General features: G+C 61.9%; 42 protein-coding genes (1 of these 42 cut by a window edge). 29 read left to right on the forward strand and 13 right to left on the reverse strand.

Features of this window, described 5'->3' with window-relative positions; translation table 11 throughout:
• Positions 1–212, reverse strand: the 5' portion of a protein-coding gene (locus tag JFT66_RS20700; protein WP_005789341.1) for an ArsR/SmtB family transcription factor. 124 nt of this gene lie to the left of the window's left edge; 212 of the gene's 336 nt are visible here — the first part of the coding sequence; it begins with the start codon at positions 210–212; its stop codon lies beyond the left edge, outside the window.
• A gap of 94 nt (positions 213–306) precedes the next feature.
• Here JFT66_RS20700 and JFT66_RS20705 point away from each other — a divergent pair, with 94 nt between their 5' ends.
• Complete coding sequence (locus tag JFT66_RS20705; RefSeq protein WP_034120407.1) at positions 307–1,170, forward strand: MBL fold metallo-hydrolase; 864 nt, start codon at positions 307–309, stop codon at positions 1,168–1,170.
• Between the two features lie 120 nt (positions 1,171–1,290).
• Here JFT66_RS20705 and bkdR read toward each other — a convergent pair whose 3' ends face one another.
• On the reverse strand, positions 1,291–1,779 hold the full coding sequence (gene bkdR / locus JFT66_RS20710) for a Bkd operon transcriptional regulator BkdR (protein ID WP_017136255.1): 489 nt from the start codon (positions 1,777–1,779) through the stop codon (positions 1,291–1,293).
• Positions 1,780–1,974: 195 nt separating this feature from the next.
• On the opposite strand from bkdR, the gene JFT66_RS20715 reads away from it, so the two are divergent.
• The 5 genes from JFT66_RS20715 to JFT66_RS20735 all read left to right on the forward strand — a co-directional run bounded on the left by JFT66_RS20715 (position 1,975) and on the right by JFT66_RS20735 (position 8,029).
• The gene (locus tag JFT66_RS20715) at positions 1,975–3,210 is read left to right on the forward strand and encodes a 3-methyl-2-oxobutanoate dehydrogenase (2-methylpropanoyl-transferring) subunit alpha (protein WP_034120408.1); all 1,236 of its coding nucleotides are present in this window, start codon (positions 1,975–1,977) and stop codon (positions 3,208–3,210) included.
• Between the two features lies 1 nt (position 3,211).
• Positions 3,212–4,270: an alpha-ketoacid dehydrogenase subunit beta gene (locus JFT66_RS20720; protein WP_198859995.1), complete on the forward strand. Its 1,059-nt coding sequence runs from the start codon at positions 3,212–3,214 to the stop codon at positions 4,268–4,270.
• Positions 4,271–5,539: a dihydrolipoamide acetyltransferase family protein gene (locus tag JFT66_RS20725; RefSeq protein ID WP_198859996.1), complete on the forward strand. Its 1,269-nt coding sequence runs from the start codon at positions 4,271–4,273 to the stop codon at positions 5,537–5,539.
• Between the two features lie 4 nt (positions 5,540–5,543).
• Complete coding sequence (lpdA, locus tag JFT66_RS20730) at positions 5,544–6,923, forward strand: dihydrolipoyl dehydrogenase (protein WP_198859997.1); 1,380 nt, start codon at positions 5,544–5,546, stop codon at positions 6,921–6,923.
• An 86-nt stretch (positions 6,924–7,009) separates the two neighbouring features.
• On the forward strand, positions 7,010–8,029 hold the full coding sequence (locus JFT66_RS20735; RefSeq protein WP_034120414.1) for a branched-chain amino acid aminotransferase: 1,020 nt from the start codon (positions 7,010–7,012) through the stop codon (positions 8,027–8,029).
• Between the two features lie 72 nt (positions 8,030–8,101).
• On the opposite strand, the gene JFT66_RS20740 is transcribed toward JFT66_RS20735, so the two are convergent.
• On the reverse strand, positions 8,102–8,992 hold the full coding sequence (locus JFT66_RS20740; RefSeq protein WP_080753000.1) for a GNAT family acetyltransferase: 891 nt from the start codon (positions 8,990–8,992) through the stop codon (positions 8,102–8,104).
• Between the two features lie 283 nt (positions 8,993–9,275).
• Here JFT66_RS20740 and ctlX point away from each other — a divergent pair, with 283 nt between their 5' ends.
• The 7 genes from ctlX to JFT66_RS20775 all read left to right on the forward strand — a co-directional run bounded on the left by ctlX (position 9,276) and on the right by JFT66_RS20775 (position 15,180).
• Complete coding sequence (gene ctlX, locus JFT66_RS20745; RefSeq protein WP_198859998.1) at positions 9,276–10,202, forward strand: citrulline utilization hydrolase CtlX; 927 nt, start codon at positions 9,276–9,278, stop codon at positions 10,200–10,202.
• A gap of 11 nt (positions 10,203–10,213) precedes the next feature.
• A complete protein-coding gene (locus tag JFT66_RS20750) occupies positions 10,214–11,260 on the forward strand; it encodes an ornithine cyclodeaminase (RefSeq protein ID WP_198859999.1) in 1,047 nt (348 codons plus the stop codon).
• A 256-nt stretch (positions 11,261–11,516) separates the two neighbouring features.
• Entirely contained in the window at positions 11,517–12,296 is a 780-nt protein-coding gene (locus JFT66_RS20755; protein ID WP_034120420.1) for an ABC transporter substrate-binding protein, read from the forward strand.
• Positions 12,297–12,432: 136 nt separating this feature from the next.
• On the forward strand, positions 12,433–13,134 hold the full coding sequence (locus JFT66_RS20760; RefSeq protein WP_034120421.1) for an ABC transporter permease: 702 nt from the start codon (positions 12,433–12,435) through the stop codon (positions 13,132–13,134).
• The gene (locus JFT66_RS20765) at positions 13,131–13,844 is read left to right on the forward strand and encodes an ABC transporter permease (RefSeq protein ID WP_046068753.1); all 714 of its coding nucleotides are present in this window, start codon (positions 13,131–13,133) and stop codon (positions 13,842–13,844) included. The genes JFT66_RS20760 and JFT66_RS20765 overlap by 4 nt, the downstream gene beginning before the upstream one ends.
• Positions 13,845–13,847: 3 nt before the next feature.
• A complete protein-coding gene (locus JFT66_RS20770) occupies positions 13,848–14,678 on the forward strand; it encodes an ABC transporter ATP-binding protein (protein ID WP_233097158.1) in 831 nt (276 codons plus the stop codon).
• Between the two features lie 4 nt (positions 14,679–14,682).
• A complete protein-coding gene (locus tag JFT66_RS20775) occupies positions 14,683–15,180 on the forward strand; it encodes an Lrp/AsnC family transcriptional regulator (RefSeq protein ID WP_043048767.1) in 498 nt (165 codons plus the stop codon).
• Between the two features lie 122 nt (positions 15,181–15,302).
• On the opposite strand, the gene JFT66_RS20780 is transcribed toward JFT66_RS20775, so the two are convergent.
• The 4 genes from JFT66_RS20780 to JFT66_RS20795 form a co-directional block, all read right to left on the reverse strand.
• Positions 15,303–16,136, reverse strand: a complete 834-nt coding sequence (locus JFT66_RS20780; protein WP_198860000.1) for a TIGR03915 family putative DNA repair protein — start codon at positions 16,134–16,136, stop codon at positions 15,303–15,305.
• Entirely contained in the window at positions 16,133–17,353 is a 1,221-nt protein-coding gene (locus JFT66_RS20785; RefSeq protein WP_034120425.1) for a putative DNA modification/repair radical SAM protein, read from the reverse strand. The genes JFT66_RS20780 and JFT66_RS20785 overlap by 4 nt, the downstream gene beginning before the upstream one ends.
• Positions 17,354–17,429: 76 nt before the next feature.
• Positions 17,430–18,767: a lysine N(6)-hydroxylase/L-ornithine N(5)-oxygenase family protein gene (locus tag JFT66_RS20790; protein WP_198860001.1), complete on the reverse strand. Its 1,338-nt coding sequence runs from the start codon at positions 18,765–18,767 to the stop codon at positions 17,430–17,432.
• A 119-nt stretch (positions 18,768–18,886) separates the two neighbouring features.
• The gene (locus JFT66_RS20795) at positions 18,887–19,369 is read right to left on the reverse strand and encodes a sigma-70 family RNA polymerase sigma factor (protein WP_034120427.1); all 483 of its coding nucleotides are present in this window, start codon (positions 19,367–19,369) and stop codon (positions 18,887–18,889) included.
• A gap of 255 nt (positions 19,370–19,624) precedes the next feature.
• Here JFT66_RS20795 and JFT66_RS20800 point away from each other — a divergent pair, with 255 nt between their 5' ends.
• From JFT66_RS20800 to JFT66_RS20875, 16 genes are all read left to right on the forward strand, one after another.
• The gene (locus JFT66_RS20800) at positions 19,625–20,800 is read left to right on the forward strand and encodes an efflux RND transporter periplasmic adaptor subunit (RefSeq protein ID WP_034120428.1); all 1,176 of its coding nucleotides are present in this window, start codon (positions 19,625–19,627) and stop codon (positions 20,798–20,800) included.
• Position 20,801: 1 nt separating this feature from the next.
• On the forward strand, positions 20,802–22,775 hold the full coding sequence (locus JFT66_RS20805; protein ID WP_198860002.1) for a MacB family efflux pump subunit: 1,974 nt from the start codon (positions 20,802–20,804) through the stop codon (positions 22,773–22,775).
• The gene (locus JFT66_RS20810) at positions 22,768–24,180 is read left to right on the forward strand and encodes an efflux transporter outer membrane subunit (protein ID WP_198860003.1); all 1,413 of its coding nucleotides are present in this window, start codon (positions 22,768–22,770) and stop codon (positions 24,178–24,180) included. The genes JFT66_RS20805 and JFT66_RS20810 overlap by 8 nt, the downstream gene beginning before the upstream one ends.
• A 107-nt stretch (positions 24,181–24,287) precedes the next feature.
• Positions 24,288–25,043 carry an alpha/beta fold hydrolase gene (locus tag JFT66_RS20815; protein ID WP_034120431.1) on the forward strand — a complete coding sequence of 252 codons (756 nt, stop codon included), beginning with the start codon at positions 24,288–24,290 and terminating at the stop codon, positions 25,041–25,043.
• A 106-nt stretch (positions 25,044–25,149) separates the two neighbouring features.
• The gene (locus JFT66_RS20820; RefSeq protein ID WP_198860004.1) at positions 25,150–25,917 is read left to right on the forward strand and encodes a FadR/GntR family transcriptional regulator; all 768 of its coding nucleotides are present in this window, start codon (positions 25,150–25,152) and stop codon (positions 25,915–25,917) included.
• A 244-nt stretch (positions 25,918–26,161) separates the two neighbouring features.
• A complete protein-coding gene (locus JFT66_RS20825) occupies positions 26,162–27,364 on the forward strand; it encodes an ABC transporter substrate-binding protein (protein ID WP_153839223.1) in 1,203 nt (400 codons plus the stop codon).
• A gap of 57 nt (positions 27,365–27,421) precedes the next feature.
• Complete coding sequence (locus JFT66_RS20830; RefSeq protein ID WP_015884776.1) at positions 27,422–28,282, forward strand: branched-chain amino acid ABC transporter permease; 861 nt, start codon at positions 27,422–27,424, stop codon at positions 28,280–28,282.
• Position 28,283: 1 nt separating this feature from the next.
• Positions 28,284–29,294 (forward strand): branched-chain amino acid ABC transporter permease, encoded by a 1,011-nt coding sequence (locus JFT66_RS20835; RefSeq protein WP_034120435.1) that lies wholly within the window; start codon positions 28,284–28,286, stop codon positions 29,292–29,294.
• Positions 29,291–30,040 (forward strand): ABC transporter ATP-binding protein, encoded by a 750-nt coding sequence (locus JFT66_RS20840; RefSeq protein ID WP_198860005.1) that lies wholly within the window; start codon positions 29,291–29,293, stop codon positions 30,038–30,040. The genes JFT66_RS20835 and JFT66_RS20840 overlap by 4 nt, the downstream gene beginning before the upstream one ends.
• Positions 30,040–30,735 (forward strand): ABC transporter ATP-binding protein, encoded by a 696-nt coding sequence (locus tag JFT66_RS20845; RefSeq protein ID WP_153870838.1) that lies wholly within the window; start codon positions 30,040–30,042, stop codon positions 30,733–30,735. Before JFT66_RS20840 ends, JFT66_RS20845 begins: the two co-directional genes overlap by 1 nt.
• A gap of 13 nt (positions 30,736–30,748) precedes the next feature.
• Positions 30,749–32,017 carry a Zn-dependent hydrolase gene (locus JFT66_RS20850; protein ID WP_198860006.1) on the forward strand — a complete coding sequence of 423 codons (1,269 nt, stop codon included), beginning with the start codon at positions 30,749–30,751 and terminating at the stop codon, positions 32,015–32,017.
• Positions 32,014–33,414, forward strand: a complete 1,401-nt coding sequence (locus JFT66_RS20855; protein WP_034120441.1) for an amidase — start codon at positions 32,014–32,016, stop codon at positions 33,412–33,414. Before JFT66_RS20850 ends, JFT66_RS20855 begins: the two co-directional genes overlap by 4 nt.
• Positions 33,415–33,538: 124 nt before the next feature.
• The gene (locus JFT66_RS20860) at positions 33,539–33,781 is read left to right on the forward strand and encodes a hypothetical protein (protein WP_198860007.1); all 243 of its coding nucleotides are present in this window, start codon (positions 33,539–33,541) and stop codon (positions 33,779–33,781) included.
• Positions 33,782–34,004: 223 nt separating this feature from the next.
• Positions 34,005–35,249 carry a Vps62-related protein gene (locus tag JFT66_RS20865; RefSeq protein WP_034120444.1) on the forward strand — a complete coding sequence of 415 codons (1,245 nt, stop codon included), beginning with the start codon at positions 34,005–34,007 and terminating at the stop codon, positions 35,247–35,249.
• Positions 35,250–35,326: 77 nt separating this feature from the next.
• Entirely contained in the window at positions 35,327–36,190 is an 864-nt protein-coding gene (locus JFT66_RS20870; RefSeq protein WP_198860008.1) for a LysR family transcriptional regulator, read from the forward strand.
• A gap of 58 nt (positions 36,191–36,248) precedes the next feature.
• Positions 36,249–37,253 carry a LacI family DNA-binding transcriptional regulator gene (locus tag JFT66_RS20875; protein ID WP_198860009.1) on the forward strand — a complete coding sequence of 335 codons (1,005 nt, stop codon included), beginning with the start codon at positions 36,249–36,251 and terminating at the stop codon, positions 37,251–37,253.
• On the opposite strand, the gene JFT66_RS20880 is transcribed toward JFT66_RS20875, so the two are convergent.
• From JFT66_RS20880 to JFT66_RS20905, 6 genes are all read right to left on the reverse strand, one after another.
• Positions 37,250–37,975, reverse strand: a complete 726-nt coding sequence (locus JFT66_RS20880) for an SDR family oxidoreductase (protein WP_198860010.1) — start codon at positions 37,973–37,975, stop codon at positions 37,250–37,252. The two genes, JFT66_RS20875 and JFT66_RS20880, sit on opposite strands and share 4 nt — an antisense overlap.
• A 139-nt stretch (positions 37,976–38,114) precedes the next feature.
• Positions 38,115–39,647 carry an FGGY-family carbohydrate kinase gene (locus JFT66_RS20885; RefSeq protein WP_198860011.1) on the reverse strand — a complete coding sequence of 511 codons (1,533 nt, stop codon included), beginning with the start codon at positions 39,645–39,647 and terminating at the stop codon, positions 38,115–38,117.
• 4 nt (positions 39,648–39,651) lie between these two features.
• Complete coding sequence (locus tag JFT66_RS20890) at positions 39,652–40,743, reverse strand: alcohol dehydrogenase catalytic domain-containing protein (RefSeq protein WP_198860012.1); 1,092 nt, start codon at positions 40,741–40,743, stop codon at positions 39,652–39,654.
• Positions 40,744–40,770: 27 nt separating this feature from the next.
• Complete coding sequence (locus tag JFT66_RS20895; RefSeq protein WP_198860013.1) at positions 40,771–41,763, reverse strand: ABC transporter permease; 993 nt, start codon at positions 41,761–41,763, stop codon at positions 40,771–40,773.
• Positions 41,729–43,237, reverse strand: coding sequence for a sugar ABC transporter ATP-binding protein (locus JFT66_RS20900; protein ID WP_153870846.1), 1,509 nt, complete (start codon positions 43,235–43,237; stop codon positions 41,729–41,731). Before JFT66_RS20900 ends, JFT66_RS20895 begins: the two co-directional genes overlap by 35 nt.
• Positions 43,238–43,300: 63 nt before the next feature.
• Positions 43,301–44,221 (reverse strand): substrate-binding domain-containing protein, encoded by a 921-nt coding sequence (locus JFT66_RS20905; protein WP_034120457.1) that lies wholly within the window; start codon positions 44,219–44,221, stop codon positions 43,301–43,303.
• Positions 44,222–44,522 lie beyond the last annotated feature (301 nt).

The raw sequence follows: 44,522 nt of genomic DNA on the forward strand, positions 1-44,522 counted from the left end.
CCTTCATCGCGCAAGATACCCAGCTGTTGTGACAGGGTGGGCTGGCGGACGCCGGTCAGGGCTTCCAGCTCGCCGACGTTGCGCTCGCCCTGGGTCAACTGGCACAGGATCAACAGGCGGTCCTCATTGGCCAGGGCCTTGAGCAAGGAACACGCCTTGGACGCCGACGCACGCAACTGGGCGACTTCGCCCTCACTCAAAGTAGATTCCATTTGCCTCGGGTCCTTTATGTCACTTAAGCTCAAAACATTATGTGTAAACGTAAACTGATTGTAACCACTTTTTTCTTCATCGGGGACAGCCGCCATGCCAGCGTTGATTCAAGCCTTTCTGGACGAGGCATCGTCGACCTACACCTACATCGTCTATGAGACCGACGGTGGCCCCTGCGCCATCGTCGACTCGGTGCTCAACTACGACCCGGCGTCCGGGCGCACCGACACCGCCCAGGCCGACAAGGTCATCGCTTTTGTGCGCGAGCATGGCTTGCAGGTGCAGTGGTTGCTCGAAACCCATGCCCATGCCGACCACCTGTCCGCCGCGCCCTACCTGCGTCGCACCCTGGGCGGCAAGATCGCGATCGGCGAGTCGATCAGCAAGGTGCAGGGCGTGTTCAAGCACCTGTTCAACCTGGAGCCGGAATTTCGCGTCGACGGTTCGCAGTTCGATCACCTGTTCGCGCCGGATGAAATCTTCCATATCGGCGGCTTGAAGGCCCAGGCGCTGCATGTGCCGGGGCATACGCCCGCAGACATGGCCTACTTGATCGACGGCCGCTTGATCCTGGTGGGCGACACCCTGTTCATGCCTGATGTCGGCACCGCCCGCTGCGACTTCCCCGGCGGTGATGCGCGGCAGTTGTATGCGTCGATGCGCAAGCTGTTGGCGTTCCCCTCTGACACCAGGCTGTATGTGTGCCATGACTACCCACCTGAAGGGCGTGAGGCCAAGTGCCTGACCACGGTGGCGGAACAACGGGCGGGGAATATCCATGTGCATGACGGGGTGGATGAAGCGGCGTTTGTAGAGATGCGCACCACCCGTGATGCCGGGTTGAGCATGCCGACGCTGTTGTTGCCGGCGATCCAGGTGAATGTGCGTGCGGGGAACATGCCACCTGCGGAAGAGAACGGCGTGACCTACCTGAAGATCCCACTCAACCAACTTTGAAATGCGGAAAAAAATGTGGGAGGGGGCTTGCTCCCGATGGCTGTGTACCAATAACGAATGAGTGGTCTGACACACTGCAATCGGGAGCAAGCCCCCTCCCACATTTCGCCCTGTGTTGAATCAGGAACCGAGGCTGATGCCGTTGGCCGGCAATGGCAACGCCGTCTTGTAGCGCACCTGCTTGAGCGCAAAGCTTGAGCGGATATTCGCCACCCCCGGCACCTTGGTCAAAAAGTCCATCATGAAACGCTCCAGCGACTGAATCGTCGGCACCAGCACACGGATCAGGTAGTCCGGGTCGCCGGCCATCAGGTAGCACTCCATCACTTCCGGCCGGTCCGAGATCGCCCCTTCGAACTGCTGCAACGCCAGTTCATTCTGCTTTTCCAGGCTCACATGGATGAACACATTAACGTGCAGCCCCAGCAGGTCGGCATCCAGCAGCGTGACCTGGTCGCGAATCAGGCCCAGTTCTTCCATCGCCTTGACCCGGTTGAAACACGGCGTGGGCGACAGGTTGACCGAGCGGGCCAGGTCGGCGTTGGTGATCCGCGCATTCTCCTGCAGGGCGTTGAGAATGCCGATATCGGTACGGTCCAGTTTGCGCATGAGACAAAATCACCTGTTTATTATGTTTATGCAGGTTTTTTATCCGCAAATGATCGTGGGCGCAACGAAACAGAGATAAATATTCTCCGACGCCACGCCTATGATTGTTGTAGGACAAGATTTCTTCTACCCGAAGACTGACTGTCAGCTAGCGCGCCCACTACAAGAAATTCACAAGATAGAGCGTAGAAAGCCATGACCCAGCCGTATGCACCGCTGCGCCTGCACGTTCCCGAACCCTCGGGCCGCCCAGGCTGCAAGACCGACTTCACCTACCTGCGCCTGACCGACGCCGGCCTGGTACGCAAACCCGCCATCGACGTAGAACCCGCCGACACCGCTGACCTGGCCAAGGGCCTGATCCGCGTGCTCGACGACCAGGGCCAGGCCCTTGGGCCGTGGGCCGAAGGCGTTTCCAGCGAGATCATGCGCCGCGGCATGCGCGCCATGCTCAAGACGCGCATCTTCGACAACCGCATGGTGGTTGCCCAGCGTCAGAAAAAAATGTCGTTCTACATGCAAAGCCTTGGCGAAGAAGCCATCGGCAGCGCCCAGGCCCTGGCCTTGAACATCGACGACATGTGTTTCCCCACCTATCGTCAGCAAAGCATCCTGATGGCCCGCGACGTGCCGCTGGTGGACCTGATCTGCCAATTGCTGTCCAACGAGCGCGACCCGCTCAAGGGCCGCCAGTTGCCGATCATGTATTCGGTCAAGGACGCAGGTTTCTTCACCATTTCCGGCAACCTCGCGACTCAATTCGTGCAAGGTGTGGGCTGGGGCATGGCCTCGGCGATCAAGGGCGATACCAAGATCGCCTCGGCCTGGATCGGCGACGGCGCCACCGCTGAATCGGACTTCCACACCGCCCTCACCTTCGCCCACGTCTACCGCGCGCCGGTGATTCTCAACGTGGTCAACAACCAGTGGGCCATCTCCACCTTCCAGGCCATCGCCGGCGGCGAAGCCACCACCTTCGCCGGACGCGGCGTCGGTTGCGGCATCGCCTCCCTGCGCGTAGACGGCAATGACTTTATCGCGGTGTACGCCGCTTCGGCCTGGGCTGCCGAGCGTGCGCGACGCAACCTTGGGCCAACGCTGATCGAATGGGTCACCTACCGCGCCGGTCCGCACTCCACCTCCGATGATCCTTCGAAGTACCGCCCAGCCGACGACTGGAGCCACTTCCCCCTGGGCGACCCGATTGCCCGTCTCAAGCAGCACCTGATCAAGATTGGCCAGTGGTCCGAAGAGGAACACGCGGCGGTCAGTGCCGAACTTGAAGCCGAAGTGGTCAAGGCGCAGAAGGAAGCCGAGCAGTACGGCACCCTCGCCGGCGGCCAGATTCCTAGCGCCGCGACCATGTTCGAGGACGTCTATAAAGAGATGCCGGAGCACTTGAAGCGCCAGCGTCAAGAGTTGGGGGTGTGACATGAACGACCACAACAACAGCATCGAACTGGAAACCGCCATGACCACCACCACCATGACCATGATCCAGGCCCTGCGCTCGGCCATGGATGTGATGCTTGAACGTGACGACAACGTGGTGGTGTTCGGCCAGGACGTCGGTTACTTCGGCGGCGTGTTCCGTTGCACCGAAGGTTTGCAGACCAAGTACGGCAGCTCGCGGGTGTTCGACGCCCCGATCTCGGAAAGCGGCATCGTCGGCGTGGCCGTGGGCATGGGCGCTTATGGCCTGCGCCCAGTGGCTGAAATCCAGTTCGCCGACTACGTCTACCCCGCCACCGACCAGATCATCTCGGAAGCTGCGCGCCTGCGTTATCGCTCGGCCGGTCAGTTCACCGCGCCGCTGACCATGCGCATGCCGTGCGGCGGCGGCATCTACGGTGGCCAGACCCACAGCCAGAGTATCGAAGCGGTGTTCACCCAGGTCTGCGGCCTGCGCACGGTGATGCCGTCCAACCCCTTTGACGCCAAGGGCCTGCTGATCGCCTCCATCGAGAACGATGACCCGGTGATCTTCCTCGAGCCCAAGCGCCTGTACAACGGCCCGTTCGACGGCCACCACGACCGCCCGGTGACGCCGTGGTCGAAACACCCGCAAGCCCAGGTGCCGGACGGTTACTACACCGTGCCGCTGGACGTGGCCGCCATTGTGCGCCCCGGCTCAGCCGTCACGGTGCTGACCTACGGCACTACTGTGTATGTGTCGCAAGTCGCCGCCGAAGAAACCGGCATCGACGCCGAAGTCATCGACCTGCGCAGCCTGTGGCCGCTGGACCTGGAGACCATCGTCAAGTCGGTGAAAAAGACCGGCCGTTGCGTGGTGGTGCATGAAGCCACCCGCACCTGCGGCTTTGGTGCCGAGTTGGTGTCGCTGGTGCAAGAGCATTGCTTCCACCACCTGGAAGCGCCGATCGAACGCGTCACCGGTTGGGACACGCCCTATCCGCACGCGCAGGAGTGGGCGTATTTCCCAGGGCCGTCCCGAGTGGGCGCGGCGTTGAAACGGGTCATGGAGGTCTGAATGGGCACGCACGTTATCAAGATGCCGGACATTGGCGAAGGCATCGCGGAAGTCGAATTGTCGGTGTGGCATGTGAAGGTCGGTGACCTGGTGGTTGAAGACCAGGTGCTGGCGGATGTGATGACCGACAAGGCGATGGTGGATATTCCCTCGCCGGTCCACGGCAAGGTTATTTCCCTCGGCGGCGAGCCGGGTGAAGTCATGGCGGTGGGCAGTATTTTGATCAGCATTGAAGTCGAAGGCGCGGGCAATACCAAGGATGTGCCGGTAGCTGCCGAACCGGTGAAGGCTGCGCCTGCGGCCGAAGCCAAACCGGTACAGGCACCGGCACCGGTCGAAAACAAACCCGCGGCTGCCGTGAAGGCGCCACAAGCGCCCGTGGCCCGTGAAGCCAGCGAGCGCCCCTTGGCCTCCCCTGCCGTGCGCAAGCACGCGCTGGACGCCGGGATTCAGTTGCGCCTGGTCCAGGGCTCAGGCCCGGCGGGCCGGATCCTGCACGAAGACCTGGAGGCGTACTTGCACCAAGGGCCGGCCACCAGCACCAGCGCCGCCAACCCTTATGCCGAGCGCAATGACGAACACCAGATCCCGGTGATCGGCATGCGCCGCAAGATCGCCCAGCGTATGCAGGACGCCACCCGGCGTGCCGCGCATTTCAGCTATGTGGAAGAAATCGACGTTACCGCCCTCGACGAGTTGCGCGTGCACCTCAACGAGAAGCACGGCGCGACACGCGGCAAGCTGACCCTGCTGCCGTTTATCGTGCGCGCCATGGTCGTGGCGCTGCGCGAGTTCCCGCAGATCAACGCACGGTATGACGACGAAGCCCAGGTCATCACCCGCCTCGGCGCGGTGCATGTGGGCGTCGCCACCCAGAGCGACGTGGGCCTGATGGTGCCGGTGGTGCGCCACGCCGAAGCCCGTAGTTTGTGGGGCAATGCCGAAGAAATCGCGCGCCTGGCCAACGCCGCGCGCACTGGCAAGGCCAGCCGTGATGAGCTGTCCGGTTCGACCATCACCCTGACCAGCCTTGGCGCCTTGGGCGGCATCGTCAGCACGCCGGTGCTGAACCTGCCGGAAGTGGCTATCGTCGGCGTCAACCGTATCGTCGAACGGCCCATGGTGATCAAGGGCCAGATCGTGGTGCGCAAGATGATGAACCTCTCCAGCTCCTTCGATCACCGGGTGGTCGATGGCATGGACGCGGCGCAATTCATCCAGGCTATTCGCGGCCTGCTCGAACAACCCGCCAGCCTGTTCCTGGAGTAAGGGCATGACTCAGACATTGCACACCACGCTGCTGATTATCGGCGGCGGCCCCGGCGGTTATGTGGCGGCGATTCGCGCCGGCCAGCTGGGTATCCCGACCATCCTGGTGGAAGGCCAGGCCCTGGGCGGCACCTGCCTGAACATCGGCTGCATTCCCTCCAAGGCCCTGATCCATGTGGCCGAGCAATTCCAGCAAACCGTGCACCATAGCCAGGGCTCGCCACTGGGCATTGAAGTGGATGTGCCGACCCTGGACATCCGCAAAAGCGTGGAGTGGAAAGACGGCATCGTCGACCGCCTGACCACCGGCGTCGCCGCGCTGCTGAAGAAACACAAGGTGCAGGTGATCCACGGTTGGGCCAAGGTCGTCGACGGCAAGACTGTCGACGTGGGCGAACAGCGCATCCAGTGCGAACACCTGCTGCTGGCTACCGGCTCTAAAAGCGTCAACCTGCCGATGCTGCCGATTGGCGGGCCGATCATCTCCTCCACCGAAGCCCTGGCGCCGACCCGCGTACCCAAGCGCCTGATCGTGGTGGGGGGTGGTTACATCGGCCTGGAGCTGGGCATTGCCTACCGCAAGCTCGGCGCCGAAGTCAGTGTGGTCGAGGCCCAGGCGCATATCCTGCCTGCCTACGACGCCGAGCTGACCCTGCCAGTGGCTGAATCCCTGAAGAAATTGGGGGTGAAGCTGTACCTCGAGCACAGTGTCACCGGTTTTACCGACGACAAACTCCAGGTCCGCGCCCCCAACGGCGACACCCTGGCGCTGGACACCGACCAGGTGCTGGTGGCCGTGGGACGCAAACCCAACACCCAGGGCTGGAACCTCGAAGCCTTGAACCTGGACATGAACGGCGCGGCGATCAAGATCGACAGCCGCTGCCAGACCAGCATGCGCAATGTGTATGCCATCGGCGACCTCAGCGGCGAACCGATGCTGGCGCACCGGGCCATGGCCCAGGGTGAAATGGTTGCCGAACTGATCAGCGGTAAAACCCGCGAATTCAACCCGGCAGCTATCCCGGCGGTGTGCTTTACCGACCCGGAGCTGGTGGTAGTCGGCAAGACCCCGGACGAGGCCAAGGCTGCCGGCCTGGACTGCATCGTGTCGAGCTTCCCGTTCGCCGCCAATGGCCGGGCCATGACCCTGGAGTCCAAGGCCGGCTTCGTGCGGGTAGTGGCGCGGCGAGACAATCACCTGATTGTTGGCTGGCAAGCCGTGGGGGCTGGCGTGTCCGAGCTGTCCACCGCCTTTGGTCTGAGCCTGGAAATGGGTGCACGCCTGGAGGATGTGGCTGGCACCATCCACGCCCACCCGACCCTGGGTGAAGCGGTGCAGGAAGCTGCGTTGCGGGCTTTGGGGCATGCGCTGCATCTGTAAGAGCGCAGTTCCCACACAAAGCAAGAATGCAGTATTGTTGCGCCCATCCAGAAGAAAATCCGACTTGGCCAGAGATAGAGGGTGTCATGGGTAACGAAAGCATCAATTGGGACAAGCTGGGCTTTGACTACATCAAGACCGACAAGCGGTTTCTCCAGGTCTGGAAAAACGGCGAATGGCAAGCAGGCACCCTGACCGACGACAACGTGCTGCACATCAGCGAGGGCTCCACCGCCCTGCACTATGGCCAGCAATGCTTTGAAGGCCTCAAGGCCTATCGTTGCAAGGACGGTTCGATCAACCTGTTCCGCCCCGACCAGAACGCCGCGCGCATGCAGCGCAGCTGCGGCCGCCTGCTGATGCCGCAAGTGCCGACCGAAGCGTTCATTGACGCTTGCAAACAAGTGGTCAAGGCCAACGAGCGCTTCATCCCGCCGTATGGCAGCGGCGGCGCGCTGTACCTGCGCCCGTTCGTGATCGGCACCGGTGACAACATTGGCGTGCGCACCGCGCCGGAGTTCATCTTCTCGGTGTTCTGCATCCCGGTCGGTGCCTACTTCAAGGGCGGCCTGGTGCCACACAACTTCCAGATCTCCGGCTACGACCGCGCCGCGCCGCAAGGCACCGGTGCTGCCAAGGTGGGTGGCAACTACGCCGCCAGCCTGATGCCGGGCTCCGAAGCGAAGAAATCCGGTTTCGCCGATGCGATCTACCTGGACCCGATGACCCACTCGAAAATCGAAGAAGTCGGCTCGGCCAACTTCTTCGGCATCACCCACGACAACCAGTTCATCACGCCGAAGTCGCCCTCGGTACTGCCAGGCATCACCCGCCTGTCGCTGATCGAACTGGCCAAGACCCGCCTGGGCCTGGAAGTGGTTGAAGGCGAAGTGTTGATCGACAAGCTGGATCAGTTCAAGGAAGCCGGTGCCTGCGGTACCGCTGCGGTGATTTCGCCGATCGGCGGCATCCAGTACAACGGCAAGCTGCACGTATTCCACAGCGAGACCGAAGTCGGCCCGATCACCCAGAAGCTCTACAAAGAGCTGACCGGTGTGCAGACCGGTGACGTGGAAGCGCCAGAAGGTTGGATCGTCAAGGTCTAAACACTGCATCAGCAACACTAAAAAACCTGTGGGAGGGGGCTTGTCCCCTCCCACATTTGATCTCCAGTATTTTCAAGACTGAGGAATATTCTCGGCAATCTTCTTGCCCATGCTGATCCTCGGCTCCACGCCATACCCCAGCGCCTCATAAAACCCCACCACCGCGTCATTGCCGCCGGTAATCTGCAGGTTGATCTTCATGCAGCCCAAGGCCGTCAGCGCCTGTTCCGCATGCCGCACCAACGAAGCTCCCAAGCCTTGGCGCCGATAATCCGTACGTACCGCCACCGAGTACAACCAACCACGATGGCCGTCATAACCGGCGAGAATCGTGCCGATCACGGCTTTCTTGTCGGTGGCGACGAAGAACAACCCATCATTGACCGCCAGCTTCTTCTCGATCGCCAGGCTCGGCAGGTTATGTGCCGTGTCATAACCAAAGGCCTCCTGCCATAACCCGACCACCTGGGCGCGGTGCTGACGGTCGCGATAGGGGCCGATGGGATGTCGAGACGATAACGCCTTCTCCATCACCAGGGTGCGCTCGTTGCCGTGATAAACGTCACGCACGCTGTGAAAACCCAGCTTGGCGTAGAACGGCTGCGCCGTCAGCGAAGACGGCACGCTCAATACCGTTACACCCGCCTCCCGGGCACGCAGTTCGATCTCGATCATCAACAGCCGGCCAATGCCCTGCCCTTGCAACGTCGGGTTGACGAACACCGAGCGCACCACGTTGCCATCAAGCGCCGCCGTAGCGACGATCAGTTGATCCTGAGTCGCCACCAACACCGTCCGCCGCTGGAGCAACGCCAGCACAGCGTCGGGGGTGAAGTTGCTGGCAACCCGCGCAATGACATCTGCTGGGTAATCACGCGCGTTGCTGCTATGCAGCGCAGCCAGGATGACTTGGCTGATGCCCTCGGCATCTGAAGGCTGGGCAAGGCGAACAGCGGTAGACATGGTTCCTCCTGGCTGACAGCGCTATAACAGCCACAACAATACCAATGTGGGAGCGGGCTTGCTCGCGAATGCGGAGTGTCAGTCACTAGATTCAGTGCAGACAGACCGCATTCGCGAGCAAGCCCGCTCCCACATTTGTCCACATTTCAATCTGGCAGCCGATTCGGCTGCGCCACTCCCGTTTTCAGCTTTCTTGGCTGAGCCACCCCGCTGTTTCAGCCGGGATCCTTTCCCCACAACGCACACAATAGCGGCACAAGATCCCCAACGGACCCGTGCCCCCATGCAAACCACCAACACCGTCCTGATGATTCGCCCGGCGCGCTTTGCCTTCAACCCGGACACCGCGATCAACAACCGCTTCCAACGCCCGCCGCTGGACCCGCTCAGTGCACAGCACAAAGCGCTGGAGGAGTTCGACGGTTATGTCGACACCCTGCGCAATCACGGCGTGGAAGTACTGGTGGTGCAAGACACCCCGGCGCCCCACACCCCGGACTCGATCTTCCCCAATAACTGGTGGAGCAGCCACGCCGACGGTAGCCTGGTGCTCTACCCCATGGAAGGCCAGAACCGCCGATTGGAGCGCAACAAGGGCGTGCTGCAAGTCCTGGAGCAACGCTTTGCGATCAAAGACACCATCGACCTGAGCCACCTTGAGCAACAGAATATCTTCCTCGAAGGCACCGGCAGCATGGTGCTCGACCGCCAGCACCGCATCAGCTACGCCTGCCACTCCGGGCGCACCCACCACGCGGCGCTGCGCCAGTTCGCCGAACGCCTGGACTACCAGCTCTGCGTGTTCCATGCCCTCGACCGCCACCACGCGCCGATCTACCACAGCAACGTAATGATGAGCGTCGGCCGCGACCTCGCGGTGGTGTGCCTGCAGGCCCTGCCCGACGACAGCGAGCGCCTGACCCTGGAACGCTCCCTGCGCGACACCGGTAAAGACATCCTCAGCCTCACCTTCGATCAGTTGGAAGCCTTTGCCGGCAACATGCTTGAAGTCCACGACCGTGACGGCCAGCCGCTGCTGGTCATGTCCGCCAGCGCCTGGGGCGCCCTGCAACCAGCCCAACGCCAGCACGTGGAGCGCCACACGCGGCCGGTGGTGGTGAATATCGACAACATCGAACGCATCGGCGGCGGCAGTGCCCGCTGCATGCTGGCCGAAGTCCACCTGCCGGTCCGTCCCTCATTTCAATAAGGAGTCTTGCCATGACCCGTTATATCGACGTCAACGACCTCAGCTACCTGGTCTCGCAGAAAGGCCTGCAAACCTGCATCACCGAGATGGCCGACTACATCCGTGCCGACTACCTGCGCTGGCAGGACTTTGAGAAATGCGCGCGCCTGGCCAACCATTCACCCGATGGCGTGATTGAGTTGATGCCGGTGTCCGATGCCTCGCTGTACGCCTTCAAATATGTCAACGGCCACCCAAAAAACACCCTGGCCGGCATGCTCACCGTGATGGCCTTCGGCGCCTTGGGCGATGTGGATACCGGCAAGCCGGTGCTGCTGGCGGAAATGACCCTGACCACCGCGATCCGCACCGCCGCCACTTCGGCCCTGGTTGCCCGTTACCTGGCCCGCGCCAGCAGCCGCAGCATGGCGTTGATCGGCAACGGCTGCCAGAGCGAATTCCAGGCCTTGGCCTTCCACGCCATGCTCGGTATCACTGAAATCCGCCTGTTCGATATCGACCCCAAGGCCACCGCCAAGCTCGCCGCCAACCTCAAGGCGTTCCCGGCGATCAAGGTGATCCTGGCTGGCAGCGTGGCCGAGGCGGTCAAAGGCGCGGATATCGTCACCACCGTCACCGCCGACAAAGCCTACGCCACCATCCTGACTGACGAGATGATCGAGCCGGGCATGCACCTCAACGCCGTAGGTGGCGACTGCCCAGGCAAGACCGAACTGGACCGCCGCATCGTCGAGCGCGCCCGTGTAATCGTCGAGTACGAACCGCAAAGCCGTATTGAAGGCGAAATCCAGCACATGCCCGAAGACTCACCAGTGACCGAGCTGTGGCAAGTGATCAACGGCCAGAAACCCGGCCGCGAGAATGAGCGCCAGATCACCCTGTTCGACTCGGTGGGCTTTGCCATCGAAGACTACTCGGCCCTGCGCTATGTGCTCGACGTGGCCAAAGCGCTGGATGTGGGCAGCGAGTTGGAACTGGTGCCCGACCTGGCCGACCCGAAAGACCTGTTTGCACGCCTGGCCCAGCAACCGATGGCACAGCAGAAAAAGCGCGCCTGAGAACGCTCTGGCCTGCCGCTTTGCGCCCAGGGCGGGCCAGTTCTGCAGAGGTAAAAAGCCGATTCAGCGGGTGCTACAGCCGATTCCGCTGCATTGCAGGTTTTAACAGCGCAATTTGCGCTTTGTGCAGGGGTTAAACGACACAAAAAACGCACCACCATGAAGCATTCTGAGCCCGACCAAAGAGTCAGCAAATGAATGCAAGCTGCGCCCTTTTACTGCCCTGACATCAATTACAAAATATAGGGACCTACACATGACTGCACTGCGATCACTCTTCGCTGCGTTGCTGTTGCCACTGTGCGCCAGCGTCGCTCATGCCCAGGATTGGAAAGAAATCCGCTTTGGCGTGTTCCCCGAGTACCCACCCTTTGAATCCGTAGCCGCCGACGGCAGCCTGCAAGGCTTCGACATCGAGTTGGGCAACGCCATCTGCGCCAAGCTGGAAGTCAAATGCACGTGGGTGCACAACGAATTCGACGGCATGATCCCGGCCCTGCGTGCGCGCAAGTTCGACGCGATCATGTCCTCCATGGCCGTGACCCCGGCCCGGGAAAAAGTCATCGACTTCACCGACCGGCTATTCCTCAGCCCGACTTCGGTGATCACCCGCAAAGGCGCAGACTTCGGCGACACGCCCGAATCGCTCAAAGGCAAGCAGGTCGGCGTACTGCAAGGCTCGCTGCAGGAAGCCTATGCGCGGGCGCACCTGGCCAAGCTCGGCGCGCAGATCAAGGCGTATCAGTCCCAGGAGCAGAACTACGCCGACCTGCAAAACGGTCGCCTCGACGCCACCCTGACCGACAAGCTCGAAGCCCAGCTCAACTTCCTGTCCAAGCCCGAAGGCGCCGACTTCAAGACCGGCCCGGCCTTCAAGGACCCGACCCTGCCCCTGGATATCGCCATGGGCCTGCGCAAGAACGACCAGGCGCTGCGTGAGCTGATCAACAAAGGCATCGCTGCCGTCCAGGCCGATGGCACTTACGCGCAGATCCAGAAGAAATACTTCGGCGATCAAGACATCTACAACGAATAAGCCAACACAATCCCTTGTGGGAGGGGGCTTGCTCCGATAGCGGTGGGTCAGTCAATACATGTGTCGACTGGCACGCCCTCATCGGGAGCAAGCCCCCTCCCACAGGGGTATGTCTGCGCCCTTTAGAGGTCCCCCCATGAACGAACTCCTCAACCTGCAAGGCTACGGCCCGATGCTGGCCCAGGGTGCCTGGATGACGCTAAAGCTGGCGTTGCTCGCGCTGGCCCTGAGCCTCACCCTGGGCCTGGTCGCCGCCGGCGCCAAACTCTCCAGCGCCAAATGGCTACGCGTGCCGGCCACGCTGTACACCACGCTGATCCGCAGCGTGCCGGACCTGGTGCTGATCCTGCTGATCTTCTACAGCCTGCAACTGTGGCTCAACGACCTGACCGACGTGTTCGGCTGGGACTACGTTGAAATCGACCCGTTTACCGCCGGAGTGGTCACCCTGGGGTTTATCTACGGCGCGTATTTCACCGAGAACTTCCGTGGCGCGATCCTCAGTGTGCCGGTGGGCCAACTGGAAGCCGCCACCGCCTACGGCCTGAGCCGCTGGCAGCGCTTTCACCTGGTGCTGTTCCCGCAACTGATGCGCTTTGCCCTGCCGGGCCTGGGCAATAACTGGCTGGTGCTACTCAAGTCCACGGCGCTGGTATCGATCATCGGCCTGTCAGACCTGGTCAAGGCCGCGCAGAACGCCGGCAAGTCCACCAGTGAGCCCCTGTACTTCCTGATCCTCGCGGGCCTGGTTTACCTGGTGATCACCACCCTCTCCAACCGCATCTTCAAGCGCCTCGAACGGCGCTACAACCTGGGCATCAAGGGGATGGCGCGATGATCGAACTGTTCCAGCAATATGGCCTCGCCTATCTGTTCAGCGACGGCACGGGGTTATCCGGCGTAGCCATGACCTTGTGGCTGTTCATTATCTCGGTGGTGCTCGGCTTTTGCCTGTCGATCCCCCTGGCGCTGGCGCGCGTTTCGCAGCACTTCTGGCTGCGCTGGCCGGTGGAGGTCTACACCTACCTGTTCCGTGGCACGCCGCTGTATATCCAACTGCTGATTTGCTACACCGGCCTGTACAGCCTGGAGGTGGTGCAGGACAACGCCTTGCTTAACCAGTTTTTCCGCAATGCGCTGAACTGCACCCTGTTGGCGTTTGTGCTCAACACCTGCGCCTACACCGTGGAAATCTTCGCCGGGGCGATCCGTAATATTCCCCATGGCGAAATCGAAGCGGCTCGCGCCTATGGCCTGCACGGCTGGCGCCTGAACCTCTATGTGGTGGTGCCCGCCGCGTTGCGCCGCGCCCTGCCGGCCTACAGCAATGAAATGATCCTGATGCTGCACGCCACGTCGCTGGCGTTTACCGCCACCGTCGCCGACATCCTCAAGGTCGCCCGCGATGCGAATGCCGAAACGTTCCTGACCTTCCAGGCCTTTGGCATCGCCGCCCTGCTCTACATGCTGCTGTCCTTTGCACTGGTGGGCCTGTTTCGGCTGGCCGAACGTCGCTGGATGCGCTTTCTTGTTCCTACCCGAGGCTAACCCATGAATCAGTCCGCGCAGGCCCTGGCCGCTTATCCGGTGGATGTACCCGAGGTCAAAACTGCAACTGCTGCGATCAAGCTGCAAGTCGAAGGCATCCATAAACGCTACGGCGATCACGAAGTGCTCAAGGGCGTGTCCCTCAACGCACGCCATGGCGATGTGATCAGCCTGATCGGCGCCAGCGGCTCGGGCAAAAGCACGATGCTGCGCTGCATCAACTTTCTCGAACAGCCCGACGCCGGGGTGATCACCCTGGACGGCATCAGCATCGAAATGCAACAAGGCCGCGCCGGCACCCGCGCCCCGCACCAGGCCCAACTGCAAAACCTGCGCACGCGCCTGGCCATGGTGTTTCAGCACTTCAACCTGTGGAGCCACATGACCGTGCTGGAAAACATCACCATGGCCCCGCGCCGGGTGCTGGACGTGAGCGCCGCCGAAGCGGAAAAACGCGCACGCCTGTACCTGGACAAAGTTGGCCTGCCAAGCCGCGTGGCGGACCAATACCCGGCATTCCTGTCCGGTGGCCAGCAGCAGCGCGTGGCGATTGCGCGGGCGTTGGCGATGGAACCGGAGATTATTCTGTTCGATGAACCCACCTCTGCCCTCGACCCGGAACTTGTAGGAGAAGTCCTCAAAGTCATACAGACGTTGGCCGAGGAAGGTCGTACCATGCTGATGGTCACCCACGAAATGGGCTTTGCCCGCCAGGTGTCCAGCCAAGTACTGTTCTTGCATCAGGGCCAGGTCGAGGAACACGGCGGCGCCGAGATCCTCGACCACCCCAACAGCGAACGCTTGCAGCAATTTCTTTCCAATCGTTTGAAGTGAACTCATGGATACCAAGGCCAACGGACCCCATTCTTCCCCTGCGCTGGATCGCATCGACGAGGCGATCATTGACGTGCTGCGGCACCAGGGGCGTATCACCTACGAAAGGCTCTCGTCGCTGGTTCACCTTACCCCCAGGCCTTGCCTGGAGCGGGTGCGCAAGTTGGAGCGACGCGGGGTGATTCGTGGATACGGGGCGATCATCGATGTACAGATGGTCTCACCAGGGCTGTCGCTGCTGGTACTGGTGGCCTTGTCCAACCAAAGCGGGCGCTCGGCGCAAAAGGCCTTCGAAGCCTGCGTCAAAGCCTGCCCCCAGGTGTTCGAATGCCAGTTGATCAGCGGGCCGTTCGACTACAGCCTGCGCATGCGCTGCCGGGACATGGAGCATTACCGGGTGCTGACCGAGACCTGGTTGAACAATGATGAGTTGCACATTGATAAGTTGGTGGCGCATCCGGAGTTGGCGGTGGTGAAGAACACCGCGACCGAACTGGCCTGAGCCCCACTGGCCAATCCAATGAAGATCGAATGTGAGAGGGGGCTTGCTCCCGATAGCAGTGTGTCAGTCAGCTCATCTGTCACTGACCCACCGCTATCGGGAGCAAGCCCCCTCCCACATTTTTAACCATGCCCGCTTAAGATTTTCTTACCTTGCCGCGCCCCAATCATCTTCGCCTGCCCATCCTTCTGCTTGCCCGTGCGCGCCTCGCTGATCAAGCCCGGGATCAACTTGCCCTCCGGCAGATTCTTCCAGAACCGGCTGGGCAAGTGCCCCTCCATCACCTTGGGGTTCAACCGCGCCGGGTTGAAGATGTGGCTGTAATAGGTCAACCACATCGCGCTGTGGGGATCTTCGACCGTCTGCGCCAGTTGCTGCCAGGCCTCGGGGCACTGGCGTTGATGAATCAACTGCTCGCCGTCGTAATACACCCCGTCCAACGGCGTGGCGATCATCCAGCGATGACGGCCCATGCGCCCGACAAAATGCTGGCTGGCGCTTTTGAGAATATCGTGGGCCGGCTCATGCCAGGCCACGTACTCCGGCAGTTGCGGCCCCGCCTCGGCCGGCAGGGCAATAAAGCGCACAAAAGCATGCAGGTGATGGGCTTCGCGGCTGACCTGTTTGATGCGCCGTTGCAACTCGCTGCCGAGCTTGTCCCCCGCCAGCATCGCGGTGCGATCACCATGGCTGACCCGCCACAGCACCTCGTACAACAGGCTCCAGCGCTGATCACCCTGGTAACAGGCGGCCGACGCCAATAGCTCCAGCAACGCCTTGGGAATCCGCGCTTGAAACGGACCCAGCCCAGGCGGGATCGGCTCATCGGTGGCAAACAGGTCCGCCGCCTGCACTTCACCCCAGCTTACCTGGCTGGGATCAACCTGATGGCTGAGCAGCCAGCGTGCCTGTTCGCGCCAGGTGCTGAACAGGTTGTCGCATTCCAGGCTGATCATCCCCACAGCCCCATCTGTTGCGGCTGCGGGCGGTCGCGCAGTTGTTCACGCAGCAGCACGCTGGTGCTGTCGGCCTGTTGCGGGTGGTAGTCACTGGTGATGAAAAACGGCTTGGCCTTGGCCAGCACGCAGCGCATGCGTGCGAGGTCTTCGAAGCGAATCTTGCGTTCGCGGCGCAGGTCCACCAGGCGCTGGGTGGTGCGCAGGCCGATGCCGGGGATCCGCGCAATCAGGGTCGGCTCGGCGCGGTTCAGGTCCAGGGGGAATACTTCGCGATGCTCCAGGGCCCAGGCCAGCTTGGGGTCGATATCCAAGGCCAGGTGACCGGGGCCTGCAAACAGTTCATTGGCACTGAAGCCGTAGCTGCGCAACAGAAAATCGGCCTGGTACAAACGGTGTTCACGCATCAACGGCGGCGCAGCCAGGGGCACGCTTTTCGGGCTGTTGGGAATGGGGCTGAACGCCGAGTAATACACACGGCGCAGCTTGAAGTTGCCATACAACGCCTCGGCACCGTGGAGGATGGTGCTGTCATCGGTGTCGTCGGCGCCGACGATCATTTGCGTGCTCTGCCCGGCCGGGGCGAAACGCGGGGCGCGGGGTTCATTGAGCACCGTCTGTTCGCCGGTGTAGATGGTCTGCATGGCCTGCTTGATCGAGCCGATCTGCTTCTCCGGCGCCAGGGTTTGCAGGCTGGCGTCGGTGGGCAGTTCGATATTCACGCTCAGGCGATCAGCATAGCGCCCGGCCTCGGCGATCAAGGCCGGGTCGGCTTCAGGAATGGTCTTGAGGTGGATATAGCCGCGGAAGTCATGCTCTTCGCGCAGCAGTTTGGCCACCCGCACCAGTTGCTCCATGGTGTAGTCGGCCGAACGGATGATGCCCGAGCTGAGGAACAGCCCGCTGACGCAGTTGCGCTTGTAGAAATCCAGGGTCAGGGTTACCACCTCTTCCGGGCTGAAGCGCGCACGCGGCACGTCGCTGGAACGGCGGTTGACGCAGTATTGGCAGTCGTAGAGGCAGAAGTTGGTGAGCAATACCTTGAGCAGCGACACGCAGCGGCCGTCGGGTGTGTAGCTGTGGCAGATGCCCATGCCATCGGTGGAACCCAGCCCCGCCTTGCCCTCGGAGCTGCGCTTGGGCGCGCCACTGCTGGCGCAGGATGCGTCGTACTTGGCGGCGTCAGCGAGGATGCTGAGTTTTTCGATCAACTGCATGGCGGGCTACCGATACTGGTTTTTTGTACAGTACCAATAGCCACACTTTGTCACAAGTGCCGTCTGTAGGAACAGGTCAGCTGGCAGTGGCCAACAGCAGGTCCTGCACCGAGCGCGCCTTGTCACGGTTTCGATCGTTCTCATACAACGACGCCGCTATCTCATCGGCCCGAATCGGCAGCACCGACAGCAAGGTATCGCTCAAGCCATGACTGGCCTGGCTGAAGCCCTGGATGTAGATGCCGGCTTTGCAACGCTCATCGGTAACAATGCGGTAGTCGCGGGCCACTTCGAAGTCGCCCATATAGGCTTGCAGCGGCGCCAACAGTTCGCGGTGCATCTGGCGCTCGTAACCGGTGGCCAGGATCACGGCGTCGTAATGGTTGATGCTGGTTTCGCCCGTGGCGCTGTTGCGCAAGGCCAGTTCGATGCCCAGCGGGCCGGGGGTAGCCTTTTCCACTACGGTCATGGTGCGAAACGCCTGGCGGGCGATGCCTGAGACCTTCTGGCGGTAGAAAATCCCGTAGATACGCTCGATCAGGTCCAGGTCCACCACCGAATAGTTGGTGTTCTGGTACTCGGCGACCAGACGCTCGCGCTCGGCACCGACTTGCTGGAACACCAGGTCAGTGAAGGCCGGCGAGAACACTTCGTTGACGAATGGGCTGTCATCGGCCGGCTTGAGCGCCGAGCCGCGCAGGATCATGTCGACCTGCACCGACGGGAAGCTGTCATTGAGGTCGATGAACGCTTCGGCCGCGCTCTGGCCGCCGCCGATCACCGCAATGCGCATGGCCTTGCCGTCCACACAAGGCTGGCTGGCCATGCGCTCCAGATAGTGGGAATGGTGGAACACCCGGCTGTCACCCTTGAGCGCCTTGAATGCTTCGGGGATGCGCGGCGTACCACCGGCGCTGACCACCACCGAGCGGGTGGTGCGCACATGCTGTTCGCCCTGGGCATCGCGGGAAATCACGCGTAAGGCCTCGACCTGCTGCTGGTGCAGGATCGGCTCGATGGCCAGCACTTCTTCACCGTAGTTGGCCTGGGCCTGGAACTGCCCCGCGACCCAGCGCAAGTAGTCGTTGTACTCCATGCGGCACGGGTAGAAGGTGCCGAGGTTGATGAAGTCCACCAGGCGGTCGTGGGCCTTGAGGTAGTTGACGAAGGAGTACGGGCTGGTGGGGTTGCGCAGGGTCACCAGGTCCTTGAGGAAGGAAATCTGCAGCTCGCTCTGGGTCACCAGGGTATTGCCGTGCCAGCGGTAGTCGGCTTGTTTGTCGAGAAACAGCACGTCCAGCTTGCCCTGGGCCTTTTCGCGCTCCTGCAGGGCGATGGCCAGCGCCAGGTTCGAGGGGCCGAAACCGATCCCGATCAGGTCATGAACCGCGGGCGAAGCAATTGCCTGTGTCATTCCAGTGTCCTCTGGATAAGCCCCTTGGCGGTGGGGCGGAAATACCTTCATGGCCTGAACAACAGGCCGTGTGTTGATAGGAAACGAGGACAGTGAAATAAAATTTAACCAATCGGCGCTCAGTGCGCCTCCCACTCGCGCATGCGTACCCGGCAATGCTTCATCGCGTTGACGATGTGTTTTTCCACCAGGCTGCGGGAAATGCTCAGGCGTTCGGCGATTTGCACGTGGGACAGGCCTTCGAGTTTGCGCAGCAGGAAGCTGTCGCGACACGCCGCCGGCAACTCGTCCAGGGCGCGCTCGAGCATCTCCAGGCGCTGGCCCTGATCGTGGCTGGTGTGGGGCGAACAGGGGGCAAAGCGTTCTTCGCTGTCCAGCACGTCGAGGGGCTCGGCTTGCCGCACGGCATTGCGCCGATGGCCGTCGATCACCAGGTTCAAGGCGGTGCGGTACAAGAAAGCACGGGGCTGTTCGATCGGGGTCTCGCTGGAGCGCTCCAGCACCCGCACATAAGCGTCATGCACCACATCTTCGGCCACCTGACGGTTGCCCAGCTTGGCGTTCAGGAAACACACCAGCTCGCGATAGTAGTTTTCCAACATGACTCCTGGCCCCATGGCCTTGGTGCTAACGATGCCAGCCCGTGTAGGAGCGAGCCCATCGATGATGGCAGTTTGAGTGTGTGCAATTTATAGTAATTCTCATCTACTTTTAAAGAAGTCTTGCACCAACACTGCGTTTTTTTCGTCGTGCGAGCTGTTACGGCGTGTGTAACAGCCTAAATCCCCGGGCAAGTTTCTCGTATAACTGTCAACTCCCCGCTCCTGCGGTCAACACCTCCCGGCTGGAACCAAGACATGAAACGCCCTCGACCTGCCCGACGCGCCCTGCTTGTGGTGGCGTGCCTGCTCCCCATCCTCGCGGTGGCTGCCTGGCAAGTGCTGCCGTCGGGCCGCGACAGCCTGCCCACGGTCGCCGTAACCCGCGGCAACATTGAAAACAGCGTTACCTCACTGGGCACCCTGCAACCGCGCCGGTACGTCGACGTGGGTGCCCAGGCGTCCGGACAGATTCGCAAGATCCATGTGGAGGCCGGTGATCAAGTCAAGGAAGGCGAGCTGCTGGTGGAAATCGATCCCGCCACGCAACAGGCCAAGCTCGACGCCAGCCGCTACTCCATTGAAAACCTCAAGGCGCAGTTGCAGGAACAGAAAGCCCAGCACGAACTCGCACGCCAGAAATACCAGCGCCAGCAACGCTTGGCTGCAGGCAACGCCACCCGTGAAGAAGATGTGCAAACCGCCAAAGCCGAACTGAGCGCCACCCAAGCCCGCGTCGATATGTTCCAGGCGCAGATCCGCCAGGCCCAGGCCAGCCTGCGCAGTGACGAGGCCGAACTGGGCTATACGCGGATTTACGCGCCCATGAGCGGCACCGTAGTGGCGGTAGATGCACGGGTCGGCCAGACCCTCAACGCCCAGCAGCAAACGCCGTTGATCCTGCGCATCGCCAAATTGTCGCCGATGACCGTATGGGCCGAAGTGTCCGAAGCCGATATCAGCCACGTCAAACCGGGCATGAGCGCCTATTTCACTACCCTCGCCGGCGGCAACCGGCGCTGGACCAGCACCGTACGCCAGATCCTGCCGATCCCGCCCAAGCCGCTGAATGAAGCCAGCCAGGGCAGTGGCAGCCCCACCAGCACGAGCAAAACCGGGAGTGGCCGCGTAGTGCTGTACACCGTACTGCTGGATGTGGACAACACTGACAATGCACTGATGGCCGAAATGACCACCCAGGTGTTTTTCGTCGCCAGCCAGGTCAAGGACGCTCTCACCATCCCGGTCGCAGCGCTGCTCGGCAGCCAAGGCACCGACAAGCAGATCGCCCGGGTCGTGACCAAAAACGGCGCCATCCAGGAGCGCGAAGTACATTTGGGTATCAGTGACCGCCTGCGCGTTGAAGTGCTGGATGGCCTGGACGAAGGCGATCACCTGTTGATCGGCCCAGCCAGCGGCAGCAGCGGGGGTTGATGTGACCACGCCACTGATCGAACTCAAGAACATCCGCAAATCCTACGGTGGCGGCGACAGCCCGCAGGTCGACGTATTGCGCGGGATCGATCTGTCGATCCATGCAGGAGAATTCGTTGCCATCGTCGGCGCCTCGGGCTCCGGAAAATCCACCCTGATGAACATCCTCGGCTGCCTCGACCGCCCCACCGTGGGCGACTACCTGTTCGCCGGGGAAAACGTCGCCCACCTGGACAGCGACGCACTGGCCTGGCTGCGCCGCGAAGCCTTTGGTTTCGTGTTCCAGGGCTACCACCTGATCCCGTCCGGCTCGGCCCAGGAAAACGTCGAGATGCCAGCGATCTATTCCGGCATCAGCGCTGCCGAACGCCATTCCCGCGCCAAGGCTCTGCTGACCCGCCTGGGCCTGGCCGACCGCACCAGCAACCGCCCTCACCAGCTCTCCGGTGGCCAGCAACAGCGCGTCTCGATTGCCCGTGCGTTGATGAACGGCGGGCATATCATCCTTGCCGACGAACCCACCGGCGCCCTCGACAGCCACAGCGGCGCCGAAGTGATGGTGCTGCTGGATGAATTGGCCAGCCAGGGCCACGTGGTTATCCTGATTACCCACGACCGCGAAGTCGCGGCGCACGCCAACCGCATCATCGAGATCAGCGACGGCCTGATCATCAGCGATTCGGCGTTGAGTCACACCCACGTGCCCGTCACGGCCAACAGCGACGCATTGCAAGCCGTAGATCTGCGCCAGCGCCTGGCCGACGGCGCCGAACACAATGGTGCCTGGAAAGCCGAGCTGCTGGACGCGGTACAGGCGGCCTGGCGGGTGATGTGGATCAACCGCTTTCGCACCGCATTGACGCTGCTGGGGATCATCATCGGCGTGGCGTCGGTGGTGGTGATGCTGGCGGTGGGCGAAGGCAGCAAGCGCCAGGTCATGGCGCAGATGGCGGCCTTCGGCTCCAACATCATCTACCTGAGCGGCTTTTCGCCTAACCCGCGCACGCCGCCCGGTATCGTGACCCTCAATGATGTGGCGGCATTGGCTACATTGCCCCAGGTCAAGCGCATCATGCCGGTGAACGGCACCTACGCCGGTGTGCGCTTCGGCAACGTCGACTACATGGCCTATGTGGGCGGTAACGACACCAACTTCCCCGACATCTTCAACTGGCCTGTAGCCGAAGGTAGCTACTTTACCGAAGCCGACGAGCGCGCCGGAGCCACGGTGGCGGTGATCGGTCATCGCGTGCGCGAAAAGCTGTTCAAAGGCCAGTTGGACCCCATCGGCCAATACATCCTGATCGAAAACGTGCCCTTCCAGGTGATTGGCGTGCTGGCGGAAAAAGGCTCCAGCTCCGGCATGCAAGACAGCGACGACCGTGTCGCCATTCCCTACACCGCCGCCAGCGTGCGCCTGTTCGGCACCTATAACCCCGAATACGTCGTCATTGCCGCGGCCGATGCGCGCAAGGTGCAAGAGGCCGAGCAAGCCATCAGCCAGCTTATGCAAAAGCTGCACGGCGGCAAACGCGACTTCCACCTGACCAACGACGCAGCGATGATCCAGGCCGAGGCGCGCACGCAAAATACCCTGTCGCTGATGCTCGGCTCGATCGCCGCGATTTCTCTGCTGGTGGGCGGTATCGGCGTGATGAACATCATGTTGATGACCGTGCGCGAACGCACCCGTGAAATCGGCATTCGCATGGCCACCGGGGCGCGCCAGCGCGACATCCTGCGCCAATTCCTCACTGAGGCGGTGATGCTCTCGGTGGTCGGCGGCCTGTTCGGTATCGCCCTGGCGATGCTGGTGGGCGGCGTGCTGGTGCTGGCCGAAGTGGCGGTGCAGTTCTCCCTCGTGGCGGTGCTCGGTGCGTTTGGTTGTGCGCTGGTTACCGGTGTTGTATTCGGCTTCATGCCGGCCCGTAAAGCTGCCCGGCTCGATCCGGTTAAGGCGTTGACCAGTGAATAAACGATCCATCGCACCACAACTGTCAGTGCTGAGCCTGTGCCTGCTGCTCAGTGCCTGTGCCGGCAAGCCTCCCGCCCTCGACAGCGGCATCGCCCCGCCCGCCGCCTGGCAATACGCCGAGCGTGCGACCACCCAGGCCACCAACCAGCGCTGGTGGACGCAGTTTGGCAGCCCGGCGCTGAACCGCCTGATCGACCAGGCCCGGCGCGACAGTTTCGACGTCGCCGCCGCCATGGCCCGCGTGCGCCAGGCCCAGGCCACGGCGGTGATTGCCGGGGCGCCGCTATTGCCGGAGGTTAAATTCAACCTCACTACCCGCCACCAGAAGTTACTGCGCGGCAACGGCGGGCCTGACCTGGATACGTCGCAAAGCAAAGACGCCGTAAACAATTTCGGCGCCAACTTCAGCGCCAGCTATGAAGTGGATTTCTGGGGTGGCCGCGCCGCCGCACGCGACAGCGCACTCTACAGCCTGCGCGCCAGTGAGTCGGACCAGGCCACCGTCGAGCTGACCCTGCTCAGCAACGTCGCCGACCGCTACGCGCAAACCCTCGCGGCGCAGCAACGCCAGCAGATCGACACACTCAACCTGGCCAATGCGCGCAACGTCCTCGACCTGGTGCAGACCCGCTACGACGCAGGCTCTGCCACCGCCCTGGAACTGGCCCAACAGAAAAGCCTGGTAGCCAGCCAGCAACGGCAACTGCCGCTGATTCAACAGGTGGCTGAAGAGTCGCGGATCACCCTCGCCGCCCTTCTCGGCCAGCCGGTGCAGGCCCTCGACCTGAGCAGCGAGCCCTTCCAGACGCTCACCTGGCCAACTATCGGCCCGGGCGTGCCCAGCCAATTGCTGAGCCGTCGTCCCGACCTGGCCAAGGCCGAAGCCGAGCTGGCCGCGGCGCAGGCCGATGTCACCGTGGCCCGCGCCGCGATGTTGCCGGCGGTAACCCTTGGCGCCACGCTCGGCTCCGACGCCGACAAGGCCGCGCAACTCCTGCGCAGCCCCTACTACACCCTGACCGCCGGCCTGATCGCACCGATCTTCAACAATGGCCGTTTAAGCGCCGAGCGCGACAAGGCCCGGGCGCGCCAGGATGAGCTGCTGCAAACCTACCGTGGGGCGATCATCAACGGCTTTGCCGATGTGGAAAAAGCCCTCAGCAGCATCACCCGCCTGGACCAGCAACGCCAATGGCAAACCGAAGAGCTGCAACAGGCGCAGACAGCCTTCCAGATTGCGCAAAGCCGCTACGAAGCCGGCGCTGAAGATCTGCTCACGGTATTGGAAACCCAGCGCACCCTGTACGCCGCCCAAGACTTGAACGTGCAATTGCGCCTAGCGCGCCTGCAAGCCAGCATCGCCCTGTACAAGGCATTAGGGGGGGGCTGGAACACCGAGGACTGATAAACAAAATTGGTATTTCGTACACGAACTGTTTCCTAGCCTTACATTTTCCAACCCAAGATCCTTGGTAAAAAAGCCGCTATCACACGGCTGCCCGGGATCTCTTGATGAAACCCAGCGTTTTTGTAAAAAGCCTGGCCTGCATCGGCTGCTGGCTGATAGCAAAGCTGGCAATAGCCGAACCCTTGATCGCCCCCACTGCGATCGACTGGCTGCTGGACTGCCCCCTCACTGCGACTGCGCACCTGGACCCCGAAGTAGTTGGACGTACCCAATGCGGCCTGGTCAGCGTGCCCCGCGACCATGCTGCCCCCGAGCGCGGCCGTATACGCCTGACCGTGACCCGCGTCGGCGCGCGGCAACCGCTCAACCGTGAAGGGGTGGTGTTCATCCAGGCCGGCGAGCCACCACAGGCCAAGGGCGCGCCTTTCGTCCTTCACCTGGCCAGCCGCTGGGAGTCGCTTGCCACGCGGGCCTATCGCACGCTGATCGACCGCTATGACATCATCGAACTGAGTGCCCGCGACCTGAAACAAAAGAGCGCGGTCGAACAGGCTGCGCAGGACATGGAGTTCGTACGCGGGCAACTCGGCGAGGCGCGCCTCAACTATCTGGGCAACGCCGCCGCCACCCGCCTCGGCAGCCGCTATGGCACGTTGTTTCCTGAACGGGTCGCACGCATGGTGCTGATTAACGCCGGGCCTGGCGAACCCATCGCCATGGGTTTCGAGCAACTACTGCTCAAGGAATCAGCGCGCTCGGGCGCCGACGGCTGTGTCAGCCGCTGGCTGGGGGATTTTCTCGCCTATGGCAAATACCCACCGGCGTCCGCGCGCTGTCTCGACCTCGGCGCCTGGGAGTAATCAGCACATTTACGACCTCTGGCCACCGAAAACGACACCCTGCATTGACGCTCCTGCCCAATCGTTATTAAGTGCTATTTATCCGCATTAATACGATAAATAAACCATGCTGACTCGCCCGTTACGCCGCAAACGCCAGAAGCTTTCCGATGTAATTGTCGAGTCGGTCAAGCGCTCCATCGTCACCGACGCCTTGAAGCCCGGCGACCGCCTGCCCACCGAACGCGAACTGATGGAAAGCTTCCAGTGCTCCAAGGGTTCGGCACGTGAAGCGCTCAAGGCACTGGAAGTCGAGGGCTTGGTAAGCACGCGCACCGGCCCCAGTGGCGGGGCCTATCTGAACCAGGCCGGTACCGAACCGGCCAGCCGCGCCTTGCGCAACTACCTGCACTTCCAGCACCTGGATGGCGAGCAGGTGTACCAGCTGCGCAAGGTCATTGAAGTGGAACTGGCCGTGTCGGTACTCGGGCGCTTGAGCGAAGACGATTATCACGCCTTGCAAGCCAACGTGGATTTGTGCAGCGCCCCCGAAGACAGCGAAGCCGGCCAGCGCGAACAGCGCCTGGCGGAACTGGAGTTCCATAACCTGCTGGCCAGGGCCTGCCCCAACCCATTGCTGAGCTTTATGGCGCAGTTTCTCAATGACCTGCTGCGCGATCTGGTGGTGCTGAAAAAAGCCTACAAGCCCAAACGCAAACAGTTCGACGCGGCCAACCTCGACTATCACAAGCAACTGCTGATCGCGTTTCGCGCCGGGGATGAAAGTGCCGTGCGTGGTTTGATGCATGAGCATATGTGCGATGCCGAACACCACATGACTGCGCTGGAAGGCCAGGTCAGCCCGCATTTCCTTTTGGAGTTCGATCATCGATAAGAACACCGAAAAACCAATGTGGGAGCGGCGGTGCGACGATTCGACTTGCTCGCGAATGCGGTGTATCAGTCACTGCATGCGTGGCTGACCTACCGCATTCGCGAGCAAGCCCGCTCCCACATTTCGACCCAGTTGCGACCGTTAGACCGTTTCACTCAATTCAATAACAGGCCTGCCCACAGGCCCTTGCTCCACCGTATCGCCCTTGCCGCTCCTGCCAATAACTAAACCAGGGAGTCACCCCATGCAGCGTCGTACGTTATTGAAAGCCAGCCTCACCGCGGCCGCCGCCCTCAGCTTGCCGCTGAGCGTGCGTTCGGCATTCGCCGCCGAGCCCTTTACCTTTTACGGCCTCAAGTCCATGTCTGGCGCCTTTGCCAGCTATGGCAAATTTGCCGACATGGGTTCGCGCCTGGCGGTAGACCAGCACCCCGAATTGCTCGGGCGCCCGCTGAACTACAAGGTCATCGATACCGAAGGCAATGCCGGCAAGGCGGTGCGCAAGGTGCAGGAAGCCATTGCGCAGGACGGCGCACGGTTCTTCCAGGGTTGCACCTTGTCTTCGTCGGCACTGGCGGTGGCCAAGGAAGTCGACAAGGTTGGCGGCGTGTTCATGACCCCGGTGGGCGCCGATGAAGTCACAGGCAAAGACTGCAACAAGGCGACCTTCCGCTGGTCAGTGCCCACCTACGGCGCGATCCGCGAAACCATGGTGCCGCTGATCAAGCTGCTGCCGGACGCCAAGCGCTGGTACACCATCACGCCGCAATACGTGTTTGGCGAAGCCTTGCTCGAAGGTGCCAAGAACGTGCTCAAGGAGCACGGCCTGGAACACGTCGGCAACAGCTACCACTCGCTGCAGGAACAGGAATTCTCCGGCTACCTGACCAACGCCATTTCCACCAAGCCCGATGTGCTGGTGCTGCTCAACTTTGGCAGCCAGTCGTCCAACACCCTGCGCCAGGCCGTGAATTTCGGCATCAAGGAGCGCATGAAGGTGCTGCTGGTGTGGTCAGCCGGCCTCGATCAGTTCCAGGAACTGGGCAGCGATGTACTCGAAGGCGTATACCTCGGCGCGCAGTACTGGCACCAGGTCGACACCCCGCTCAACCGTGAACTGGTCAAGCTGACCCAGGCCAAATACGGCATCAACCCCACCTACCCGCTGGCCGCCGACTACATCAGCACCAAGGTCATGCTCGAGACCATCATCGCCACCGGCAGTTTCGACGGCGCGACCGTGGCCAAGGCCATGCAAGGCTTGAGCTACGAAGGCCCGACCGGCAAGGAGTCGATCCGTGCCGGCGACCATCAGGTGATCAAGGATTACTACCTGCTGGTCGGCAAGGCCAGCGGCGACATGGCCGACAAGGACGACCTGGCTAAAGTGCTCAGCGCCGGCCAGTCGTTCCCGCCAGTGGAAGCCACAGGCTGCTCGCTCGGCTGACCCCTTAAATTGTGTCGCGCAGGTCCGCGCAAGCGGCGTCCTGCGGAGGGTTCCTGCATGCTTAATCTTTACCTGTTCCAGATCCTCAACGGCCTTGGGTTGGGGATGATCTACTTCCTGATTGCGGTGGGGCTGACGATCATTTTCGGCCTGCTCAACTTCGTCAACTTCGCCCACGGCGCGTTCTTCCTGCTGGGTGCCTACATCTGCTACACCGCCGTGAGCCTCACCGGCAACTTCTGGCTGGCGCTGCTGATCGCGCCGCTGGTGGTGGCCGCGCTGGCCTGGGTGATCGAGCGCTTGCTGATCCAGCGCATTTACCACTTGCCGCATATGTTCCAGATCCTGGTTACCCTGGGGATCGCGCTGATCATCCAGGAAGCCAGCGTGATGATCTGGGGCCCGGTGGGCAAAAGCGTCGCGGTACCCGAACTGCTGCGCGGCGTGCTGGTGGTGGGTGATTTCGTCTACCCCTACTACCGCCTGTTCCTCATCGTGTTTTCCGGGCTGGTCGGCCTGGGCCTGTGGCTGCTGCTGGAACGCACGCGCTTCGGCGCCCTGGTGCGTGCCGGCAGTGAGAGCACGGAAACGGTGTCGCTGCTGGGCACCAATATTTTCCGCCTGTTCTCCATGACCTTCGCCCTCGGCGTGGCCCTGGCCGGTGTCGCCGGGGTGTTGTTCGCACCGTTGCGCGGCGCCCAGCCCTTCGTCGGCCCGGAGATTCTCGGGGTGGCGTTCGTGGTGGTGGTGATCGGCGGCATGGGCTCCTTCAGTGGTGCGCTGGTCGGCGGTTTGCTGGTGGGCGTGGTGCAAAGCCTGATGACCACACTCTGGCCCCAGGGTGCGAGCCTGATGATCTACGGTGCGATGGCCGTGGTGATTCTGGTCCGCCCCTACGGCCTGTTCGGGAGAGCCTGACATGAGCGAGAAAAATCCCCTGCCGTTTGCCAAGACGCAATCCAACGCCATGTTGCTGTGGGTACTGGCGGTACTGATCGGCCTGCCGTTGATATTGCCCTCGGCGACCCTGGCCACCGAGATCCTGATCTTTGCCATGGCCGCCCTGGCCTGCAACCTGCTGCTGGGCTACACCGGGCTGTTGTCGTTCGGCCAAGGCATCTTCTTTGGCGCCGGTGCCTACTGCGCGGCGTTGCTGATGATTCACCTGCAACTGGGCTTGTTCACTGCGCTGCTCGGCGCCGCGCTGGCCGGTGGGTTCCTGGCCTTGCTGGTCGGTGCCCTGGCGATTCGTCGCACCGGCATCTACTTCGTGATGCTGACCTTGGCGTTCAGCCAGATGGCCTACTTTGTCGCCTACACCTTGAGCGACTGGACCGGTGGCGACAACGGCCTGCTCAGCGTGCCGCGCCCGGAAATCCGTGTCGGCGACACCGTGCTGCTGTCACTGGCCGACGCCCGCGCCTTCTATGGCTTTGTCGCGGTGCTGTTCCTGCTGATCTTTATCGGCGCCCGCCGGGTAATCGCCTCGCCGTTCGGCAGCACGCTGATGGCGATCCGCGAAAACGAAACCCGCGCCTCGGCCATCGGCTATGACACGCGGCACTTCAAGATCCTGGTGTTCGTGCTGTCCGGCGCGGTTACCGGGATTGCCGGCGCGCTGTACGCCATGCTGCTGCACTTTGTACCGCTGTCGAATATCGACCTGGTGATGTCCGAGAACATCCTGATCATGACCATCGTCGGCGGTACCGGCTCGCTGTTCGGCTCATTGCTCGGTGCCGGCTCCATCGTGCTGCTGGGCGATTTCCTCTCCGACCTGTGGCCGCGCTGGCTGATGCTGCTGGGGGTGATCCTGATCCTGGTGGTGATCTTTATGCGCGGTGGTTTGTGGGGCGGCCTGGCGTCGCTGTTCGAGAAAGTGCGTGGCAGCCGCAAAACCGCCGTCGCTGCCAAGGAGGAAGGGCTATGAGCATCCTGCTGGAAACCCAGAACCTGGAACTGGCCTATGGCGCGTTCCATGCCGTCAATGGCGTCAACCTCAAGGTCGAGGCCGGCACCATCCACACCATTATCGGCCCCAATGGCGCCGGCAAGACCAGCCTGTTCCACTGCCTGACCGGCGAACGCCAGGCCACCGCCGGGGCGATTCATTTCGACGGCAAGAACCTGATGCGCAAACCCGCCCACGCCCGCGTTGGCCTGGGCATGGCGCGCTCGTTCCAGCTCACCAGCCTGTTCCAGAACCTCAGCGTGCGCGAAAACCTGCGCCTGGCTGCCCAAGGCCGTGACGGTGCGCGCGCCCTGAATTTCTGGCGCCGTGTGGACAGCAAACGTGAGCACTTGGAGATGGCCGACCAGGTACTGGAACGCCTGCAACTCAGCGCCCGCGCCGACACCCTGGCCGGCGAGTTGTCCCACGGCCAGCAGCGGGTGCTGGAGGTGGGCATGTCGATCTGCTCCAAGCCGAAACTGTTGATGCTCGACGAGCCCACCTCAGGCATGGGCATCGATGACATCCCGATCATGACCCAACTGATCAGCGACCTCGGCCGCGACCACACGGTGTTGCTGATCGAACACAACATGAGCATCGTCATGTCCATCAGCCAACGCATCACGGTGATGAGCCACGGGCAGATCCTGGTGGAAGGCACACCAGAGTTCGTGCGTGCCGATGAACGTGTGCGCAGTGCTTATCTTGGGGAGGCTGCCTGATGCTGATCGTCGAGAATATCCATTCCTACTACGACAAGAGCCACGTGCTCGAAGGCGTGTCGTTGACCGTTAACCCGGGCGAACTGGTGACGCTGCTCGGCCGCAACGGCGCCGGCAAGACCACCACCTTGCGCAGCATCCTCGGGATTATCTGCCCGCGCCAGGGCCAGATTCACTTCAACGGCCAGGCACTGGTGGGGCAGAAGATTTTTGAAATTGCGCGTCAGGGTTTGGCGCTGGTGCCGGAGAACCGTGGGATTTTCCGCCTGCTCAGCGTCGAGGAAAACCTGCGCATCGCCGTACGCAAAAGCAGCCGCTGGCAACTGCAAGACGTGTACGCGATGTTCCCGCGCCTCAAGGAACGGCGCAAAAACGCCGGCCACGCGCTGTCCGGCGGCGAACAGCAGATGCTCGCCATCGCCCGCGCCCTGCTTAACGACCCCAAGCTGCTGATCCTCGATGAGCCCACCGAGGGCCTGGCCCCGGTGATCGTCGACGAGCTGGTGAAGATACTGCGCAAGGTCAAGGACGAAGGCCTGCCGGTGCTGCTGGTGGAACAGAACCTGATGGTCTGCGACAAGCTTGCCGACCGCCATTACGTGCTCGAACAGGGGCGCGTGGTGTACGAAGGCAGCGCCGCTGACTTCCGTGCCGACCCGTCGATCAAGAACCGTTATCTGGCGTTGAGTGCCTGATTGGAGATCTCTGATGAATAGCTTTGCGCAATCGCTCCAGAGCAACGCCCCGCTGATCAACCGCGACCGCTTGTGGCAATCGCTGACGGACCTGGCCCAACTCGGCGCAACGGCCAAGGGCGGTGTCTGTCGCCTGGCCCTGACCGACCTCGACCGCCAGGCCCGCGACTTGTTCGTGCAGTGGTGCGAGGCGGCCGGGTGCAGTGTCAGCGTGGATGCCATCGGCAATATTTTTGCCCGGCGTCCCGGGCGCAATCCCTCCCTGGCGCCGGTGATGACCGGCAGCCATATCGACACCCAACCTACCGGCGGCAAGTTCGACGGCTGCTACGGGGTGATGGCCGGGCTGGAAGTCATCCGTACGTTGAATGACTTGCAGATCGAGACCCAAGCGCCGATTGAAGTGGTGGTGTGGACCAACGAAGAAGGCTCGCGCTTCCCGCCGTGCATGATGGGCTCCGGGGTGTTTGCCGGGAAGTTCGACTTGCAGGACACCCTCGACAAGCTCGATGACCAGGGCCTGTCGGTGGGCGCCGAATTGCAGCGCATCGGCTATGCCGGTTCGCGTGAAGTGCTGGGCCACCCGGTGGGTGCGTATTTCGAAGCCCATATCGAGCAAGGCCCGGTGCTGGAAGACCAGGCCACCACGATTGGCGTGGTCATGGGTTGCCTGGGCCAGAAGTGGTTCGACCTGACTCTCATCGGCGTCGAAGCCCACGCCGGCCCCACGCCCATGCACCTGCGCAAGGACGCGCTGGTCGGCGCTGCCGAGGTGGTCAGCGCAGTCAACCGTATCGCCCACCAACAACAGCCGCACGCCTGCGGCACCGTCGGTTGCCTGAGCCTGCACCCGGGTTCGCGCAATGTGATTCCCGGCCAGGTGCACATGACCATCGATTTGCGCCACCTGCATGCCGACAAGCTGCAAGCCATGGTCGATGAAGTGCGCGGCGTGATCGAAACCACGGCCGCCCGCCACGGGTTGACGTTTGAACTGACACCCACCGCCGACTTCCCGCCGCTGGACTTCAACCCGGCCTGCGTCAACGCCGTTCGCGATGGCGCGCGTGCCTTGGGCTTGAGTCATATGGACATCGTCAGCGGTGCCGGGCATGACGCGATTTTCGTCGCCGAACTGGGCCCGGCCGGGATGATCTTTGTGCCGTGCGAAGGCGGCATCAGCCATAACGAAATCGAAAACGCCGCGCCGGATGACCTGGCGGCCGGTTGCGCAGTGTTGCTGCGCGCCATGGTCAATGCGGCTCAGGGGGACGTGGCATGAGTGAGATTGGGCAACTGACGGCGGTGCAACTGTTGCAGCATTTTCGCGACAAGAGCTTGTCACCGGTAGAAGTCACCGAAGACGCTTTACTGCGCATCGAACGCTATAACCCGGTGGTGAACGCCTACTGCCATGTGGACCCACACGGCGCATTGAACGCTGCGCGGGCCTCGGAACAACGCTGGCTGAAAGGTGAGCCTTGCGGCGCACTGGATGGCGTACCGGCGTCGATCAAAGACCTCACGCTGACTCTCGGCATGCCGACGCGCAAGGGTTCACGCACGTCTTCAGCCGAAGGCCCATGGGATGTGGACGCGCCCTTCTCGGCCTTTATGCGCAAGGCCGGTGCGGTGTTGCTGGGCAAGACCACTACCCCCGAATTCGGCTGGAAAGGCGTGACCGACAACCCGCTGTACGGGATCACCCGCAACCCGTGGGACACCCGCACCACGGCAGGCGGCTCGTCCGGTGGCGCGGGTGCAGCGGCGGCGCTGAACCTCGGCGTGCTGCACCAGGGCAGCGATGCGGGCGGCTCGATTCGTATTCCCTGTGCATTTACCGGCACGTTCGGGATCAAACCGACCTTCGGCTATGTGCCGCAATGGCCGGCCAGTTCCATGACAATCCTCTCGCACCTGGGGCCGATGACCCGCACGGTGGAAGACAGTGTGCTGATGCTACAGACCGTGGCACACGCGGATGCGCGGGATGGCTTGATCGGTGCACCGAGAACCACGCCGTGGCTGACGCCGGGTACAGATTTGAAAGGCTTGCGTGTGGCCTATAGCCCCACGTTCGGCTATGTGGATGTGGATCCGCAGGTCGCCAAGGTGGTCGCCCAGGCCGTGGAGGGCCTGGTGCAATTGGGCGCCCATGTCGAGCAGATCGACCCAGGTTTCAGCGACCCGCTTGAGGTGTTCAGCACGTTGTGGGCTGCCGGCGCTGCACGCTTGACCGGCTCCATGAACGACGCCCAACGGCAACTGCTGGACCCAGGGCTGCTGCGTATTGCGCAACGCGGCGAGCGGCTGAGCCTGAAGGATTTCAACGCAGCCTTGGAAGCGCGGGCAGCATTGGTGGCGCGTATGGCGGCGTTTCATGAGCACTACGACGTGCTCGTGTCGCCGATGATGCCGATCACCGCGTTCGACGCCGGACACAACGTACCGCCCGACTCGGGGATGAACGAGTGGATGGAATGGACGCCGTTCACCTACCCCTTCAACTTGACGCAGCAACCGGCGGCGTCGGTGCCGTGTGGGTTGGCGGCGAATGGGCTGCCGGTGGGCTTGCATGTGGTGGGCGCGCGTTTTGCCGATGAGATGGTGTTAGGGGTGTGTCGAACGTACGCAAAGGCGTTCCCCACCGAACACCTTGAAGCACCGAGCGTGCCCTGAACCGCGGCTTTCGACCGCAGATTGCCGTGTGCATCTGCGGTCGCGGATGGCCTATAATTCGCGCCTCTTTTTGTTGCCCGGATTGTTTCAGATGGAATTCACAAGGACTGTCCTGACGAGCGCAGTGCTCGCCCTCCTGCCTGTCATGGCCCACGGCGCGCCGTTGGACCTGACCTACACAGCTCCACCTTCGCAAGTTGTGCCGGTCGACTTGACGGCCCCGGCCAAGCCACTGTTCCCGGTTCAAACCCTGCCTGCGCTGAAACTCGAACACAGTTGCGAAGGTCCGCAGTGCCAATACGAAATTGATCTCGACAAGCGCCACGAAGACCAGGCGACACGGCGATGGTCTATCGGGATCCAGTAAGACGCTACGCACGAACGTCGCCCCAGATAAGCAAAAGCGGCAACCGCCGTCACTGACGCACTGCGGGTGTGCCAGCGATACGCCAAGGCATTTCCAACCGAACATCGGGCGTCCCCACAGTGAAGTCATCAAGGCCTGGGGCATCTATGTACCGCCGCCACAGGCCTGATCAGCAGTCAAATCCTCAAGGTCATAACCCTTAACCTTGAAGAGTACATGCACCTTGGACCCGATCAGATACAAAGATCTTTTGATCAACTTCACACACAACTTTTCCTACTACGGAAATAACCGTACCGGCAATAGCGAGAACGAGCACTTCGGCGATAAGCCCATCACGTTCTATCGCCCCAGAGTTCCCCCGGAACTGGCCGAATATTCAATACTGGGCGATGTACTCGAGCCTAACTTCCGCGATATCCACGGCCTGAAGGTGGTGCCAGTGGTGGCGGACGCACAGGGCCCGACAGGGACCGCGCTCAAACCACCGATCGACTTTACCTGGGTGTGGCAGCTAGACAGACCCGAACTCACCCTTTCGATCTGGCGCCCGGTAGCACCGCCCGGTTACGTGAGCATGGGGTTGGTCTGTAACAATTCCCTTCGACCTCCGAGTAACGCAGCGGTCAAATGTGTGCGTAAAGACCTGGTTATTCAAGCCCGGATCGATGAGGAGGTCTGGAACGACAGGGGCACGCAGGCGGGCACGAACTTCTCCGCCTGGAAAATTGCGCCGCCCTCGCCCTTGCCGGCAGAAGTGTTCTTTTGTACGGGAACCTCTATCGGTCATAACCAATATTCAATGCCCTCATCCGTCACCCGCGCCTTCGCCCTGCGTACGCACCTGCCCATCCAGGCCCCCGTCGCGCCCTCGCACGCGCCGGTGTTGACAGGCTACGCCCGGCCATCGGACTTCGAGCGTAATAACGCGACCTACACAATGGTACTGCCTTGGTTCGTTATCTCTGACCCCGTATTGACGCCGGATCAGCAGTTCATTCAATCACCTCAGTACCACTTGCAGAGAACCGAGAACTACGTGCTGGTTCGCCATGCTCACAACAACACGGGTGACGTTCAACGCTACAACTGGGCGATCCATTCCAGTGAATCAACCAGCAGCACGCAAACGAACTCAACCACTGCAGGAATAGAGTTAAGCGTAGAGGCTGGCTTTGCGGGGCTGTTCAAAACCGCTGCGAAAAGCAACTTCAGCATCAGCCAGAGCAACGCAATCACCCAAGGTTGGACAACCTCAAAAACGTTCACTGTCTGGTGCACCCTGGGCGCCTATAAAGCCGTTGGCGTATTTTTGATCAGCTATGCATACCGGCTGCTGCGTACCGACGGCAGCGAAGTGGGTGAAGGCCTTACGCTGCAACCGCACAACAGTTTGTACTGGGCCGAGTACCCGTCTGCCCCTGGCTCGGCGACGGTAGTCGAAACGGCAGAGTATTTGGTCTCGTAGCCTCTGCTGCATGAATGAATGCCAGTCCAGGGGACAATGACTCTACAATAACCGTCACTTTCTTCTGCGACTCCCCCATGGACATCGAACTGGCACGCACCTTCCTCGAAATCACCCGCTGCGGCAGCCTCGCCGCAGCAGCCGAGAAACTGCACGTCACCCAGACCGCCATCACCGCCCGCGTGAAGAACCTGGAGAGCCAACTGGGCAGCACGCTGTTTATCCGCAACCGCGCAGGGGCACGCCTGACCGCCGATGGCGAGGCCTTCGTGGTGTACGCCAACCAGCTGCTGCAAACCTGGGAAGCCGCCAAGCGTGACCTGCCGTTACCCGATGGTTACCGCAATGTGCTGCATATCGGCGGCGAGGTCAGCTTGTGCAACCCGTTGATGCTCGGCTGGGCCCAGGCCCTGCGCGAGCACATCCCCGGGCATGCCCTGCGCACCGAAATCCGCGAAGGCGACTATCTGTTGCGCCAGTTGGAACTGGGCGTGCTCGATGCCGCGTTGGTGTTCCAGCCGCACTACTGGCCGGGCTTGCAGGTGGAGCAGGTGCTGGAGGAAAAACTGATCCTGGTGCAACTGGCAAGCCAGCCGGAGCCGTACGTGTATATCGATTGGGGCCAGGGTTTTCGCCAGCAACATGACACCGCCCTGCCCGACAAGGCCCGCGCTGCGCTGAGTTTCAACCTCGGACCGCTGGCGTTGCAGTACATCCTGGAGCATGGCGGCGCAGGGTATTTCCGCACGAGGGTGGTGCAGAGCTACCTGGACAGTGGCGTGATGCAGCGGGTAGCCAAGGCACCGGAGTTCAGTTTCCCCACTTACCTGGTGTATTCACGGGCGCGGGATTCGGCGGTGTTGCAACAGGCATTGGCGCTGCTGCGCGAGGTGGTCAAGGCCGAAAGTGACTGGTCGCAACGCTGGGATCCGCTGATTTGAAGCGCCGGATGGCGCCGCGCATGCTAGCCTGCGGGTGTTTCCTTTTGCAGCCTTTGCGATGAACAAGAAAAAGTCCGTCACCATCAGCGACATCGCCAAACGGGTCGGCATGACCACCATCACGGTGTCCCGGGCGCTGAGCAAACCCGACCTGGTCAAACCCGCCACCCTGGCGCGCATCCTCGAGGTGGCGCGCGAGCTGGACTATGTGCCCAATGCCTTCGCCCGTGGGCTCAAGCGCAGTGAAAGCCTGATCATCGGGGTGATTACCGCATCGGTGGACAACCCGTTCTACAGCGAGATGATCAAGGCGATTTCCCGCGAGGCCAAACAGCACGGCTACACCATCATGCTGGTGGACACCGACGAGCTGGAAGAACTCGAGAGCAAAGCGGTGGACACCCTGCTGGGCTACCGCGTGGCGGGGATCATCCTCTCGCCGGTCTCCGATGAGCCCAGCTACCAGCCTGACTATCTTGAGCGCCTGGCCAACGGCAAGACGCCGGTGGTACTGCTTGATCGCACTATCCACGACAGCCCTTTCAGCCGCGTGGTGCTCGACAATTACCACAGTGGCCTACAGGCCGCACACTACCTGCTACGCCAGACCCCACACTTCAAACGCCTGCTGGTGCTGACCGGCCCCGAGCATTCACGCATCACCGTGGAGCGTCTCAAGGGCCTGCGCGAAGTGCTGGCCGAACACCCGCAGGTCGAAGTTGAAGTGCAGGCCGGCGACTACACCTTGATGCCGGCTTACCTGCACACCCTCGACTACCTGGCCGATCACTCGGTGCCGGATGCAATCATGGGTTTCAACCAATTGATCACCCTGGGAGCCCTGCGCGCATTGCGCATGCACAACATCCCCCACGACAGCCTGACCATCTGCGGTATCGACCGCCTGCCCTTCGCCGATATTTTCGGCGTACCCATCGCCTGCGTGGCCCACGACGCCTCCCTGGCTGGCAGCAGCGCAGTACGCCTGCTGCTCGACCGCCTGCAAGACCCGTACAAGCCACGGGACAAGGTCGTCATCGCCGGGCAGTTGGAAAACGGCTAGCGGCTGGTGTAACCACCATCGATAGGCAAGCTCACGCCACTGATCATGCTTGCCGCGTCGCTCAGCAGGAACAGCACTGGCAACGCCACTTCCGCCGGTTGCGCAAAACGCCCCAACGGAATGGCTGCCAGCGCTGGGTCGCGCTTGGCCGGGTCGGACCAGGCCATGCTCGCCATCGGCGTCAACGTCACCGTGGGATTGACGCTGTTGACGCGTATGCCGAAACGCCCCCATTCAGCGCATTGCACTCGGGTGATTGCATCCAGTGCGGCTTTGGAGGCGCAGTAGCCGAGATGGTCGTCCAGCGCCACCAACGACGCCTGGCTGGAAACGTTGACGATACTGCCGGCGATATTCGCCTCGAGCATTTTTGCCACGACACGACTGGCCACCTGGGCAGCGGCACGGGCATTGACGTTCATCACCTGATCGAAAGCCTCGGCGCTGATGGCGGCGGCGGGCTCCAGGCGCGAGATGCCGGCGCAGTTGACCAGGCCGTGCAGGGGCGGCAGGTCTTGCAGCGCTTTATCGAGGGCCGCGCTGTCGGCGATATCCAGGCACAACGTGCGGCAGCCCAGTTGCGACAGCGCGTTGGCGTCGCGGCCGAGGGCGAAGACTTCGGCGCCGCTGTTGATCAGTTGCCGGGCGATTTCGCGACCGATGCCACTGCTGGCGCCGGTAACGAGGATGCGCTGGTGGGTGAAATCGAAGGTGGCTTGCATAAACGAAACTCTCGAGAACAATAAAGACCCCTTGTGGGAGCGGGCTTGCTCGCGAATGCGGTGGTTCAGCCATGCATGTAGTGACTGGCACACCGCATTCGCGAGCAAGCCCGCTCCCACATTTTTGGACCGTGTTGAATCAGTCGGCTTGCAGGTTGTGCATGATCGGTTTGAGGGCCGGATACAGCTTCAGGTACTCGGTAAACGCTCGGTCATAGGCCATGACATTCTCGCGCTTGGGCTGCGCCCGTTGCTCCAACTGCACCCAGCCCGTGTCCATCGCCGCGTCACTCACCAACCCCACCGTATGCGCCGCCAACAACGCCGCGCCCAAGGCGGCTTCAACCTCCTGGACAATCGTGTAAACCGGGTAACGCGTGACATCGGCGATGATCTGCATCCATAAATCCGAATGGCTCGCCCCGCCCACCACAATCAGGCGCGGGTCCAGGGAATGGGCGCCCTGGGTGCCCGCCTCGATATTGTGGCGCAGGGCAAAACTCACCCCCTCCAGCACTGCGCGATACAGGTGGATGCGGCTGTGATACAGGTTGAGCCCGACAAAACTGCCACTGGCGCGGTCGTCCCATACCGGGCTGCGTTCGCCCATCAGGTACGGCAGGAACAACAGGCCTTCACTGCCCGCCGGGATCTTCATCGCGCTCTGTTCCAGCAGCACCAGGCTGTCTTGCCCCGTCGCCTTGGCCTGCTGTTCTTCGGCCTGGCAGAACTGCTCGCGAAACCAGCTGACCGAGGCCCCGGCAGTGATCGCACCGCCGAAGATGTACAGGTCGCGGTGGCCGTTGTAGACGTGGGGCATGCTCACCAAGCCATGGTGTGCATCGACCTGCTGGTTGAGGTAGCCCCAGCACATGCTGGTGCCGATCATCGCCACATGGTTGCCCGGTTGGGTGACGCCAGCGGCCAGGGTCGCCATGGCCGCGTCCACGCCGCCAGCAAGAATCGGCGTGCCCGCCTGCAAGCCCAGGCGCACGGCCCAGTCCGGCAACAGCCCACCCACCACCTCGCCGGAATACAGCAGGCGCTCGGGCATCATCGCCAGGGGAATCTCCAGCGCCGCGAGCATCTCCTCGGACCAACCGCGCCGCGCCACGTCATACACACCGCCGATATTGCCGGCGCTGCTGTGGTCCACCGCCAATTCGCCGGTCAAGCACCAGTTGATGTAGCTGTTGGGCGGCAGCAGGTAACGGGTGTTTGCCCACACCTGAGGCTGATGCTGCTTGAGCCAGAGCATCTTGGTGAAGCCGTAGTAGCTGTCTACCGAGTTACCGGTGACCGTGAACAGCCGGTCCAGGTCCACATGCTCGCGCACCCAGGCCACTTGCTCGCCGGCACGCCGGTCCATCCAGATCAGGCATGGGTGCAGCGGCGTCATCTGCGCATCCACGGCAATCCCCGAGCCACCGTACAGGCTGCTGATGCACAGCGCCTTGACCTGCTGCGCCGGCACGCCAGCCTTGGCCATGCACTGGGCCACGCAGTCTTGGACCGCGTCCAGCCACACCTGCGGCCATTGCTCGGCCCAGCGCACTTTCGGCGTATCCACCCGATAGCCCTGACTGTGCTGGGCGATGATCGTGCCGTGGGCATCCACCAGCAGCGCCTTGGTGCTTTGGGTCCCTATGTCGACACCCATGACGTAGCTCATGCTGTTATTCATGGCCAGGCAGCACCGGTTTCAACAGCACCTTGATCGACTTGGTCGAGTTGGCCAGCTCAAACGCTTCGGCCCAGTCGTCCAGCGGGAAATCATGGGTGACGATGCCTTTGGAGGTAACCAGGCCACGCTCGAACAGGTCGATGGCAATCGGGTAGCAATACGGGCCAAGGTGCGCGCCGCGTACATCCAGCTCCTTGCGGTCGCCGATGATCGACCAGTCGACACTGGTCTCGGCGCCAAACACGCTGAATTCGACAAAGCGCCCGAGCTTGCGGATCAGGTCCAGGCCCTGGGTGACGCCGGCCGGGACGCCAGTGGTTTCGATGTAGACGTCGCAGCCGTAGTTATCCGTGAGGCCGTTGATGATCTCGCGGGCGTCGTCACGGGCCGGGTTGATCACCACATCGGCACCATATTTTTTCGCCAGTTCCAGGCGCTCGTCGACCATGTCGATCACCACCAGTTTTTTCGGCGTCTTCAACGCCGCCACCTGAACCATGCACAGGCCGAGGGTGCCCGCACCGGCAATCACCACCACATCGTCGAGCTGCAGATCACCGCGGTTGACGGTATGGATCGAGCAGGCCATGGGTTCCACCAGCGCCGAGTCTTCCAGCGACACCGACTCGGGAATCTTGTGCACGATAGCGGTCTTGGGAATGCGCATGTACTGGGCCATGCCGCCTTCGGCCACTTCGCGCTGGAAGCCGAAGATGTTGTGCACCTCGCACATCCAGTATTTGCCCGACTTGCAGAAGCGGCACTTGCCACACGGCACAATCTGTTCGGCGATGACCTTGTCACCGACCTTGACCTCAAAATGCTCCTCGGCGCCCTCGCCCGCTTCCACCACGTAGCCGAAAAACTCATGGCCCGGCACCACCGGCGCCTTGACCCAGGGGTTGTCACCGCCCCAGAACATCGCCGCGCCCGAGTGGCACTTGCAGTCACTGGCGCAGATGCCGCAGGCGGCGATGCGGATCACTAGTTCATTGGCGCGGGGCTGGGGTTTGCCGATACGTTCCAGGCGATAGTCTTTCGGGCCGTGGCAGACGACGGCTTGCATTTGGGTGTGCTTGTCCATGGTGTTCGGTCCTGTGTGGTGAGGTATTTATCGATGGCGCTGACGGCTGATAAAGATAGCCAGCAAAATGATCCCGCCCTTGATCACGCTCTGGACGTAGGGCGACACGCCAAGCATGTTCAAACCGTTGTTCAACACTCCGAGCAGCATGGCGCCAAGCAAGGTGCCGACGATCACCCCGCGCCCGCCGGCAATCGAGGCGCCGCCCAGTACCACGGCGGCAATCGCATCCAGCTCGAACGACACACCGGCATTCGGCTGGCCGCTCATCAGGCGCGAAGTGAGCACCAGCCCGGCAATCGCGGCGGTGAGGCCACTGATGCCATACACCAGCAGCTTGAAGCGTGCTGCGCGTACCCCGGACAAGCGCACTGCTTCTTCATTGCCACCGATGGCGTAGATGTAGCGGCCAATACGCGTGTGTTGCAGCAGCACATAGGCGGCCAGGTAGGTGAGCAGCATGATTAGGATTGGCACCTGCATGCCGAACACACTGCCGCGCCCGAAAAAGGCAAACCACTCCGGCAACCCGGAAATCGGATAGCCATCGGTGTACATCAGCCCGAACCCACGGGCGATGCCCATGGTCGCCAGGGTGACGATGATCGGCGGCATGTGCAGGTAAGCCACGAATAACCCGTTGCCGATACCGAAGGCCACGCCCACCAGCAGCCCGACGCCAATCGCCAGGCCCGGCGGCACACCCGCGACCATCAGCCCGGCAGTCAAGGTGCCGGACAACGCCATCACCGGGCCCACCGACAAATCGATGCCGCCCGTGAGAATCACGCAGGTCATGCCCACCGCGATAATCGCGTTGATCGATACCTGGCGGGCGATGTTGGAGAGGTTGCTGGCGGTGAGGAACGTGTCGCTGGCAAGGATCATCACCAGGGTCACCACCACCAGCCCGACAAACGGATAAAACGCCGGCGAGCGCAGCAACCGTGCCAGGTTCAGGCGCAAGCGACTGGTGCCTGTCGGGTTAATGGACGTATTCACTTGAGCCCCCTGTTGCATGGCGCATGACCTCTTGAGGATTGACGGCGGACGCTTCCAGCACCTTGACGATCGCGCCCTTGTGGAACACGGCGACGCGGTCGCACATGCCGATGACTTCGGGCAGTTCGGAAGAAATCATGATGATGGCGTAGCCTTGTTCGGTGAGGCTGCGCATCAAGGCGTAGATCTGCGCCTTGGCGCCGACGTCGATGCCGCGTGTGGGTTCATCGAACACCAGCACGTCGCAGTGATGGTTGATCCAGCGCGCGATCACGACTTTTTGCTGGTTGCCGCCGCTGAGGTTAAGCACCCGGCTCTCGCCGCTGGGCGCCTTGATCGACAACTGGCGCATCAGCGCTTCGACGCTGGCGCATTCCCTGGCCTTGTCGATCAGGCCCGAGGCGTTCTGATACTTGGGCAGGTTGTTCAGGGTGATGTTTTCGCGAATGCTGAAATCGGTGATCAGCCCTTCACTCTTGCGGCTTTCCGGCAGCAGGCCGATGCCTTGCGCCAAGGCTTGGGCCGGGTCGTCGAGGCTGATCTTTTCGCCGCGCAGCCATACCTCTTTGCTCACCGACGGCAGCGCGCCCATCATGCCCAGGGCCAGCTCGGTGCGGCCTGAGCCCACCAGCCCGGCGAAGCCGAGAATCTCACCCTTGTGCAGTTGGAAACTATTGTGCGGGCCGTTGCGCACCAACTGGATGTCCTTGACCTCCAGCAACAACGGGCCGCGTTCGGTGGTTGGCTTGGGTGGGAAACTGCATTCCAGGCGGCGACCGACCATCATCTCCACCAGGCGGTCGATATCACTGTCGGCCACATCGGTGACGCCCACATTGCCGCCATCGCGCAGCACGCTGATGCGGTCGCACACCTGGAAAATCTCTTCCAGATGGTGCGAGATGAAAATCACCGCCACCCCCTGGCGCTTGAGTTCGCGCATGATCTCGAACAGCAACTCGGCTTCGCTGGGGGTCAGGGTCGCGGTGGGTTCGTCGAGTACCAGCAGGCGCGCATCCAGGGCCAGGGCCTTGGCGATTTCGACGAACTGCTGCTCGGCAACGCTCAGGTGCTTGACCGCGCAGTGCAGGTCGATGCTCACCCCCAGGCGCTGGAATAACGCCTGCGCCGCCTCGGCCATCTCGCGCTTGCGCAACAGGCCCAGGCGATTGCTCAACTCATGGCCGAGGAAGATGTTTTCTACCGCCGTGAGGTAGGGAATCAGGCTGAACTCCTGGAACACGATGCCGATACCGGCAGCGATCGCGTCGCGGTACGTCGCAAATTGCCGGGCCTGGCCATCGATCAGGATCTGCCCTTCGTCCTGATGCTCGACGCCGCCGAGGATCTTCATCAGGGTAGATTTGCCCGCGCCATTTTCCCCGAGCAAGGCGTGGATTTCACCGCGCTCCACTTGCAGGTTGATGGACTTGAGGGCCTGTACTCCCGGGTACCGCTTACAGATGTTTTCCAGCTTCAGAAGACTGCTCATACCGCCGACCTCGCGTTCAGAAGGAAGACCTGGGCCCCACGGACTGCGTGGGGCCTGGGGGGTTTACCAGCTGAAGTCCTTGGCCTTGGCCTGGTCGATCAAGGTGATGTCCACCGGCACGCTGGCCGGAACTTGCGCGCCCCACTTCTTGGCCAGGGCAATGCCCAGGGCGAGGCGGATCTGGTCGCGGGGGTATTGGGCCGAGGTGGCGATGAAATGGCTGCCGGGTTTCTGGATCGCCTTGATCGCTTCCGGCGCGCCGTCGACGCTGACCAGCTTCACCTCCATGCCGCTGGCTTCGATGGCAGAGAGTGCGCCAAGGGAGCCGTTGTCATTGACGCTGAAAATGCCCTTGAGGGTGGGCTGGGCCTGCAGCATGTTTTCGGTGACGGTCAGCGCCTGGTCACGTTCCTGCTTACCGTTCTGGATGCTGACAATCTTGATGTCCGGGTGCTTGGCCACCGCCTCTTTGCAACCGCGCACACGCTCGAGGATCGGCACTACGGCGATACCGTCGAGAATGGCGATATTGCCTTTGTCACCGATGGATTCAGCCAGGTATTGGCAGGCCTGGAAACCGGCATCGAAGTTCTTCGAGCCCACGAACGAGTCCAGCGGGCCGTCCGCCTGGGCGTCCACCGCCACCACCACGACGCCAGCGGCATGGGCCGACTTGACGGCCGATTGCACGCCGACCGAATCGGTGGGGTTGATCAGCAGGATATCGATGCCTTTTTGCAGCATGTCTTCAACGTCACTGACCTGCTTGGACACGTCGTGGCGGGCGTCGGTGATGATCAGCTTCGCACCGATGGTCGCACCGGCTTCTTCCAGGGCGTTTTTCATGGTGACGAAATAGGGGTTGTTGATTTCCTGGAACGACGCGCCGATGCGGATAGGCGCGGGTTGAGTGGCGGCAAATGCTTGAGTGCCGAGGGTGATGCCGACAGCCAGTAAACACAGGGTTTTCGGGAGCATTTTCATGGCGTGAGTCTCTGTTTTGTTTTTATTTTTAGAGTAAATGTTATCGTTAACATTTTGCGAGAAGCTAACAAGTAAATGGGGGTGGCGCAAGCCCCCGTTGGTCGTTTGGAGTTCTGGGTGGGGGTGTGCATATCCGTTATTTAGGTAACGGCCACTTAGGGTTCCGCCCTTACGTGAACTGCCCCCCGAATGTTGGACACCTGACCCCTCGGGAGGGTGTTCCATGACGAAATACAACCTAGCGCTCAAGCAATCACTGATTGAAGAGTGTCTGTCTGCAAGTAGCGTTCATGAGGTGGCC

The sequence above is a fragment of the Pseudomonas sp. MF6755 genome (genome assembly GCF_016405635.1).
In the GTDB taxonomy this organism is placed as follows: Bacteria; Pseudomonadota; Gammaproteobacteria; order Pseudomonadales; family Pseudomonadaceae; genus Aquipseudomonas; species Aquipseudomonas haemolytica.

Bases quoted from the DNA above. Each gene is read 5' to 3' on its own strand.
- JFT66_RS20705 (WP_034120407.1), top strand. From the start codon at position 307: ATGCCAGCGTTGATTCAAGCCTTTCTGGACGAGGCATCGTCGACCTAC.
- bkdR (WP_017136255.1), bottom strand. From the start codon at position 1,779: ATGCGCAAACTGGACCGTACCGATATCGGCATTCTCAACGCCCTGCAG.
- JFT66_RS20715 (WP_034120408.1), top strand. From the start codon at position 1,975: ATGACCCAGCCGTATGCACCGCTGCGCCTGCACGTTCCCGAACCCTCG.
- JFT66_RS20720 (WP_198859995.1), top strand. From the start codon at position 3,212: ATGAACGACCACAACAACAGCATCGAACTGGAAACCGCCATGACCACC.
- JFT66_RS20725 (WP_198859996.1), top strand. From the start codon at position 4,271: ATGGGCACGCACGTTATCAAGATGCCGGACATTGGCGAAGGCATCGCG.
- lpdA (WP_198859997.1), top strand. From the start codon at position 5,544: ATGACTCAGACATTGCACACCACGCTGCTGATTATCGGCGGCGGCCCC.
- JFT66_RS20735 (WP_034120414.1), top strand. From the start codon at position 7,010: ATGGGTAACGAAAGCATCAATTGGGACAAGCTGGGCTTTGACTACATC.
- JFT66_RS20740 (WP_080753000.1), bottom strand. From the start codon at position 8,992: ATGTCTACCGCTGTTCGCCTTGCCCAGCCTTCAGATGCCGAGGGCATC.
- ctlX (WP_198859998.1), top strand. From the start codon at position 9,276: ATGCAAACCACCAACACCGTCCTGATGATTCGCCCGGCGCGCTTTGCC.
- JFT66_RS20750 (WP_198859999.1), top strand. From the start codon at position 10,214: ATGACCCGTTATATCGACGTCAACGACCTCAGCTACCTGGTCTCGCAG.
- JFT66_RS20755 (WP_034120420.1), top strand. From the start codon at position 11,517: ATGACTGCACTGCGATCACTCTTCGCTGCGTTGCTGTTGCCACTGTGC.
- JFT66_RS20760 (WP_034120421.1), top strand. From the start codon at position 12,433: ATGAACGAACTCCTCAACCTGCAAGGCTACGGCCCGATGCTGGCCCAG.
- JFT66_RS20765 (WP_046068753.1), top strand. From the start codon at position 13,131: ATGATCGAACTGTTCCAGCAATATGGCCTCGCCTATCTGTTCAGCGAC.
- JFT66_RS20770 (WP_233097158.1), top strand. From the start codon at position 13,848: ATGAATCAGTCCGCGCAGGCCCTGGCCGCTTATCCGGTGGATGTACCC.
- JFT66_RS20775 (WP_043048767.1), top strand. From the start codon at position 14,683: ATGGATACCAAGGCCAACGGACCCCATTCTTCCCCTGCGCTGGATCGC.
- JFT66_RS20780 (WP_198860000.1), bottom strand. From the start codon at position 16,136: ATGATCAGCCTGGAATGCGACAACCTGTTCAGCACCTGGCGCGAACAG.
- JFT66_RS20785 (WP_034120425.1), bottom strand. From the start codon at position 17,353: ATGCAGTTGATCGAAAAACTCAGCATCCTCGCTGACGCCGCCAAGTAC.
- JFT66_RS20790 (WP_198860001.1), bottom strand. From the start codon at position 18,767: ATGACACAGGCAATTGCTTCGCCCGCGGTTCATGACCTGATCGGGATC.
- JFT66_RS20795 (WP_034120427.1), bottom strand. From the start codon at position 19,369: ATGTTGGAAAACTACTATCGCGAGCTGGTGTGTTTCCTGAACGCCAAG.
- JFT66_RS20800 (WP_034120428.1), top strand. From the start codon at position 19,625: ATGAAACGCCCTCGACCTGCCCGACGCGCCCTGCTTGTGGTGGCGTGC.
- JFT66_RS20815 (WP_034120431.1), top strand. From the start codon at position 24,288: ATGAAACCCAGCGTTTTTGTAAAAAGCCTGGCCTGCATCGGCTGCTGG.
- JFT66_RS20820 (WP_198860004.1), top strand. From the start codon at position 25,150: ATGCTGACTCGCCCGTTACGCCGCAAACGCCAGAAGCTTTCCGATGTA.
- JFT66_RS20825 (WP_153839223.1), top strand. From the start codon at position 26,162: ATGCAGCGTCGTACGTTATTGAAAGCCAGCCTCACCGCGGCCGCCGCC.
- JFT66_RS20830 (WP_015884776.1), top strand. From the start codon at position 27,422: ATGCTTAATCTTTACCTGTTCCAGATCCTCAACGGCCTTGGGTTGGGG.
- JFT66_RS20835 (WP_034120435.1), top strand. From the start codon at position 28,284: ATGAGCGAGAAAAATCCCCTGCCGTTTGCCAAGACGCAATCCAACGCC.
- JFT66_RS20840 (WP_198860005.1), top strand. From the start codon at position 29,291: ATGAGCATCCTGCTGGAAACCCAGAACCTGGAACTGGCCTATGGCGCG.
- JFT66_RS20845 (WP_153870838.1), top strand. From the start codon at position 30,040: ATGCTGATCGTCGAGAATATCCATTCCTACTACGACAAGAGCCACGTG.
- JFT66_RS20850 (WP_198860006.1), top strand. From the start codon at position 30,749: ATGAATAGCTTTGCGCAATCGCTCCAGAGCAACGCCCCGCTGATCAAC.
- JFT66_RS20855 (WP_034120441.1), top strand. From the start codon at position 32,014: ATGAGTGAGATTGGGCAACTGACGGCGGTGCAACTGTTGCAGCATTTT.
- JFT66_RS20870 (WP_198860008.1), top strand. From the start codon at position 35,327: ATGGACATCGAACTGGCACGCACCTTCCTCGAAATCACCCGCTGCGGC.
- JFT66_RS20875 (WP_198860009.1), top strand. From the start codon at position 36,249: ATGAACAAGAAAAAGTCCGTCACCATCAGCGACATCGCCAAACGGGTC.
- JFT66_RS20880 (WP_198860010.1), bottom strand. From the start codon at position 37,975: ATGCAAGCCACCTTCGATTTCACCCACCAGCGCATCCTCGTTACCGGC.
- JFT66_RS20885 (WP_198860011.1), bottom strand. From the start codon at position 39,647: ATGAGCTACGTCATGGGTGTCGACATAGGGACCCAAAGCACCAAGGCG.
- JFT66_RS20890 (WP_198860012.1), bottom strand. From the start codon at position 40,743: ATGGACAAGCACACCCAAATGCAAGCCGTCGTCTGCCACGGCCCGAAA.
- JFT66_RS20895 (WP_198860013.1), bottom strand. From the start codon at position 41,763: ATGCAACAGGGGGCTCAAGTGAATACGTCCATTAACCCGACAGGCACC.
- JFT66_RS20900 (WP_153870846.1), bottom strand. From the start codon at position 43,237: ATGAGCAGTCTTCTGAAGCTGGAAAACATCTGTAAGCGGTACCCGGGA.
- JFT66_RS20905 (WP_034120457.1), bottom strand. From the start codon at position 44,221: ATGAAAATGCTCCCGAAAACCCTGTGTTTACTGGCTGTCGGCATCACC.